At 38.8% G+C, this 57,096-nt stretch carries 61 protein-coding genes (2 of these 61 only partly in view); 30 read left to right on the forward strand and 31 right to left on the reverse strand.

The features are described from left to right. From ACHFIZ_RS07655 to ACHFIZ_RS07670, 4 genes are all read right to left on the reverse strand, one after another. Positions 1–262: the 5' portion of a xanthine dehydrogenase family protein molybdopterin-binding subunit gene (locus tag ACHFIZ_RS07655; RefSeq protein WP_410884483.1), read on the reverse strand. It extends 1,859 nt beyond the left edge of the window; the window shows 262 of its 2,121 coding nt (coding positions 1–262); its start codon is at positions 260–262; the stop codon falls past the left edge of the window. 8 nt (positions 263–270) lie between these two features. After that, positions 271–1,245, reverse strand: coding sequence for an FAD binding domain-containing protein (locus tag ACHFIZ_RS07660; protein ID WP_410884485.1), 975 nt, complete (start codon positions 1,243–1,245; stop codon positions 271–273). After that, on the reverse strand, positions 1,242–1,868 hold the full coding sequence (locus tag ACHFIZ_RS07665) for a (2Fe-2S)-binding protein (RefSeq protein ID WP_410884487.1): 627 nt from the start codon (positions 1,866–1,868) through the stop codon (positions 1,242–1,244). The genes ACHFIZ_RS07660 and ACHFIZ_RS07665 overlap by 4 nt, the downstream gene beginning before the upstream one ends. Positions 1,869–1,967: 99 nt before the next feature. Beyond that, the gene (locus ACHFIZ_RS07670; protein ID WP_410884489.1) at positions 1,968–3,293 is read right to left on the reverse strand and encodes a peptidoglycan DD-metalloendopeptidase family protein; all 1,326 of its coding nucleotides are present in this window, start codon (positions 3,291–3,293) and stop codon (positions 1,968–1,970) included. Between the two features lie 236 nt (positions 3,294–3,529). On the opposite strand from ACHFIZ_RS07670, the gene ACHFIZ_RS07675 reads away from it, so the two are divergent. Further along, entirely contained in the window at positions 3,530–3,859 is a 330-nt protein-coding gene (locus ACHFIZ_RS07675) for a helix-turn-helix domain-containing protein (RefSeq protein ID WP_410884491.1), read from the forward strand. Between the two features lie 8 nt (positions 3,860–3,867). Beyond that, entirely contained in the window at positions 3,868–4,977 is a 1,110-nt protein-coding gene (locus ACHFIZ_RS07680) for an AI-2E family transporter (RefSeq protein WP_410884493.1), read from the forward strand. Here the strand turns inward: ACHFIZ_RS07680 and ACHFIZ_RS07685 are convergent. The 5 genes from ACHFIZ_RS07685 to ACHFIZ_RS07705 all read right to left on the reverse strand — a co-directional run bounded on the left by ACHFIZ_RS07685 (position 4,974) and on the right by ACHFIZ_RS07705 (position 8,361). After that, positions 4,974–5,435: a low affinity iron permease family protein gene (locus ACHFIZ_RS07685; RefSeq protein ID WP_410884495.1), complete on the reverse strand. Its 462-nt coding sequence runs from the start codon at positions 5,433–5,435 to the stop codon at positions 4,974–4,976. The two genes, ACHFIZ_RS07680 and ACHFIZ_RS07685, sit on opposite strands and share 4 nt — an antisense overlap. 456 nt (positions 5,436–5,891) lie before the next feature. Then, entirely contained in the window at positions 5,892–6,146 is a 255-nt protein-coding gene (locus tag ACHFIZ_RS07690; protein ID WP_410884497.1) for a hypothetical protein, read from the reverse strand. A gap of 312 nt (positions 6,147–6,458) precedes the next feature. Continuing rightward, positions 6,459–7,112 (reverse strand): YceH family protein, encoded by a 654-nt coding sequence (locus ACHFIZ_RS07695; RefSeq protein ID WP_410884499.1) that lies wholly within the window; start codon positions 7,110–7,112, stop codon positions 6,459–6,461. A gap of 11 nt (positions 7,113–7,123) precedes the next feature. Further along, on the reverse strand, positions 7,124–8,119 hold the full coding sequence (gene mgrA, locus ACHFIZ_RS07700) for an L-glyceraldehyde 3-phosphate reductase (RefSeq protein ID WP_410884501.1): 996 nt from the start codon (positions 8,117–8,119) through the stop codon (positions 7,124–7,126). Positions 8,120–8,181: 62 nt separating this feature from the next. After that, a complete protein-coding gene (locus ACHFIZ_RS07705; RefSeq protein ID WP_410884503.1) occupies positions 8,182–8,361 on the reverse strand; it encodes a histone H1 in 180 nt (59 codons plus the stop codon). A gap of 113 nt (positions 8,362–8,474) precedes the next feature. Here ACHFIZ_RS07705 and ACHFIZ_RS07710 point away from each other — a divergent pair, with 113 nt between their 5' ends. Next, entirely contained in the window at positions 8,475–8,837 is a 363-nt protein-coding gene (locus ACHFIZ_RS07710; RefSeq protein ID WP_410884505.1) for a response regulator transcription factor, read from the forward strand. 10 nt (positions 8,838–8,847) lie between these two features. On the opposite strand, the gene ACHFIZ_RS07715 is transcribed toward ACHFIZ_RS07710, so the two are convergent. Then, the gene (locus ACHFIZ_RS07715; protein ID WP_410884507.1) at positions 8,848–9,618 is read right to left on the reverse strand and encodes a queuosine precursor transporter; all 771 of its coding nucleotides are present in this window, start codon (positions 9,616–9,618) and stop codon (positions 8,848–8,850) included. Positions 9,619–9,684: 66 nt separating this feature from the next. Between ACHFIZ_RS07715 and ACHFIZ_RS07720 the strand changes: the two genes are divergently transcribed. The 6 genes from ACHFIZ_RS07720 to ACHFIZ_RS07745 are packed head-to-tail and all read left to right on the forward strand — an operon-like array spanning position 9,685 to position 16,178. After that, positions 9,685–10,830, forward strand: coding sequence for a methionine aminotransferase (locus ACHFIZ_RS07720; RefSeq protein WP_410884509.1), 1,146 nt, complete (start codon positions 9,685–9,687; stop codon positions 10,828–10,830). Positions 10,831–10,854: 24 nt separating this feature from the next. Further along, a complete protein-coding gene (locus ACHFIZ_RS07725; protein WP_410884511.1) occupies positions 10,855–11,658 on the forward strand; it encodes a nitrilase family protein in 804 nt (267 codons plus the stop codon). A gap of 15 nt (positions 11,659–11,673) precedes the next feature. Then, positions 11,674–12,711, forward strand: coding sequence for a N(4)-(beta-N-acetylglucosaminyl)-L-asparaginase (locus ACHFIZ_RS07730; RefSeq protein WP_410884513.1), 1,038 nt, complete (start codon positions 11,674–11,676; stop codon positions 12,709–12,711). Positions 12,712–12,720: 9 nt separating this feature from the next. Beyond that, positions 12,721–13,482, forward strand: coding sequence for a copper homeostasis protein CutC (locus tag ACHFIZ_RS07735; protein ID WP_410884515.1), 762 nt, complete (start codon positions 12,721–12,723; stop codon positions 13,480–13,482). Beyond that, the gene (gene lepA / locus ACHFIZ_RS07740) at positions 13,482–15,269 is read left to right on the forward strand and encodes a translation elongation factor 4 (protein ID WP_410884517.1); all 1,788 of its coding nucleotides are present in this window, start codon (positions 13,482–13,484) and stop codon (positions 15,267–15,269) included. Before ACHFIZ_RS07735 ends, lepA begins: the two co-directional genes overlap by 1 nt. A gap of 30 nt (positions 15,270–15,299) precedes the next feature. Then, the gene (locus ACHFIZ_RS07745; protein WP_410884519.1) at positions 15,300–16,178 is read left to right on the forward strand and encodes a bifunctional 5,10-methylenetetrahydrofolate dehydrogenase/5,10-methenyltetrahydrofolate cyclohydrolase; all 879 of its coding nucleotides are present in this window, start codon (positions 15,300–15,302) and stop codon (positions 16,176–16,178) included. Between the two features lie 9 nt (positions 16,179–16,187). Here the strand turns inward: ACHFIZ_RS07745 and ACHFIZ_RS07750 are convergent, their stop codons facing one another. Further along, positions 16,188–16,523, reverse strand: a complete 336-nt coding sequence (locus tag ACHFIZ_RS07750) for a Rieske (2Fe-2S) protein (protein ID WP_410884521.1) — start codon at positions 16,521–16,523, stop codon at positions 16,188–16,190. A gap of 103 nt (positions 16,524–16,626) precedes the next feature. On the opposite strand from ACHFIZ_RS07750, the gene ACHFIZ_RS07755 reads away from it, so the two are divergent. Together ACHFIZ_RS07755 and ACHFIZ_RS07760 are read left to right on the forward strand one after the other, a co-directional pair. Then, positions 16,627–17,250 carry a 7-carboxy-7-deazaguanine synthase QueE gene (locus tag ACHFIZ_RS07755; protein WP_410884523.1) on the forward strand — a complete coding sequence of 208 codons (624 nt, stop codon included), beginning with the start codon at positions 16,627–16,629 and terminating at the stop codon, positions 17,248–17,250. A gap of 49 nt (positions 17,251–17,299) precedes the next feature. Beyond that, a complete protein-coding gene (locus ACHFIZ_RS07760; protein WP_410884525.1) occupies positions 17,300–19,195 on the forward strand; it encodes an OmpA family protein in 1,896 nt (631 codons plus the stop codon). Here ACHFIZ_RS07760 and kdsA read toward each other — a convergent pair. Continuing rightward, positions 19,192–20,007: a 3-deoxy-8-phosphooctulonate synthase gene (gene kdsA, locus ACHFIZ_RS07765; protein WP_410884527.1), complete on the reverse strand. Its 816-nt coding sequence runs from the start codon at positions 20,005–20,007 to the stop codon at positions 19,192–19,194. The genes ACHFIZ_RS07760 and kdsA overlap by 4 nt on opposite strands. A 9-nt stretch (positions 20,008–20,016) precedes the next feature. Further along, positions 20,017–22,206 (reverse strand): DNA helicase RecQ, encoded by a 2,190-nt coding sequence (gene recQ / locus ACHFIZ_RS07770; RefSeq protein WP_410884529.1) that lies wholly within the window; start codon positions 22,204–22,206, stop codon positions 20,017–20,019. A gap of 89 nt (positions 22,207–22,295) precedes the next feature. On the opposite strand from recQ, the gene ACHFIZ_RS07775 reads away from it, so the two are divergent. Genes ACHFIZ_RS07775 through ACHFIZ_RS07785 form a run of 3 tightly spaced genes read left to right on the forward strand, consistent with a single transcriptional unit; the run spans position 22,296 to position 25,655 of the window. After that, positions 22,296–23,261 carry an SIS domain-containing protein gene (locus tag ACHFIZ_RS07775; RefSeq protein ID WP_410884531.1) on the forward strand — a complete coding sequence of 322 codons (966 nt, stop codon included), beginning with the start codon at positions 22,296–22,298 and terminating at the stop codon, positions 23,259–23,261. 11 nt (positions 23,262–23,272) lie between these two features. Then, on the forward strand, positions 23,273–24,364 hold the full coding sequence (locus tag ACHFIZ_RS07780; protein ID WP_410884533.1) for a mannose-1-phosphate guanylyltransferase: 1,092 nt from the start codon (positions 23,273–23,275) through the stop codon (positions 24,362–24,364). A gap of 19 nt (positions 24,365–24,383) precedes the next feature. Then, the gene (locus ACHFIZ_RS07785) at positions 24,384–25,655 is read left to right on the forward strand and encodes an Hsp70 family protein (RefSeq protein WP_410884535.1); all 1,272 of its coding nucleotides are present in this window, start codon (positions 24,384–24,386) and stop codon (positions 25,653–25,655) included. On the opposite strand, the gene rlmB is transcribed toward ACHFIZ_RS07785, so the two are convergent. After that, positions 25,656–26,423, reverse strand: a complete 768-nt coding sequence (gene rlmB, locus ACHFIZ_RS07790) for a 23S rRNA (guanosine(2251)-2'-O)-methyltransferase RlmB (RefSeq protein WP_410884537.1) — start codon at positions 26,421–26,423, stop codon at positions 25,656–25,658. 1,111 nt (positions 26,424–27,534) lie between these two features. Here rlmB and ACHFIZ_RS07795 point away from each other — a divergent pair. From ACHFIZ_RS07795 to dnaB, 6 genes are all read left to right on the forward strand, one after another. Beyond that, complete coding sequence (locus ACHFIZ_RS07795; RefSeq protein ID WP_410884539.1) at positions 27,535–28,773, forward strand: hypothetical protein; 1,239 nt, start codon at positions 27,535–27,537, stop codon at positions 28,771–28,773. Positions 28,774–29,221: 448 nt separating this feature from the next. Beyond that, positions 29,222–29,485, forward strand: a complete 264-nt coding sequence (locus ACHFIZ_RS07800; RefSeq protein WP_410884541.1) for a hypothetical protein — start codon at positions 29,222–29,224, stop codon at positions 29,483–29,485. Between the two features lie 3 nt (positions 29,486–29,488). Continuing rightward, entirely contained in the window at positions 29,489–29,761 is a 273-nt protein-coding gene (locus tag ACHFIZ_RS07805) for a Txe/YoeB family addiction module toxin (RefSeq protein WP_410884543.1), read from the forward strand. A 486-nt stretch (positions 29,762–30,247) separates the two neighbouring features. Further along, entirely contained in the window at positions 30,248–30,340 is a 93-nt protein-coding gene (locus ACHFIZ_RS07810; protein WP_410884672.1) for a hypothetical protein, read from the forward strand. 140 nt (positions 30,341–30,480) lie between these two features. Next, positions 30,481–31,713 carry a type II toxin-antitoxin system HipA family toxin gene (locus ACHFIZ_RS07815; RefSeq protein WP_410884545.1) on the forward strand — a complete coding sequence of 411 codons (1,233 nt, stop codon included), beginning with the start codon at positions 30,481–30,483 and terminating at the stop codon, positions 31,711–31,713. 220 nt (positions 31,714–31,933) lie between these two features. Beyond that, a complete protein-coding gene (gene dnaB, locus ACHFIZ_RS07820) occupies positions 31,934–33,508 on the forward strand; it encodes a replicative DNA helicase (protein ID WP_410884547.1) in 1,575 nt (524 codons plus the stop codon). 7 nt (positions 33,509–33,515) lie between these two features. Here dnaB and chrA read toward each other — a convergent pair whose 3' ends face one another. Both chrA and ACHFIZ_RS07830 read right to left on the reverse strand, forming a co-directional pair. Continuing rightward, a complete protein-coding gene (gene chrA / locus ACHFIZ_RS07825) occupies positions 33,516–34,718 on the reverse strand; it encodes a chromate efflux transporter (protein ID WP_410884549.1) in 1,203 nt (400 codons plus the stop codon). A gap of 5 nt (positions 34,719–34,723) precedes the next feature. Continuing rightward, a complete protein-coding gene (locus tag ACHFIZ_RS07830; RefSeq protein WP_410884551.1) occupies positions 34,724–35,059 on the reverse strand; it encodes a tetratricopeptide repeat protein in 336 nt (111 codons plus the stop codon). 96 nt (positions 35,060–35,155) lie between these two features. Between ACHFIZ_RS07830 and ACHFIZ_RS07835 the strand changes: the two genes are divergently transcribed. The 4 genes from ACHFIZ_RS07835 to ACHFIZ_RS07850 all read left to right on the forward strand — a co-directional run bounded on the left by ACHFIZ_RS07835 (position 35,156) and on the right by ACHFIZ_RS07850 (position 38,891). After that, positions 35,156–35,893, forward strand: a complete 738-nt coding sequence (locus tag ACHFIZ_RS07835) for an electron transfer flavoprotein subunit beta/FixA family protein (protein WP_410884553.1) — start codon at positions 35,156–35,158, stop codon at positions 35,891–35,893. A 32-nt stretch (positions 35,894–35,925) separates the two neighbouring features. Then, entirely contained in the window at positions 35,926–36,897 is a 972-nt protein-coding gene (locus ACHFIZ_RS07840) for an electron transfer flavoprotein subunit alpha/FixB family protein (protein WP_410884555.1), read from the forward strand. A 46-nt stretch (positions 36,898–36,943) separates the two neighbouring features. Beyond that, positions 36,944–37,561, forward strand: coding sequence for a bifunctional nuclease domain-containing protein (locus ACHFIZ_RS07845; RefSeq protein ID WP_410884557.1), 618 nt, complete (start codon positions 36,944–36,946; stop codon positions 37,559–37,561). A gap of 64 nt (positions 37,562–37,625) precedes the next feature. Continuing rightward, positions 37,626–38,891 carry a nucleoside permease gene (locus ACHFIZ_RS07850; RefSeq protein WP_410884559.1) on the forward strand — a complete coding sequence of 422 codons (1,266 nt, stop codon included), beginning with the start codon at positions 37,626–37,628 and terminating at the stop codon, positions 38,889–38,891. Between the two features lie 53 nt (positions 38,892–38,944). Here the strand turns inward: ACHFIZ_RS07850 and ACHFIZ_RS07855 are convergent, their stop codons facing one another. The 13 genes from ACHFIZ_RS07855 to ACHFIZ_RS07915 form a co-directional block, all read right to left on the reverse strand. Next, on the reverse strand, positions 38,945–40,231 hold the full coding sequence (locus ACHFIZ_RS07855; protein ID WP_410884561.1) for a citrate synthase: 1,287 nt from the start codon (positions 40,229–40,231) through the stop codon (positions 38,945–38,947). Positions 40,232–40,260: 29 nt separating this feature from the next. Further along, positions 40,261–40,785 carry a DUF3347 domain-containing protein gene (locus tag ACHFIZ_RS07860; RefSeq protein WP_410884563.1) on the reverse strand — a complete coding sequence of 175 codons (525 nt, stop codon included), beginning with the start codon at positions 40,783–40,785 and terminating at the stop codon, positions 40,261–40,263. A 128-nt stretch (positions 40,786–40,913) separates the two neighbouring features. Then, on the reverse strand, positions 40,914–41,441 hold the full coding sequence (locus tag ACHFIZ_RS07865) for a hypothetical protein (RefSeq protein ID WP_410884565.1): 528 nt from the start codon (positions 41,439–41,441) through the stop codon (positions 40,914–40,916). 177 nt (positions 41,442–41,618) lie between these two features. Beyond that, on the reverse strand, positions 41,619–42,137 hold the full coding sequence (locus ACHFIZ_RS07870) for a hypothetical protein (RefSeq protein WP_410884567.1): 519 nt from the start codon (positions 42,135–42,137) through the stop codon (positions 41,619–41,621). A gap of 111 nt (positions 42,138–42,248) precedes the next feature. Next, positions 42,249–43,175: a tRNA (adenosine(37)-N6)-dimethylallyltransferase MiaA gene (miaA, locus tag ACHFIZ_RS07875; protein ID WP_410884569.1), complete on the reverse strand. Its 927-nt coding sequence runs from the start codon at positions 43,173–43,175 to the stop codon at positions 42,249–42,251. 1 nt (position 43,176) lies between these two features. Then, positions 43,177–43,980 carry a hypothetical protein gene (locus tag ACHFIZ_RS07880; protein ID WP_410884571.1) on the reverse strand — a complete coding sequence of 268 codons (804 nt, stop codon included), beginning with the start codon at positions 43,978–43,980 and terminating at the stop codon, positions 43,177–43,179. Continuing rightward, on the reverse strand, positions 43,968–44,348 hold the full coding sequence (locus ACHFIZ_RS07885) for a hypothetical protein (RefSeq protein WP_410884573.1): 381 nt from the start codon (positions 44,346–44,348) through the stop codon (positions 43,968–43,970). The genes ACHFIZ_RS07880 and ACHFIZ_RS07885 overlap by 13 nt, the downstream gene beginning before the upstream one ends. 50 nt (positions 44,349–44,398) lie before the next feature. Next, positions 44,399–46,222, reverse strand: a complete 1,824-nt coding sequence (gene topB / locus ACHFIZ_RS07890) for a DNA topoisomerase III (RefSeq protein WP_410884575.1) — start codon at positions 46,220–46,222, stop codon at positions 44,399–44,401. 2 nt (positions 46,223–46,224) lie between these two features. After that, positions 46,225–47,124, reverse strand: a complete 900-nt coding sequence (locus ACHFIZ_RS07895; RefSeq protein ID WP_410884577.1) for a histone deacetylase — start codon at positions 47,122–47,124, stop codon at positions 46,225–46,227. Between the two features lie 2 nt (positions 47,125–47,126). Beyond that, a complete protein-coding gene (locus tag ACHFIZ_RS07900) occupies positions 47,127–47,987 on the reverse strand; it encodes a bestrophin family protein (RefSeq protein WP_410884579.1) in 861 nt (286 codons plus the stop codon). 9 nt (positions 47,988–47,996) lie between these two features. After that, the gene (gene kynU, locus ACHFIZ_RS07905) at positions 47,997–49,310 is read right to left on the reverse strand and encodes a kynureninase (protein WP_410884581.1); all 1,314 of its coding nucleotides are present in this window, start codon (positions 49,308–49,310) and stop codon (positions 47,997–47,999) included. 3 nt (positions 49,311–49,313) lie between these two features. Continuing rightward, positions 49,314–49,925: a DNA-3-methyladenine glycosylase gene (locus tag ACHFIZ_RS07910; protein WP_410884583.1), complete on the reverse strand. Its 612-nt coding sequence runs from the start codon at positions 49,923–49,925 to the stop codon at positions 49,314–49,316. Next, complete coding sequence (locus tag ACHFIZ_RS07915; protein ID WP_410884674.1) at positions 49,918–50,394, reverse strand: GAF domain-containing protein; 477 nt, start codon at positions 50,392–50,394, stop codon at positions 49,918–49,920. Before ACHFIZ_RS07915 ends, ACHFIZ_RS07910 begins: the two co-directional genes overlap by 8 nt. Positions 50,395–50,459: 65 nt before the next feature. On the opposite strand from ACHFIZ_RS07915, the gene ACHFIZ_RS07920 reads away from it, so the two are divergent. The 4 genes from ACHFIZ_RS07920 (at position 50,460) to ACHFIZ_RS07935 (ending at position 54,003) form a co-directional block, all read left to right on the forward strand. After that, entirely contained in the window at positions 50,460–52,625 is a 2,166-nt protein-coding gene (locus tag ACHFIZ_RS07920) for a S46 family peptidase (protein WP_410884585.1), read from the forward strand. An 11-nt stretch (positions 52,626–52,636) separates the two neighbouring features. Further along, complete coding sequence (locus ACHFIZ_RS07925) at positions 52,637–52,888, forward strand: hypothetical protein (protein ID WP_410884587.1); 252 nt, start codon at positions 52,637–52,639, stop codon at positions 52,886–52,888. 213 nt (positions 52,889–53,101) lie between these two features. Continuing rightward, positions 53,102–53,653, forward strand: coding sequence for a hypothetical protein (locus ACHFIZ_RS07930; protein ID WP_410884589.1), 552 nt, complete (start codon positions 53,102–53,104; stop codon positions 53,651–53,653). Positions 53,654–53,763: 110 nt separating this feature from the next. After that, on the forward strand, positions 53,764–54,003 hold the full coding sequence (locus ACHFIZ_RS07935) for a hypothetical protein (protein ID WP_410884591.1): 240 nt from the start codon (positions 53,764–53,766) through the stop codon (positions 54,001–54,003). A 48-nt stretch (positions 54,004–54,051) separates the two neighbouring features. Here the strand turns inward: ACHFIZ_RS07935 and ACHFIZ_RS07940 are convergent, their stop codons facing one another. Beyond that, positions 54,052–55,218: a glycosyltransferase family 2 protein gene (locus tag ACHFIZ_RS07940; protein ID WP_410884593.1), complete on the reverse strand. Its 1,167-nt coding sequence runs from the start codon at positions 55,216–55,218 to the stop codon at positions 54,052–54,054. Positions 55,219–55,220: 2 nt separating this feature from the next. Next, on the reverse strand, positions 55,221–56,135 hold the full coding sequence (locus ACHFIZ_RS07945) for a glycosyltransferase family 2 protein (RefSeq protein WP_410884595.1): 915 nt from the start codon (positions 56,133–56,135) through the stop codon (positions 55,221–55,223). A gap of 44 nt (positions 56,136–56,179) precedes the next feature. Between ACHFIZ_RS07945 and ACHFIZ_RS07950 the strand changes: the two genes are divergently transcribed. Next, positions 56,180–56,722 carry a hypothetical protein gene (locus ACHFIZ_RS07950; protein WP_410884597.1) on the forward strand — a complete coding sequence of 181 codons (543 nt, stop codon included), beginning with the start codon at positions 56,180–56,182 and terminating at the stop codon, positions 56,720–56,722. Then, a protein-coding gene (locus ACHFIZ_RS07955) for a response regulator (protein ID WP_410884598.1) crosses the window boundary here: on the forward strand, positions 56,715–57,096 show its 5' portion. It continues 743 nt past the right edge of the window; 382 of the gene's 1,125 nt are visible here — the first part of the coding sequence; it begins with the start codon at positions 56,715–56,717; its stop codon lies off the right edge, out of view. Before ACHFIZ_RS07950 ends, ACHFIZ_RS07955 begins: the two co-directional genes overlap by 8 nt.

The following is a 57,096-nucleotide window of genomic DNA, read 5'->3' on the forward strand; positions in this document are numbered from 1 at the left end:
AAATCTTCATTAATGGGCCTCCTGCTTGCTCATATCCCGGAACGGATGGTTTATTTAAATGCGAGATGACATCAAGAACGCCCGGCGCTTTCATAGCTTGAGTGGTGTTTAGTGATACCATCTTACCTTTGGTAATAGTGCTTGTGACCAATACACCATAGGTTGTTCCAGGAACCTTATATTCTGCGAAGTATTTTGCCCTTCCAGTTACTTTATCGACTCCGTCAACGCGATCGTCATCGTCCATTTTATACTGATCCATATTATTTTTTAAGAAATGCTTTTTAATGATTCGACGATGGTATTGGTAGCAAGTTTAACCTTGAAACCATTGTCTTTATACGTACGTGCACTTTTGACAGCCAGTGCTGCTGCTTGTTCAAAAACTTCCAGACTTGGTGCCTTGCCGACTAGAAATGCTTCGGCTTCGGTTAACCTCCAGGGTTTGTGGGCCACACCACCCATAGCAATACGGGCTTCGGTAATTTTATCAGCCTTAACCATCAAGGTACTTGCAACGGAAATCAAGGCGAACGCATAAGAAGCCCTGTCTCTGACTTTGATGTACGAAGATCGTTGATTGAGATCATCTACAGGTATCTCAAGTCTTATTATCATTTCATTCGCTAATAAATTGTTGTCCTTTTCTGGGGTGTTTCCGGGAAGTTTGTGGAATTCTGTAAACTTCATTTTTCTTTCTCCTTTTGGTCCGGCTAAAACGATTGTAGTGTCTAAAATGGAAAGCCCAACACACATATCGCTTGGGTGGACTGCAATACAACTCTCCGAAGCGCCAAATATAGCATGCATACGGCTGTAACCTTGAATAGCTCCGCAACCGCTTCCTGGCTGACGCTTATTGCAGGGCATTTCGGTGTCGTAGAAGTAACCACAGCGGGTGCGTTGCATGATGTTACCGCCTACTGTTGCTACATTTCTCAATTGTGGAGAGGCACCAGCATTTAAGGCCATACCCAGTGCCGGAAAGTGACTCTTTATCAGTTGATGATCTGCGACATCAGCGTTAGTGGCCATCGAACCAATGTAGATGACATCCTTAATCATCTCGATTTGTTTTAGCGGTACAAGATTAATGTCGATGAGTTTCTCAGGCGATGACACTCCCCTTTTCATCAAGTCAATCAGGTTGGTTCCACCAGCAATAAACTTTGAATTCTTGTCTTTGGCTGCGGCGGCAATTGCAGACTTGGCGTTGTTTGCCCTTACGTATTGGAAGTTGATCATATTCGAACCCCTCTCTTTTTAACATCTTCAATCGCATCAACAATGTTTGGATAGGCTCCGCAGCGACAAATGTTTCCGCTCATATATTCTCTGATGCTGCTTTTTGTTTCTGCATGTCCCTCTTTGATACAAGCTATGCCTGACATGATTTGCCCAGGTGTACAATAGCCACATTGAAAGCCATCATGCTTGATAAAAGCCGCTTGCAAAGGGTGCAAATCGCCACCAATAGCAAGACCTTCTATGGTTGTTACTTTTTTACCTTCGTTCATGACCGCGAGCGTTAAACAGGAGTTGACCCTGATACCGTCAATATGCACAGTACATGCTCCGCACTGACCATGATCGCAGCCCTTTTTTGTTCCAGTAAGTTCCAGTTGTTCCCGTAGCAGATCCAATAGTGTTACTCTTGGCTCCACTTTGAGCACATGGGCTTTTCCATTGACAGTGATGTTTAGTGGCATTTGCTCTAACATAGCGGCAAATGTTTCATCGGCGTTTTGATCTGCTGCCTTCAGCAACTGCGCAGGAGTTAAAGCTAATGCGGTGTACAATGAACCTTGTTTAAGAAAATCCCTTCTGGAATCACACGTAAGGAATTTTTCTTCTTCTCTTTCAATCATAAAGAATACTATTAGATTTTTTATTGTTGCTTTATCAATTTCGCAATTCATTGCGATAAAACGCTGATTTGTTAAAATTTAGAACTATTCTAAAAAGGGTTAGCGTGTTTTAATCCAGCCCAATATGTCTGATGAGCCCTTTATTAACGTATAATCACCGGAATATCCCAGAATTTGTACGGTGGAATTAAGTGGCATTAAAGTTTTTTGCGCTGCAGTGCTGTCAGGCTTATCAAACACCATTTGTTCAGTTGCAACGATTCTAATTCCTTTAATTGGTTTTGTAATTGGGATCAATCTGTTACTTTGTAAATAGCCTGATGTTCCATCGGGAAGTTCGATCCGATACCAATTTTTATTGACGCCCTGTACTTTAACTATGGAGTTTAATATTAATGATTTCATTTCGGTTGCCACTTCTTCGGCGCTAACGTAGATGTCAGTGGTTCTATTAGTCCTCATGGTTGAATTCAGATTTTCAGCAGAAGCCAAGATTTCTGGTAGCTGCTTGATCGACGGATTTACAAATGGAAAAGGATCGACTGGGCCATCCGAACCATAGATTCCGAAATGTAAATGGGGAGCGGTAGTTCTGGCATTGCCCGTATTTCCCACAAGTCCAAGAGTGTCCCCTACAACAACCTGCTGACCTTCTACAGCAATCTGTTTGTCGAGATGCGCGTAATACAAAGTGAAGTTCTTTCCGGTGGGTCTCATCCAGACTACTTTTCCTCCAAGATTATTCTCGTTCACCCGGGTAATTATTCCATTTGCTGAAGCGATAACAGGGGTAAGCCGGGCGGCGAAAATGTCTACACCTTCATGTTTTCGGGTGTTCGCATCACGACCATCTCCAAAGAAACTTTGTATATTATTTCTTGAAGTTGTTTTAATAGGATATTCTAGTGAAGGTCCGTAATTAATCTCCAGGAGATATTCTCCGCTAGTTAACAATTCCGGTTGAAGTCTTACCAGATATTTACCGGTGTTATCGATTTCATATTCAAGGCCGACTTTAAGGGTGTCTAAAAACGCTAGAGATTTTATTTTTTGGTTTTCCAAAAACATGAGGTCTACGTATATCCTAAAGTCTTCAACTGGTTTTTGGGAGATTGCAATGCTAATTTTCTGACCTTTCGTCGCTGTAAATTCATACGCTATTGCTGTTACGTTTTCTGCAGAGAAATAACCTCTTTCTTTGAACGGGAGTTTGATTTGGGAAGGGCGTAGCAAACTGGCTTTTGAGGCATTTATCCAGGCTGACCCAGCGGCGGTTTGATCAAAACCCGTGGTTGTAAGCTTACGTTGGTATTGCTCGTGGGGCGATGCAGCTTTGAATAAATTTAAAGTGCCAGTTTTACAAGAGAGTAAAAATGAGCAGCAAATTAAAGCAATATATAGAGACTTTAACTTAAGAATGTCCATAATACGAGATTTTAAAGGAATAGAACATTTTAACTAGCACATCGTTTGCTTTTACTCGATTTTATAAGCAGATAGAAATATATTTATATTAACTTTAATGAAAGATAAAACGTGCTCCGTTAATAAGTCTACCAGATTTTTGTTTAACATATAAATCCGGTATTGTTTTTATTTCGTAGATCATTTTATTTTCTTTGTAATTTAAATAATTCATTAATAAAAAACTTAAGCAATTTATGGATCACATTGGCAAAAATATCAAACTTTTAAGACAGAAGCACAATTGGAATCAAAGCCAAGTGGCGAAACAGCTTAAGATTTCAACACCTGCGTTTTCGAAGATCGAAACAGGAATTACTGACGTAAACTATTCGAGACTGGATCAGATCGCAAAGATTTTTGAAGTTCCGGTAACTGCTTTATTGGCCCATGAAAAGGACAATTTCCAGTCAAAGCGTCAGGAAGAATTAGAAATTTTAACCAATAAGTTAAACAAAAGGGAGGAAGAGATTATTAAGCTTCAAAGCCTGCTCATAGAACTCTATGAAGAGGTTAGAAAAAAGTAAATTTCATCATGCCTAAACTGCAACAAAGCGTTTATATTTTATTCTTTTTGTTTTTATCTTTCGCCGGCTTATATTTTGGCGACGAGTTCTTAATTCCGGTAGCTCTTGCTGCGGTATTTTCTATGCTTTTCATAAGGTTTTGCAATTGGATGGAAAGTAAAGGACTTAAGAGGGGTTTAGCCTCATTTATTTGCATCGTAGTATTCTTAATATCTGTACTTGCAATCATTCTTCTAATGAGCTGGCAACTGAGCAGTTTGTCCGAGAATATGGATGAGATGAAGAACAGGTTAATCGAGCTTTTAAATAACACTAGAGAGTGGTTAAGCAGAACTATCGGTATTTCCTTTAGGCAGCAGGAAAAAATCATTAATCAACAAAGTCCGTCTGGCGCGAGCACTGCGGGAAGTATCGCAATGGGTTTTGCTTCGGGTACTTTTGGGTTACTTGTAAATTCCTTACTAGTAATGGTTTACATGTACTTATTTCTATTCTACAGATCTCACATTAAGAACTTCATACTTAAACTCGCTAACGGAGGCGACAAAAATCTTGCAGATGAAATCGTTCATAAATCTGGGAAAGTGGCTCAAAAATATTTAAGTGGCCTCGGCGCTATGATCCTTGTATTATGGATAATGTATGGTATCGGATTCTCATTAGTCGGCGTAGAAAACGCTATATTTTTTGCAGTTTTATGTGGTATCCTAGAAATTGTACCTTTCGTTGGGAATCTCATCGGGACATCCTTAACAATCCTTTCGGTTGTAGCCCAGGGTGGAGATGCGAAGATGATTGTTTGGGTATTGGTAACCTATTTCGTAGTGCAATTTATACAAACTTATATACTGGAACCCTTAGTGGTTGGCGAACAAGTAAGCATTAATTCCCTGTTTACAATAATGTCTATCGTGGTCGGGGAAATGGTTTGGGGAGTTGCAGGAATGATTTTAGCCATTCCTTTGCTTGGAATCGTAAAGATCATTTGCGACAATGTTCCTGACCTCCAGCCTTATGGATTTTTAATCGGACCAGCGGTTAAAAAAGAAAAACGGCGAAGTCTGATCTACCGCTTCAAAAGAAAGACGGCTGTTGAAGTTAGCAACAAAGAATATTAGTAACCTTGACCTTGTCCCAACGACTTTTTGTCTTTGTGTCTGACTACAGCTTGATCTATGGAGTGTGATTGATGAATATCGCCATCAGCTTCGGCGATATCAGAAAGCTTTTGGTAGTATTTGTGAAGAACATCCAATTCAGATTCGGTTAAATCCTCTATGTCAACCATTCTGTTACTTGCATGTCGGCTTGCAGCAATCAGTTCATTTAGCTTTAACTGGATTGCCTTTGAATCCTTGTTTTGTGATTTCTGTATAAGAAATACCATTAAAAAAGTGATGACTGTGGTTCCGGTGTTGATTACCAGCTGCCAAGTATCTGAGTAATGAAATATAGGACCAGTAATAATCCAAATAATTATGATCATGAGGGCAGTACCGAAAGCGGCGGCGCTTCCTGTCCACGTTGTTATTTTGTTTGATACCCGCTCAAAGATGTTGTGTTTCTTCTTCTCCATTTACCTAATTATTAGTTGAGTTTTATCTGACAACAAATAACGTCATTATCTAGCTACCAAAAATCATTGATGAGAACAATGTTTCATACAGTTTGTTCTGCTTAAGTACTTTAATAATCCAGAATACAATGAATCAGCCTATATATTGGATATTTATACTTGCTTTACCTGTCGCTGTATCGCCTGGATCGTTACTAAAGAAGAAATATTTAGAGAACCAAGAAATTACTGTGTGGAAAAATCAAAAAACAGCAAAACTATATATTACTTCAGAGCTGCTTATTATGACACGTTATACATTGCTGTATGCAGAGTGGCGACGATATATAATTGTAGGCTTTTAAATCGTCTGGATGGCAAATGTATATATGAGCCTCTACAATATCATATGCATAGACTTAATTAAGGAGAAATCAGTTGCTAAAAAAGAAGAGGGGAAAATTAATTATGGGTACTTCACCTCCTGATAATCCTTTCGCTTTCTTTTTCATCATCATCTGGATGATTCCCCAAGTCAGTCTCAGGCATCTTACTTCTGTTTGAGTCCTCAGGCTTTACTTTTTCATCCTGGTCGTTCATGTTTTCTATAGCAGACAACTTGGCGCCTTCACGTTTTTCACTACTACTATTAAATTTTGGGAGGTTGAGATTCTCAGGATGTTCCACATCGTACTGATTTGATTCCGGTTTTGGTGTTGAATGATCGTTCATAGCTCTGGCAATCTAATTTAATAGAATCTAACAGGCTAATTATCAAATTGTTTTAGCTGATGTGATTCGACATAGATTTGTCAAAAACACAGCCTGCAGGAGCAGCTATAAACTTTGTTTGTATTTTTGACTAAATCAATAAATTAGTCAGAAGTTATGAAGACAATTATACGTTTTTTTACTATCATGGTTTTATGCTCATCCTGTTCTGAGCCTAAAATAAAACTTAGAGCTCCACAAGCGTTAGGTGCGGAAAGACAAGTTATGAATGATACTTTAAGTAATGATAATAAAAGTATCGAAAAAAAGAAGTTATCCGATTAGTTCTTTCATGAGCTTATCAAAATCTGCCTTTAACAAGGCTAATTCTTCTTCTACCTTGGCAAGTCTAATTTCCAATTCGCCAGCAGGCTTAGCATATGATTCAGTTTCCTGTTCTATTTGCAAAATATCCGGAGTTCCGCTTAAGAGGTGAGTATACCTGGTTTCCTTCTGTCCTGCTCTCCTGGGTAATTGCATAACGTATGGCAACTGAGGATCTGAAAGTCGCTCAAGAACAGATTGCACCTCTTCCAATGAATCGAACTCATACAGTCTACCCGAATTTGTATTGAGTTCTCCCGGTGTTTGAGGGCCTCTTAACATTAGTAGGCACAAGATGGAAACTTCGGCAGGTAATACGGGAAATACTATAGCGAAGTTATGTTTATACTTTATTACCCGGCTGGATCCACCAGTTGCTGTAGAAATTAACCCTTTACGCTTCAAAGTATCCAAGACTAATGTTACTGTTTGATCATCATACTGAACAACTGGCTTACGGGAGGTTTTCTGATTGCAGGCCACAGTAATCGCATTTATAGTCATTGGATAGTATTCAGGAATAGTCTTTGACTTTTCCATCAGGACACCAAGTATGCGGATCTCTTTCGCGTGAAGTACTGGTAGGGCTTTATTCTCTTCCATAGCTGCTCTTGTTAGGCATTTGCCAGTATTTCATCAATCTGGCTTAATTCCTCTGTGCTAAAGTTAGTAGATTCAAGACTTTGTAGTGAGTCTGCCAATTGTTCTGGTTTACTTGCCCCCACCAGTACAGACGTAATACGGTTATCCTTTAAAATCCATGAAAGCGCCATTTGCGCAAGTTTTTGTCCCCTACTTTCAGCTATAAAATTTAATTTATTAAGCTGAGAAACTTTTTCTTCTGTAATTTGATTTTCCTGTAGAGCTCCATGAGCCTTAGCTGCCCTTGAATCAATGGGAATGCCGTTAAGGTATTTATCAGTGAGCAGCCCTTGCGCAAGCGGTGAAAACGGAATGCAGCCGACTCCTTCTTTACTCAGTAGATCAAGCAAACCCCCTTCTACCCATCGTTCATACATTGAGTATTTAGGCTGATGAATAAGACAGGGCGTACCTAGTTCTTTAAGAATCTTAATTGCTTTTGCCGCCTCGTCTGCGCTGTAGTTTGATATTCCAACATATAGTGCTTTTCCTTGACGTACCACCAAATCCAACGTGTGCATGGTTTCTTCAAGAGGTGTTTCAGGATCCGGACGATGATGATAGAAGATGTCTACATATTCCATATTCATTCTCTTTAAGCTCTGGTCGAGACTTGATACAAGATATTTCTTGGAACCCCAATCTCCATAAGGTCCATCCCACATGGTATAGCCGGCTTTTGTAGAAATGATCATTTCATCTCTATAGCCTCTGAAATCTCTTTCTAGAAGCTTTCCAAAATTCTCTTCGGCTGAACCCGGTGGTGGGCCATAATTGTTAGCCAGGTCAAAATGATTAATACCATTATCAAAGGCAAGCTTTAAAATGTTGGCACTGTTTTCCAGTTGGTCTACATGGCCAAAATTATGCCAAAGACCCAGCGAAATCTCCGGAAGCATTATACCGCTGTTTCCACAACGTCTGTACTTCATTTTACTATACCTTTCAGGATGAGGAGTGTAACTCATAATTAGACGAGAAAATATCCAGCAGTGACCAAATCACTGCTGGGGCTTAAACTAAATTAACTTTATTTATCGCTGTTTTTTTTATCGGTTACTTCAGCACGAATTTCTTGAGCAAGAACTTTTAAATCTTGCATTGCTTTACGAACTCTTGTTCCCGCTGCACTGTTACCAGCATTATAAAACTTCTCTGCATCAGCCTCAACAGAAGCTAATAATTCCTTTACTTTTGAAAATTTTTCCATGTTCAATTATTTAATTTATGCGCCAAATATATATTATTTGAGCACTATGTCCATGTTTTCAAAACCTTTTTTCCTTTAGCGCGTTATTTTTTCAAACGGACAGGCACTTAATTATGGATAAACTTATACATGTTGTTGAGGATGATGATGACATACGCTTCATCGTAGAATATATTTTAACAGAGTCTGGTTATAAAGTGGAATCATCCTCAAATGCGAGCGCTTTCTATAAGTCGCTGGAACACACCACACCAGATCTAATCCTTCTTGACGTGATGTTACCTGATGGTAATGGGATTGACATTTGCAGAGATTTAAGAGAAAAAGAAAGCACAAGGGATATAAAAATCATCGTCATGTCTGCACATGCAGCAGAAAAGGCAGTTCTTGAAGAGGCCTGCTCTGATGATTTCATTAGTAAACCTTTTGATCTTGACGATCTGTTGCGACATGTAAAACGTTTTGTGCCTCGTTAAATTATTCCGCTTACCTTCTTCCAGCCATTGTGATCATTCTCTGGGACAGATCTTTTCCAAGATATTTATCTATTATGCCATGAACAAGGTAAAGTATCGGGGTCATGAGAATGGCAACAATAAATTTATATATATAATTGACAAGTCCTATCGCGGCCACCATCTGCCAGCTCCAACTGTATTGAGGATTTAAATAAAATGCTATAAAAATTACCACAAAGCTATCAATCAATTGCGACACGAGTGTAGAACCGGTAGAACGTAACCAAAGCGCTTTATCTCCTGTTATCCTTTTAATTTTATGAAAGATTAAGACATCCGCAATCTGACCTACCAGAAAGGCGATAATTGAACCTACTATTATCCACATTCCCTGACCGAAGATCCCTGCAAAAGCATTGTTCATATCTAACTTGCTGCCATTAATAGTTTGTGTTACCCAAAAAACTGAGGGCGTCAAATGCATTGCCGCAGCAACTACAATGAAGGCATAAGAGATGAGAATAGCGGTAAGAATGGAAAGAAATCGCACTTGCTTTACGCCAAAGTATTCATTGATGATGTCTGTCATAATAAAAATTATAGGCCAGGTAAGTACACCTGCAGACATATTAAAAGAAAGATTTGGTACGCCTAGCAGATTTATGTCGAAATTTTTGATCCCTAGTGTACCCTCTACAGAAAATATTTTGACACCAATAAATTCCGATAGAATGGCGTTCGCCACAAAAAAAGCACTGAGTATGAGCAAGAGCTTGCTCTCTTTTGTTTTAAAAGTCATAGAAGGCTTAAATTATTAAATAAATCCGATATGTTAGGATAATTATTATTTCTATTTTCGCTGTGCATGATAGCTATACAAACGAAATTACCTAGAGTTGACACTACGATCTTTACTGTGATGTCTAAACTTGCTACAGAACATGGTGCCATCAATCTTTCTCAGGGATTTCCTGACTTCAGTTGTGACCCAGAGTTGATCGCCTATGTCACTGAAGCAATGAAGAATGGACACAACCAGTATGCACCTATGGCTGGTACGGAAGAATTAAAATCTATGATTGCAAGTAAAAATGAAGCTCTGTACGGTGCAAGTTATGATCCTGAGCACGAAATTACTGTTACTGCAGGTGGTACTCAAGCTATTTTCACAGCACTTGCGGCAACTATAAGTGTTGGGGACGAGGTCATTATTTTTGAACCCGCCTATGATTGCTATTCACCCGCCATCAAATTACTGGGAGGTTTAGTAAAGCCATTTGAACTTTCGCCCCCTGATTATGAGATCGACTGGAACATGGTAAAGAAGTTATTTTCGGCCAACACAAAAATGATCATCTTAAATAGTCCGCAAAATCCCACTGGGAGAATAATGAAAGAAAATGATATTCAGGAACTGATTAAGCTCACAAAAGACACAGATATCTTGATTCTAAGTGACGAGGTTTATGAGCACATAATTTACGATGGGGAAAAACACCTCAGCGTTTCAAAATATGCTGAACTTCGGGAACGGAGTTTTGTAGTGGCATCTTTCGGAAAAATGTTGCATGCAACAGGTTGGAAACTGGGGTACTGTCTCGCTCCTGCATACTTAATGAAAGAATTTAGAAAGGTTCATCAATTCAACGTTTTTAGTGTAAACACACCTATGCAAATTGGGATTGCTAAGTATTTAAGTGTTTCTGCCAGATATACTGAACTAGGTGCATTTTTCCAGCAGAAGCGTGATCTGTTCAGAGCTCTCCTTAGCGAAACTAAATTTAAATTATTACCTTGTAATGGTTCATATTTCCAATGCGTTACTTACGAAGAGGTTGCAGACCTTAGCGATAACGATATGGCTTTGAGACTGGTAGAAGAGTACGGCGTCGCTAGTATTCCTGTTTCAGCCTTTTACAGTAGAAATACGGATCACCATGTACTGAGGTTTTGTTTTGCTAAAAAGCAAGAAACCTTAGAAAAAGCCGTTGAGAGACTAACGAAATTATAAGTTACATTTAATTGAATTAGAACTATGGATGATTCCAACTACCCAAACATTAGTAACCTAAAAATCACTATTTTTCAGGCCTATCTTTTTTGGGAGAATATTGAAAAAAATCTCAAGAATCTCACGCTTCGTCTTTCTATGGGCATTAAAGAGAAGACTGACCTTATTATATTACCTGAAATGTTCAACACAGGCTTCAGTATGAATGCTAAAGCGCTTGCGGAAGAAACGAATGGAGTTACAATGCAATGGATGACTCAAACGGCTATCAAATACGACTGTATTGTAGCTGGAAGTCTTATAATTAAAGAGGAAAATTTTTATTATAACCGGTTAATCTGGATGCATCCGAATGGAGAGTTTAGCTTTTACAACAAACGCCACCTATTTGGATTGGGCGAGGAAGATAAAAACTACCAGGCAGGTGCCGAGAACGTAATTGTTCAACTGAAAGGATGGAAAATTAGTTTGGCTATTTGCTACGACTTACGATTTCCCGTTTGGCTAAGAAACAAAAATGAAGAGTATGACATATTATTGCTCATCGCCAGCTGGCCAGACAAACGTTCGGCACACTGGAATGCATTAATTCCTGCCCGCGCCATCGAGAACCAGAGTTATGTGATTGGTGTAAACCGAGTAGGTCACGATGGAAAGGAAGTCTATCACAGCGGACATTCGCAATGTATCGACCCAATGGGAAAAACTATATATTACAAGCCTGAAGACGAAGACCTATACACATTTAGCATAGGTTACAAGGAGTTGATAAAAACACGCAGGAGCTTCCCTTTTTTAAAGGACGCAGATAATTTTGAAATAATTTAAATACCACAAGCAAACATGTTTGACCGCAGAAAATTCATTAAGGCAACGGCAATTTCCGCGTCGTTACTTGTTGTCGATAAAAAAAGTATAGCCTCCGTAATCCAATCTTCTAAAGTTTCTGCAGGTACCAAGCCCATCGTTATTTCAACATGGGACTTCGGGATACCCGCAAATCAGGCTGCCTGGAAAGTATTATCTTCTGGTGGCAGGGCTTTGGATGCTGTTGAAGCAGGTGTACGTGTGCCTGAAGCAGATCCAAATATTCAAACAGTGGGTTATGGCGGGTTACCCGATCGAGATGGACATGTGACCCTTGATGCCTGCATTATGGATGAGTTTGGAAATTGCGGTTCCGTTGCCGGAATAGAACATATAAGTCATCCAATTTCGGTAGCGAGACTGGTTATGGAAAAAACTCCCCATGTGATGCTTGTTGGTGATGGTGCTTTACAATTTGCTTTAGAGAACGGTTTCAAAAGAGAAAACTTGCTTACTAAAAAAAGTGAGGCTGACTGGCGAGAATGGCTCAAAACGGCTAAGTATGCGCCAGTAATGAATATTGAGAATAAAAGCTATGATAAGGTTGCTCCTACTAAATTGCCAGGCAATCAGTATAACCACGATACGATTGGAATGCTTGCTCTGGATGCTAAAGGCAACCTTTCTGGTGCCTGTACGACAAGCGGAATGGCCTATAAACTTCATGGCCGTGTAGGAGATAGTCCGATTATTGGAGCGGGTTTATACCTCGACAATGAAATTGGTGGTGCTACCTCAACAGGTGTAGGAGAAGAAGTAATAAGAAATGTAGGTAGTTTTTTGGTTGTGGAATTGATGCGACAAGGATATACTCCTGAGGCCGCCTGCAAAGAAGCAGTTATGAGGATCATCAAGAAAAAGCCAGATATTGCAAAGAACATTCAGGTTGGGTTTTTGGCCTTAAATAAAAAGGGCGAATATGGGGCCTATGCCATTCAAACTGGTTTCAGTTATGCTGTTTGTGATGAAAAGAAGAATGACCTTCTTATTGCAGGCAAAAGTTATTACAACTAGGGAGACAATATGATAAACATGGAAGTTTGTGCGAACTCGCTCGCTTCGGCCTTGCAGGCAGAGAAAGGAGGAGCAATTCGCGTGGAACTCTGCGACAATCTCCTGGAAGGCGGAACAACACCAAGTTACGCCCAGATAAAGCTGGCAAAAGAATATTTAAACATTGACGTTTATCCAATTATACGACCAAGGGGTGGCGATTTCCTTTACAGTGATCTTGAATTTACACTCATGCGTGAAGACATTTTAATGTGCAGGAAGCTAGGCTGTGATGGAGTTGTTATTGGAATTTTAACAGCAAATGGAACGATTGACATGGTAAGGTGTTCTGAATTAATCGCTCTGGCCAGACCTATGAAAGTAACCTTTCACCGCGCATTCGACATGAGCGCCGACCTTTGTAAAGCTTTGGAAGATGTTATTTCGCTCGGATGTGATCGAATTTTAACTTCCGGAGGAAGCGCATCGGCTTTTAATGGCTTACAAGTTATAAAACAGCTCGTAGAACAGGCGGGCGATCGTATAACTATAATGGCCGGTGCTGGTGTATCCGAGAGTAACATTGCTGAAATTGTTAATCAGACTGGCATTAAGGAATTTCATGGTTCTGCCAGAAAGTTTTTTAGCAGTAATATGACCTTTAAGAATAATAACATTAGCATGGGTGGAGATACCGATGAATACAGTTATAGTTTAACAGACAGCGCTACAGTAAAGAATCTCATTGACCTAGCCAATAGTTCAGGCAAAATATTATCTTTGCGCAACTGATGAAGCATATACGTAATTTTTGCATAATTGCACATATTGACCACGGAAAAAGCACTCTGGCTGACCGTTTATTAGAATATACCAACACGATTACGCAAAGGGAATCTCAAGCGCAGTTGCTTGATGACATGGATTTGGAACGTGAACGTGGAATTACCATTAAAAGTCATGCCATCCAGATGGACTACGTACAGGATGGGCAACCTTATATTCTTAACTTGATTGATACGCCTGGACACGTAGATTTTTCTTACGAGGTTTCAAGATCAATTGCAGCTTGCGAAGGAGCACTGCTTATTGTAGATGCTTCACAAGGTATTCAGGCTCAAACCATCTCGAACTTATATCTGGCATTGGAACATGATCTTGAAATCATTCCGATCCTAAATAAAATGGATTTACCCGGTGCAATGCCGGAAGAAGTAAAAGATCAGATAATCGAGCTGATTGGATGCAAAAGGGAAGAAATTATACCCGCTTCAGGCAAGACCGGACAAGGAGTTCACGATATTCTTAGAGCAATTGTTGAGCGTGTTCCTCCTCCTGTGGGTAATCCTGAAGGTGAGCTTCAGGCGCTCATTTTCGATTCTGTTTTCAACTCTTTCAGAGGTATTATTGCTTATTTTAAAGTACTTAATGGAGAGATCAGAAAAGGTGATAAGGTTAAGTTTGTTGCAACCGGTAAAGAATACATTGCCGAAGAAGTTGGTACGCTTAAGCTTAAGCAAGCACCTAAGGATGTCATAAAAACTGGAGATGTGGGATACATTATCTCTGGTATAAAAGAGGCAAGAGAAGTAAAGGTCGGTGATACAATTACCCATAAAGACAAACCAAGTTTGGAGCCTATTAAGGGCTTTGAGGAAGTTAAACCAATGGTATTCGCGGGAATCTATCCTGTTGATACAGATGAATTCGAAGAGCTGAGAGAGGCTATGCATAAGTTACAACTTAACGATGCCTCTATCGTATTTGAACCGGAATCATCAGCTGCACTAGGCTTTGGATTCCGATGCGGTTTCCTCGGAATGCTACATATGGAGATTATCCAGGAACGTTTGGAACGTGAGTTCGATATGACTGTAATTACTACAGTGCCTAACGTTTCTTATCAGGCCATGACGACAAAATCTGACCTGATTATTGTAAATAATCCATCTGACCTTCCTGATCCAAGTAAGTTGGAGTACGTTGAAGAACCCTACATTAAAGCGAATATTATTACAAAATCTGAGTTTGTTGGCCCAGTAATGTCGCTTTGTATTCAGAAGCGTGGAATAATTGTCAACCAATCTTACCTTACATCTGATCGTGTAGAGCTTGTTTTCGAGATTCCTATGGGTGAGATAGTATTCGACTTTTACGATAGACTAAAGACGATATCCAAAGGCTATGCATCGTTTGACTACCATCAAATTGGTTATCGTAAGTCCGACTTGGTAAGATTAGATATCCTTCTTAACGGAGAACCCGTCGATGCATTATCTTCACTTATCCACCGAAGCAATTCTTATGATTTCGGCAAACGAATCTGCGAGAAATTGAGAGAATTAATTCCTCGTCAACAATTTGAGATCATTATTCAGGCTTCGATTGGTGCAAAAATTATAGCAAGAGAGACAGTTAAAGCTTTACGTAAAGACGTGACAGCGAAGTGTTATGGTGGTGATATTTCACGTAAGCGTAAATTATTGGAAAAGCAGAAAAAAGGAAAGAAGCGCATGCGCCAGGTCGGTAATGTAGAAATTCCTCAGACAGCCTTTATGGCAGTATTGAAACTTGATTAATTTAAATTTAGAAGGCAACAAGACTTGACCATGAAGTTACTTGACGGAAAATACGTATCAGAGAAAGTCAAACTAGATATTGCTGAAGAAGCCGCCGCATTCTTAGCAGAAAGTGGCAGAAAGCCACATCTTGTTGCCATATTAGTCGGTAACGATGGTGGTAGCGAAACCTATGTTGCCAGCAAAATGAAGAACTGTGAAAAAGTAGGTTTTAAATCCACATTAGTACGTTACGATAATTCTGTAACTGAACAGGAATTATTAAAAAAAGTAAAAGAAATCAACGCCGATGCAGGTGTTGATGGATTAATTGTTCAACTTCCACTACCTAAACATATCGATCCAGAGCGGGTCACCGAAACCATTGATTACAAGAAAGATGTAGACGGTTTTCACCCGGTGAACTTGGGTAGAATGATGCGTAATTTGCCCTGTTTTATCCCTGCGACTCCTTACGGAATTATGATGATGCTAGAAGCGTACAACATTGATACTTTAGGAAAGCATTGCGTAGTTGTAGGAAGAAGTAACATTGTAGGTAGTCCGATGAGTATCCTCATGGCCCGTAACGCTAATCCTGGCAACTGTACGGTCACTTTAACGCATAGTAAAACCACTAATTTAAGGGAGATTACGCTTCAAGCTGATATAATTATTGCCGCTATAGGAAAGAAAAATTTCATAACAGCTGATATGGTAAAATCCGGTGCAATTGTGATAGATGTGGGGATGAATCGAGAAACTTCTGAGGTTACAAAATCAGGTTACAAGTTGTTTGGTGACGTTGATTTTGAAAGCGTTTCAGAGAAAGCTTCCTGGATCACCCCTGTTCCTGGGGGTGTGGGATTAATGACAATTGTAGGTCTACTCAAAAACACACTTGCTTCAGCTAAAGGCCAAATTTATTAATTAGGTTAACTAAAAAAGCCTTTTCCAAAAGCTTTTTTCAAAACCAATGTAAGGTCCATCATTGCGGACTTCAACCGGATAGGTATTGACATAATCTCCCTGGCCTGAAGCCCCTCTCCCATTCTCCAGGCTATATTCCCAGCGGTGAATTGGACAAATGATATTGCCATTCTTGCACCAGCCTCCACTTAAAATCCCTCCCGCATGTGGGCATGAGTTTTCAACGGCGTAAAGCTTGCCATGATCTTTTATCAGGCATAGTTTTTTTCCATCCAACTTAATTTCTTTTACGAAATCATCGTCAGGAATGTTGTCGTTTACTTTAATCCAGTTTAAATGAGACATTTTATTTTAATATGAACATTTTCATAGCGCGGTCATTAAAAGTGTCAATATACGTACTTTGACTTTTGCTTACATTATTTTATTTACCTTTGCGGCCTTAAATATGGCACATCAAATACCAGCAGACGGCACGCTACTTCCATTGATGGAAGAATTTTACACCATCCAGGGAGAAGGTTTTAATACCGGAAAAGCTGCCTACTTTATCCGTTTAGGGGGCTGTGACGTAGGTTGTCATTGGTGTGATGTTAAGGAAAGCTGGGACGCGGAATTGCACCCGCTTACATTGTCTGACGACATCGTCACAAAGGCTAGTAGTTTCCCAGGAAAAGCCGTAGTTATCACTGGTGGAGAACCTTTAATTTACAATCTGGACTACTTGACAAAAAAGCTTCATGAAAAGGGCATCCTTACATTTATAGAGACCTCTGGCGCTTACCCTTTGTCCGGAGATTGGGACTGGATCTGCTTATCTCCTAAAAAATTTAAAGCTCCACGACCAGACATCACCCCTTTTGCAAATGAGCTAAAAGTAATAGTTTTCAACAAAAGTGATTTCAAATGGGCTGAGGAATACGCAGCGACAGTGTCACCGAACTGCAAGCTCTATCTGCAACCTGAGTGGTCTAAATCGAAAGAAATCACACCACTGATTATTGAATACGTGATGGCTAATCCCAAGTGGGAAATATCTCTGCAGACCCACAAATTTCTCAATATTCCTTAATTTATAAGCATTTAGTGTTAGCTTTATTGATTAAGCTAATCCTGCTTCAATGAGAAAGTGGTTAATAATTATCCTGTGTTTTCCTATAGCCCAACTTAGCTGGGCTCAGAACTCAACAGTAAAAAAGGCCCAGAGTAGTTTTGAAAAAGCGCAGTTCCTTCTTAAAAAAGATCAATACGAAGCTGCTATCGGGTTACTGGAAGAATCAGTAAAATATGACCCCGGTTTTCAGTATGCCTACATTCAGTTAGGAGATTTAAACCGACGGCTGAAAGATTTACCAAAGGCAAAATCTGCCTATTTAACAGCCATTTCTATATCAGGAAATCTAGATCCCAGAGTTTACTTTGGCTTGGCAGAAGCGGAGCTTGGTACAGGTGACTATGAAAATGGTCTTAAAAGTATTCAATATTTCACACAGCAGTATAAAGGAACTGATCAGGACTTCACTGTTAAAGCTAAAAAATATACTGTCGATGCCGAGTTTGCGAAAAAAGCGTTACAAAATCCTGTTAAATACGAACCAATAAATATGGGTCCGAAAATCAACTCGGCAGGCAGAGACTATTTCCCTTCCTTAACAGCGGATGGAAATACGTTGATCTTTAGCAGATCAATAAATGAAAATGAAGACTTTTATATCTCTCAGCGTATCGATGGAAACTGGATAGATCCAAAAGGGTTAAGTGAGAAAATCAATACTTCTAACTTCAATGAAGGGGCTCAATCTATCTCGCCTGACGGGTCGTATTTGTTTTTTACCGGTTGTGGCAGGCCGGATGGATTTGGTAGATGCGATATTTACTTATCTCACAAAGAGGGCAACGATTGGGGGATTCCATTCAACCTTGGCAATAAGGTAAACTCAATCTATTGGGATTCACAGCCCGCAATAAGTCCGGATGGTAGTACACTGTATTTTGTAAGTAACCGGCCTGGTGGTTATGGCAGCTATGATATATGGAAAAGCACATTGCAAAATGATGGGTATTGGAGTATTGCAGTTAATTTAGGTCCTAAAATAAACACCCCTTACGATGAGCATACGCCATTTCTACATCCTGATGGAAGAACTTTATACTTTTCTTCTGATGGCTGGCCGGGGATGGGCAACAAGGATATCTTTTTAAGCAGAATGGATGGCAGTGGAAGTTGGACAACACCAGAGAATCTTGGCTACCCAATTAACACTTTCAATGAAGAAACTGGTCTTATTGTTTCTCTAGATGGAACTCAAGGATTATTTTCATCAGATCTAAAAGGCGGTTATGGCGATATGGACATTTATCAGTTTCAAATGCCAAGAGATAAAAAGCCTATGCCAGTTAGTTATGTTAAGGGAACGGTTACTGATAAAGAGACAGGAATTTTTCTCGATGCAGAAATTCAGATGGTAAATGTGGCAAATGAAAAAATTGCTTATAACGATTATACTTCGGCTAAAAATGGTCAATTTCTTGCTGTGACGCCTATTAGCGGAAATTATGCGCTTAACGTAAGTGCTGATGGATACTTATTTTATTCTGAAAATATTGTTCCGGTCAAAGGCTCTTATGACAAGCCATTTCTTATTCAGGTCAAGCTTATGAAAATAAAGGTTGGTAAGGACGTAGTTTTAAAAAACATCTTTTTCAATACAAATGAGTTCATACTGCTTCCTGAATCGCTCACCGAACTGTATAATTTGTCCCAGCTTCTTATGAAGAATCCTAGTTTAAACATTGAGATCCAAGGCCACACTGATAATATAGGCAATGATGCACAAAATGAGAAGCTATCGCTGAACAGGGCGAAATCGGTTTATGATTATCTGATCACACAAAAAATTGGAGCTGAAAGATTGAGCTTCAAAGGATATGGAAAGCAACATCCGATAGCTGATAATGAGACAGAAACAAATAGACAGCAGAATAGAAGAACGTCCTTCGTCGTTACCAAAGTTTAAATAACTGCCTGTCTAATTCTCAGCAATTTTACAAGTAATTCTTCTAGAAGATCAAGATGTAGCATATTGGCGCCATCTGACTTTGCGTTGACAGGATCAGGATGGGTTTCAATAAAAAGTCCGTCCGCGCCAACAGCGATGGCTGCTTTGGCGATTGTCCCGATTAATTCAGGTTTTCCACCCGTTACACCACTAGTCTGGTTTGGCTGTTGTAAAGAGTGAGTGCAATCCATTACCACAGGCACATTAAAGGTTTGCATTTCGGGCAAGCCCCGATAATCTACTATCAAATCCTGATAACCAAATGTATTACCTCTATCCGTTAAAATCACTCTGTTATTGCCGGCTTCGACAATCTTTTCTACTGCGAACTTCATGGAACCTGCAGATAAAAACTGCCCTTTTTTAACATTAATTACTTTCCCAGTTTTAGCTGCAGCGATTAAAAGATCCGTTTGACGACATAAAAATGCGGGGATTTGCAATATATCTACATAGCTCGCAGCCATTGCTGCTTCTTCATGTGCATGAATATCTGTTACGGTAGGTACATCAAACGTTTTGCCTATCTTTTCAAGAATTTTAAGTGCCTTTTCATCACCAATACCGCAGAAGGAACTGCCTTTTGACCGGTTGGCTTTTCGGTAGGAACCTTTGAAGATATAGGGTATCTGAAGCTTATCAGTAAGTACTACAATCTTTTCGGCAATGCGCATCGCTATATCCTCACCTTCAATGGCACAGGGACCAGCCATTAGAAAAAAATTATTGGACTTCTGGTTCTTGAGCTTATCTAATGAAAAATTGATCATGATAGTGTTTTAATTTCCTAGTTCTGACATGAACTTAATACGCATTAATTGAATTTCTTCTCTGGAGTAATCGGATTCACCTAATTCTTTCAACGCTTCGTCGATCGAGTCATTTTCTGCAGACTGAAAATAGTCAAATACTTCACCCTGTCTATCTTCATCTATAATCTCGTCTACAAAATAGGTTAAGTTAAGTTTGGTTCCAGAGTTTACAATCGCCTCCACCTCTTTAAGAATGTCGTCGTAAGTGATCCCTTTTGATTTGGCGATATCTTCAAGACCAATCTTCCTATCAATGTTTTGGATTATTGAGACTTTGAGCTGAGATTTATTGGCTTGTGTTTTAATAATTAAATCAATCGGACGCTCTAGGTCGTTATCCTCAACGTATTTTTTGATCAACTCTAAAAAAGGATTACCGAATTTCATAGCCTTGCCATTCCCAACGCCAGAGATCTGCTTCAACTCTTCTGTGCTGATTGGATAATGAGTGCACATCTCTTCTAAAGAAGGATCTTGAAAGACGACGAAAGGCGGTACGTTCTTTTGTTTCGCAATCTTCTTTCTTAAATCTTTTAACAGTTGGAGCAATTGGGTATCTAAGGTACCTGACCCATGCTTTACATCATCCTCATCGTCATCGGCGGCGCTTTCGATTGGTTCGTTAAGTATGAATTTAAGGCTGTAAGGATTTTCAATATAATTCAATCCTATATTTGTTAAGGCAAGCAAACCGTAGTTATCTATATCTTTAGATAAGAAATTGTTTAATACCGCTTGCCTAATCAAGGATTTCCAATGATTTACCCCTTCAACAACGCCAATCCCGAACTCAGGAAGTTTCCGATGTTCATAGGCAATTGTTTGAGCAGTTTCTGAGCCCATAATCAAGTTAAGAATATGAGCATCATCAAATTTTTCCCCTATTTTTTTAATAAGTTTTAGAAGAATCCCTAAGGAATCCTCAGCTTCAAACTGCTGTTTAGGTTTTTTACAGTTGTCACACATGCAATTACAACCTGTTTCATTGAAATTTTCACCAAAATAGTGCAGTATTTGCTTTCTTCTACACACACCAGACTCTGCGTAATCTATAACTTCCTTAAGGATTTGTGTACCAATCTCCCGTTCTGAAACAGGCTTGTCTTTCATAAACTTAGCAAGCTTATCGACGTCTTTCTGTGCATAGAAAGCAATACAAATACCCTCTCCTCCATCCCGGCCGGCCCTTCCAGTTTCCTGATAATAACCTTCCATACTTTTAGGTATGTCGTGATGAATAACAAAACGAACATCAGGTTTATCAATACCCATTCCGAAAGCTATGGTCGCAACGATCACTTCAACATCCTCCATAAGGAACTTATCCTGGGTATCTGCTCTGACTTTTGGCTCAAGACCTGCATGATAAGGCAATGCCTTTATACCATTCAAGCTTAAGGTCTCAGCTACTTCTTCAACCTTTTTACGGCTCAAACAATATATGATTCCAGATTTGCCTGTATTTTGCTTTATGTACCTAATAATCTCTTTTATTACGTCTCTTTTCGGCCTAATTTCATAAAAGAGGTTCGGACGGTTAAATGAAGATTTAAATAGCGTGGCATCAGACATCTGAAGATTTTTTATAATGTCTTGTTGAACCTTTGGCGTTGCCGTTGCGGTTAGTGCTATAATTGGTATATTATCCCCGAGGCCCTGAATTACCTGCCTGATCTTCCTGTACTCCGGTCGAAAATCATGACCCCACTCTGAAATACAATGCGCTTCATCAACGGCCACAAAAGATATGGTAATAAGCTTTAGAAACTCGATATTTTCTGTTTTTGAAAGCGATTCAGGAGCCACGTACAATAACTTAGTCTGGCCTGATAACAAATCAGTTTTTACTGCCGCAATTTCTGCTTTATTGAGTGAAGAGTTTAGAAAATGCGCTATGCTGTCACTTCCTCCAAATGCTCTTAACTGGTCCACCTGATTTTTCATCAAGGCAATAAGAGGGGAGATTACGATGGCAGTTCCACCTTGCATTAATGCGGGTAATTGATAGCAAATAGACTTCCCTCCTCCTGTTGGCATGATAACGAAAGTGTTCTTTTTTTCAAGAACATTTGTGATGATCGACTCCTGATCACCTTTAAAATTATCAAAACCAAAAAAGGTTTGTAAGTTGTCAAACAACGACTTTTTCACATCCATTTCTTATATAAAATATTCAGTGCTATTTTTACTTCAAAATAACATAATTTTGCATTACTACAAAGCATCAATATACTAAATAATTCTGTTTGAAAAGTAAAAAATCCATAATACAGGAGGCTGTCAGCACTTTAAACTTAGAAGCCCATGCAATATTAGGTCTCATAAAAAATATCGATGAAGACTTTGTTAAAGTTGTAGAGTTAATAGTAAAAAGTGAAGGACGTGTAATTGTAACAGGAATAGGTAAAAGTGCAATTATAGCTCAAAAAATTGTCGCTACCTTTAATTCAACAGGTACCCCTTCAATCTTTATGCACGCAGCAGATGCCGTGCACGGCGACTTAGGGATGATTCAGAGGAACGATGTCGTAATATGTCTTTCTAAAAGCGGAAATACCCCTGAAATTAAGGTCCTCACACCTTTGCTTAAGCAAACTGGAAATATCATAATTGGTATGGTAGGAGAATTGAATTCAGAACTTGCTTTACAAGCGGATTTTGTCCTAAATACCTATGTTGAAAAAGAGGCTTGCCCACACAACTTGGCCCCAACTACCAGTACTACCGCTCAATTAGCCATGGGAGATGCCTTGGCGATCTGTCTTTTGAATGCCCGCAATTTTAACGAAGAAGATTTCGGGAAATTTCATCCCGGAGGGGCGCTTGGTAAACGTTTATATCTTAAAACAGGCGACTTAGCCGTACGCAACGCAAAACCAAGTATCCACCCAGACGCATCTATTAAAGATGTTATTGTTGAAATCAGTCAAAACCGTTTAGGTGCTACTGTTGTTATTGATGGCAATGACATTTTGGGAATAATTACGGATGGTGATATCAGACGAATGCTTGAACAACATTCTAATTTGACAGACATTACTGCTAAAGATATTATGACCCAGAATCCAAAACATCTTGATAAAGAAGTGCTTGCTGTGCAGGCATTGGAATTAATTAAAGGGAATAATATTACGCAACTTTTGATTACCGATTCTAATAAGTACTTCGGTATGATACATTTACATGACCTTCTTCAGGAAGGTATTATTTAGAGAGTTCAAATATGAATAAAAATAATTACGCCCTTATAATGGCTGGCGGTGTTGGTAGTAGGTTTTGGCCCGTTAGCAGAACTGAATACCCTAAACAATTTATTGATTTCTTCGGAGTTGGTAAAACTCTTATACAAAGTACCTATGAACGATTCCTTAAGATTTGTCCAGCCGAAAACATATTTATAGTTACCAACGAGATATATAAAGCTATAATTAAGGAACAGCTACCTGATATTGGTGACAATCAAATACTTGCCGAGCCAATCATGCGCAATACGGCACCATGTATTTTATATGGCTCAATGAAGATTGCGATGTTGAATCCGGATGCAACAATTGTTGTTGCTCCTTCTGATCATACAATTACTAATCCAGATGCATTTGTAGCTGCTATTGATCAATCTTTAAAAGCAGCAGCAGAAAATGATTGCCTGATAACACTTGGCATCAAACCAAGTCGCCCTGATACAGGTTTCGGATATATTCAATATACCGAGCACGCATTACCGACTGATGAGGAGATTTTCAAAGTAAAGATTTTCACTGAGAAACCCAATTTAGACTTAGCAAAGTCATTTATTCAAAGTGGAGATTTTCTATGGAATGCAGGGATTTTTATCTGGTCTGCCAATTCTATTAATAAAGCTTTTCAAAAGCATTTACCAGAAATGCATGAGATATTCTATCAGGGAAATTTCCTTTATAATACCGAGAATGAAGGCGAATTTATTAGCGATGCTTATCAGCAATGTACAAATATCTCTATTGACTTTGGAATAATGGAAAAAGCGGAAAACGTATACGTGCTTCCTGCTGATTTTGGCTGGTCTGACCTTGGAACATGGGCTTCAATTTATGATATTGCAGAACATGACTATGTTGGTAATGCGGTGATTCCTTCAGAGAAGGTAATGATGTTCAATTCCTCTAATTGTATGGTCAATGTTCCAAAGGATAAGTTAGTTATACTTCAGGACCTCCATGATTATATCGTCGTAGAATCAAACAATACCCTATTAATTTGTCCCCGGTCTGAAGAGCAAAGCATTAAGCAAATTGTTGCTGATGTAAAATCGAGATTTGGAACAAAATACATCTAAAGTTAAGGCGTAAAAATACATGGGTAATTTTCTCTATGGAATAGATTTTGGGACAACCAATTCTGCTCTTTCCATATACAATGAAGACTCGAAAGAGATCGTTGCAACCATCATCGTCCCTTCACTTTTATACTTTTTTTCAGATCAGAGTAGTTCAGCACCGTTAAAATATGTTGTGGGCAAAGAGGCTATTGAGGCCTATGTAACTGATGGAATGAGCGGTAGATTCATGAAATCTATCAAGCGTATTCTACCAAGAAGCAGTTTTATAGAAACCAAAATCTACAACCGGAGATTAAATGCTTCGGATCTTGTGACCTTGATTTTGAAGGAATTAAAGCAAAGGGCTGATGTGATTACCGGTGTCGATTGTAGCAAGGCAGTTATTGGCAGGCCTGTTTTTTTTGATGATGATGATGCTTCCAAAGATATCCTGGCGCAAAAAAGGCTAAATCAGGCGGCATCAAATGCAGGTTTTTCAGATGTCAGGTTTCAGTTTGAACCAATTGGTGCTGCCTTTGCCTATGAGCGGACATTAAAGCATAAAGAAAAAGTACTTGTAGCGGATCTAGGCGGAGGAACGACTGACTTTACCTTTCTCTCACTAGATCCAGAACGAGCAGGTGCAAAAGAACGGCATACAGATATTATTGCGACCGGAGGAATCTACATTGGCGGAGACAATTTTGATTCTTCCTTCATGTGGGAAAAAGGCACTCCATATTTTGGAAAACACACCCTTTACGAAGCAGCTCCAGGTAAAATGCTTAATGTTCCTGTTTCACTATTTGCTAATATCTGCTCCTGGGAACAGATGAATTTCTTCAATGGTCAGAAAATAAAAAACGATCTGGACAACTATTACCATTATTCGAAGAAAGATAGAAAGTTTAAAAATCTAATCACACTCACAGAAAACAATCTTGGCTACTCTGTTTTCCAAGCTATCGAACGGAGTAAACTTGAATTGTCAAACAATCCAAATACAGACTTTTTATATTCTAAGATGGGAATCGAAATTGATGAGCAGGTATCGAGAATGGAATATGACCAGATAATTCAAAAGGATTTGAACAAGATCAGTAAGTATCTTGACGAGTTCTTGCTTAAAAATAACATCCTTACAACTGATATTGACAGTTTGTTTCTAACAGGCGGCACATCCATGGTTTCGGCAGTTAATAATTTATTCAACGACAAGTTTCCTGAAAAGCCCATACATTCAGGAGATAACTTTATTAGCGTTGCAAAAGGATTAGCTTACAGTGGATACCTATTTGAGGATAACTAGTTAAGTTGTTCTTTGTCTAATTGCTTCGTATAATATAACCCCTGCTGATACGGAAACATTCAAAGAACTGATTTCTCCCATCATTGGGATTTTAGCGAGATGATTTGCCATCCTCAAGATCTCATTGGAAATACCTTCATCCTCTGCACCCATTACGATGGCAGTTGGCCCAGTATAATCTGGTGCGTAGATCAGGTCAGTTGTTTTTTCTGTACATGCAACAATTTGAAGACCACATTCCTGAAGGTATAGAGCTGTTTTATGCAGGTTTGGATGTCTGCAAACCGGTATGGTAAACAGCGCACCGGCAGACGTTTTAATTGCATCTGCATTGATCTGTGCAGAGTTTTTAGTGGGCACAACAATGGCGTGAACTCCAGCGCAGGCAGCTGTTCTTGCGATTGCTCCCATATTTCTTACATCTGTTATTCCATCAAGGATCAAAATCAGAGGAGTCTCCCCTTTCTCGTAAATTAAAGGAATGATATCTTCGATTTTCTGGAAAGTAATTGCAGAGACAACCGCGATGACACCCTGGTGATTCTTAAGGGTCATCCGGTTTAACTTTTCTACGGGAACGTTATGCACCGGAGCATCAACTTCCTTTAACAGCGCTTTTAGTTCCAGAATGATATCACCTCCCAAACCTCTTTGGATGTAAATACTTTCAATGTCTTTACCAGCTTTTATTGCCTCAATTACAGCTCGGATACCGAAAATAAATTCATTGTTCTCTTTTGGTCTTTGTGGTCTTCTGGAATTTTCCATTTTTTAAAATTGAAGCGCAAAAATAGATCAAATATCGGGGATTCCGTAATCCTTATTCCTAATAGTGGTTTAACCGGTCAATGAACTGGTTGGAAAAACCTTTCGGACGGCCCAGGAATGATAATAATACGTCAAAGAACTTTTCATGCCCGCTTCGCAGTAAGCAACTAACTAACACCCCCATATTTACGCTACTAGTAGCTTAGCCATGTACCCGCTTGTGCTATTTGATACAAACGTATGGTGATTAAACAAGCTAAACTAATCTTCAAGAGAAATGTCCGCGAATGTCCGCCGTTTGTGCAAAATGTCCGGTATTATGTCGGCGAAACTCTTCGTGCTTTTCGATAAATCCGAAAATACTGGACTCCAGATCAGAGGCTGAACGACCGATTTTTTTAAGAGACCTTCGATCGGTCGGAACAAATAGGGAACTACTAGGTAACTCAGTGCACATTCCTTGGGAAACGGGGTGCCTTTTCCCAAGGAATGTGCACTGAGTTAACCGTTAATGCCGAAGTAGTGCAGGGGGAAGTGTACGCTGTATAGTCCTAGAATAGCTTTACATAGTCCTGGAAAAACTTGACATCGTCCTAAATTGAACTTTACATGTCCTTGATAAACATTACACGCTAAATATATTGAAAGTATTTTATTCATGTGAAATGAAGTAGATCTGCTTAATTATCAAGAAAGAATGCTATAATGTTAAAATTACGTCAATACCTTCGTTTTTGTGCAATGCAATTTATCAAAAACTCATCATCAAAAACTAAAAATCTGATTTGAATTATGGAATGAGTTTATGATAATCAATCCTAAAGGAAATAAGTTTTAAGAAGTCATATACAGGATATAATCAAAATATTTTCGAGCCTTCCTGATTACCAAATAATGAGGGTTTATTTAGAAATGTGAAAAGTAGAATCAGTCTCAAAAAAGGAACGCTTTTAGCATAAATACTTAGTTCTTGCGTAAATCTTGCAGAATACTCAGTGGAAACTGTTAGCTACTCATTTATCATTTTATAATAACCAGACAAAGTTTAATTTTCGCCACATGTAATTTCATATATTACACTAGATTATAACCAAATAATAATAATTCCAGCATGAAAATAAAATTACTTATGAGTATAGGAGTGCTGTTATTTCCATTACTCTCGCATGGTCAGGAAAAAAATAAAAGAGCACCAGGGTTTTGGATTATAAAAGCATCAGCGTCCTCAAAAGAAATAGTTACCAAAAACCTAGTTGTCGACAATTCAGCCATTGCGGATATAAGGGTATTGCCTTTGCAGGAAATTGAAAAACGATTTGGAAGTTTGAAAGAGGTATCACTTATAGCTGAGATTACTCTGAAGGCAGGTTTTAAAATCTCCACTCTAAAAGAGTTCTATGAAAAACACAATATAAAAGGGGATAAGCGTAGATTACCTTTCGCAATTGACGGTGAAGATAGAAATGATACTACAAATCTAACATTTGTAGAACCTGGCTTGAATGTGAGAATAGGAACTGATTCTATTCAAATCAAAACTGAGATTCATTTACGCCACCTGGAAGATTTGAAACAGTCAAAATCATTGATAAAACCAAAGCTAAAGGCAAATAGTCAAAAGTATTCGAAGATCGAACAATTTCAGATACCAGTAGAGAACGGCATTCCAAACGCAGCCAAGCGAAGACTTTACTCAAAAAGCAATTTTGACAATAACGGAAATCTTACTGATTATGTATTAATACATTCTGACAGCACATCACACAAACACATTGGGACTTATAAATATGAAAATGGAAGAAGAGTTGAACAAATGGTTGACGGTATTCGTTCTGTGTGCACTTATAATAACAGTGGTGACACGCTCGAAGTCAAAGAATATGGATACAAAGAATACGGAGCAAATAACTCTGTTATCAAGCGTTTAGCGTTCACTTATGGAAGCAATGGCAAAAAGTCTGTTGTAACGATTTATGCTGGCAATACCGACACGGCTATTAACAAAGAAATCTTTACCTACAATAATCTTAATTTGGTTATTCGTAGTGAATATACCAGTCTTCTTCTTCCTAAGATAGGTCTCGTATATAGCGTAAATTACACATATAATTCAAGGGGCAATGTCGCAAAAATGGAAATCAATGTTCCAAGTATGGATATGAATCAGGTAACTAACTATGTATATAACGACCAAGGTTGGATAGTGGAGTCTGACATTAAATATAATGGTAACTCTGATCTTATTAGACGACACATTTACAATTATAATGTAGAAGGGTTGATTATTAAAGAGCATTTCTTTTCGTCCGGTAATGAGGCATTTATCGATTATGTGTATACTGCCAAATAGATTGATTAGAACAACTTCCTCTTCAAGTGATCACTGCAGTACGAGTTAGTTTTAATTGATTGGATATTGCAGACATATTGAGTATAAAGCTATATTGTAATAAGTCTTAAAAAACGAAGTTTAAACTTTAGGAGTTAAGATATAAGATACCTATTATAATACTTCGAACGCTATCTTCTTCTCTTTAGCTATAGATCTAAGGCATTGAGTACGGCAAGGAGAAAAAATTATCTTACTAAACGAAGGTGTGTCTAACCGTAGGCTCACTTTGATCACTGGCTCTATATTATCATTAAACGGTGGTGGTGATAATACAAATTGCACATTACAAATTGCAAAGTGTACTTGGTTGAATAGCAGGAAATGATTATTAATAGAGATAGTTATTAAATTGCTTGCCGAAATGGCCCTAAATGTTAGTATATTTGTGTACCAAACGCTGTACGCAATGAAAGGAATAATAGAAACAACTAGCAGGCAATTTAGAGAACGTCAAAAAGATTTTTTTGATATGGCTGACAGTGGGCAAAAGATTGTGATAAAGAGAGGAAGCAAACAAGCATACGTACTCACTCCGGTATCAGCAGATGATTTGTACTTTACGTCGGAAATGATTGCAAGAATAAAAGAGTCTCAGCAAGAGATTATAGATGGTAAAAGCATTGTTCTTAAAACAAAGGAGGATTTAAATAATTTTTTTGAGAGCCTTTAATCAATGTATACTGTCATATTCTCACAGAAGGCACAGCAAGACCTGAAGTCATTAAAAAAATCCGAACCGCAAGCATACAAAAAGGCCCGTTTACTTATTGAGGAGCTTGCAGAGCATCCTAAAACTGGCCGAGGTAAACCTCAATTAAAAAAATATGACCTTGAAGGATTATATGCTAGAAAAATCACAGATAAACATCGTCTTGTTTATTCAATTAATGATGAAATAATCACAGTAGATATACTTTCTGCAAGAGGCCATTACAATGACAAATAGCAGTTCGTTAATTACAGATCAAAATTTCTTATCAAATACTTATCTAATCCACAATCAAAAAACGGCGGAATAATGATAATGGGTTACATAAATACCTTCGTTTTTGTTTAATGGTCACTTAAACTGAAGATGAATGAATATATCCGCTTATGCTCGGAAGGAAACTTTCGGTGGAATGATTAACATGTATAAATCCGAGGTAGCAACTCCTGGTGACTATAAACCGTTAGAAGTAATTGGAAACTGTATAGTCCTGTTATTCAAGTATTGGTCGTTTTGATTATGCCTCATTGAAATGGTATGAGGAGCCGGTTTGTAATGGTTGAGAAAAAGTTAGCTTTATTATAATTCAAATGACTATTTTAATAATACAATAGTATTAGAATTGGTTACATTAAAAAGATTACTACTACAATGATATCACTTATATCTTTATCGAAAGCTCAGTTAAAAATAGCTGAAAGTATTCGAGCCAGACGACTATCCATGGAGTTAACCCAGGAAGGTTTGGCAGAGCGCTCGGGGGTATCTCTTGCAACACTGCGCAAATTTGAGCAGAAAGGTGTAATTTCCATATGATCCTTTTTGAAGCTCTTGATGGTTACTGGTGGCATAGAAGAAATAATCGAGGTATTGAAACCATCAAAGCCTACTTTTACGTCAATAGATGAGGTATTGAAAACTACAGATACCTTTTCCAGAAAAAGAGTGCGCAAGAAATGACACAACCAATAACAGAATTGAGGGTTGGCCTAGACTTTGGTTCAGAAATTCAGGCTGTAGGGCGACTGGCCATACGCGACCACATTATTTATTTTGAATATGCCAATGCATTCGTTCAAAAGGGCATAGAAATATCTCCAGTCCGCTTGCCATTGCAAAAAGGCGTCATTGAATTACCTCAACGTCCGTTTGAAGGACTCTCGGGTGTGTTCAACGATAGTGTACCCGATGGCTGGGGGCGATTGCTTTTTGATCGACTGCTAAGATCGCAAAGTATCTTGCCTCCCAGCCAATCTCCGTTGGATCGCTTGGCGCATGTCGGCTTATATGGCATGGAGGCATTGGTTTATGAACCCGACAACAGTCCTTCAAATAGCCAGGAATTTCTAGATCTCGATAATCTGGCCTCACAGACAGAAGAAGTATTACAAGGTAGTTCAGAAGAAATCCTTAAAGAGTTATTGGCTTTGAACGGATCATCCGCATGTGCTTGTCCGAAAGCTCTTATTGCTGTAAATCATAACCGTAAGCAGATCACCTTTGGCGCAAAGAAACTTAACGAAGGATTAGAACCCTGGCTGGTCAAATTTCCAAATGCAATGGACGGTTATGATGCCGGCGCAGTTGAGTATGTCTATGCTTTAATGGCTAAGTCAGCAGGCGTGATCATGCCAGAAGCACACTTATTCTCATCACACAAGGGCGCTGGTTATTTTGGCGTAAAACGATTTGACAGAGATGGTAATAAACGGTTACATATGCATACTGCGAGTGGCTTATTGCATAGCGATTTCAGAACTCCATCCATGGATTATGAAGATTTGCTCAATCTAACTGCTGCCCTAACCAAGGATATTCGTGAAGTCGAAAAAATGTATCGCCTCGCTGTTTTCAATGTATTATCACATAATCGAGATGATCACGCTAAAAACTTCAGTTTTCTATTGGATGAAACCGGCGAATGGAAACTAGCACCTGGCTATGATCTTACTTTTTCGAGCGGCCCGAGCGGAGAACAAAGCACAATGGTCATGGGTGAAGGCAGAGATCCTAAAACCAGCCATTTAGTGAAACTTGGACGGGGATCAAAGTTAACCAAGAAGCTGATAGATGAAATTATCGACCAAACGAAAAGTTCTTTAGCACATTGGACTGGTTTGGCGCAAAAACATAATATAACAAAGACCAATATTAAACTTATTACAAACGCTATCAACTTTAGTAACTGATCAGTTACAATCGTTTAAATTGTAAATCATGTTTATACATCAAGTTTATACATCAAGTTTAATATCTATTTCTTTTTGGTAATCAAATGCCTTATCAACATTTCGCTGTTAATAAATTCTGTAAAATGTTTCGCGCCTTGTTAAAACAATCTAAATATCGGCTGGCGAATGTGTATAAACAGTTTTAAGCAGGACTTAATTTTTGTCTATTTTTGTGTCTATGAGTATCGATAGTGGATCACAAGGCCAGGAAAGAACAAACTTTACTGCAAGAAAAAGCAGGTTAGCAAATTCAATGAATACATTGGGTAAAATACCTCCTCAGGCTATTGATCTTGAAGAGGCTGTGCTTGGTGCTTTGATGTTGGAAAAAGATGCACTGTCTACCGTTATAGATATTTTGAAACCTGATGTTTTTTATCATGAGGCGCACAAAAAGATATTTGAAGCCATACAGGGCCTTTTTCAAAAATCTAAACCTGTTGATATCCTAACAGTAACCGCAGAACTCAGAACATTAGGGTTATTGGAAATAGTTGGTGGTGCTTATTATATCACTAACTTGACCAATCGAGTTGCTTCCGCAGCGAATATTGAGTACCATGCAAGGATTATATCTCAAAAATATATTCAGAGAGAGCTTATCAGAATTTCATCTGAGATCATTCAAAGTGCCTACGAAGATACTACCGATATCTTTGACCTATTAGATCACGCCGAAAAAAACCTGTTTGACATCGCGCAAAACAATTTAAGAAGGGATACGCAGAAGATGGATGAGATCATCAAACAGTCTTTGGCGACCCTCGAAGAATTGAGAGGAAAGAGCGACGGACTGACCGGTGTACCTTCAGGGTTTACTGATCTTGACAGAATTACCGGTGGATGGCAACCTTCAGATCTTGTGATTATTGCTGCAAGACCAGCAATGGGTAAAACGGCTTTTGTGCTTACTTGTGCACGGAACGCTGCTGTAGATTTTAAAAGGCCCGTAGTGGTTTTCTCTCTGGAAATGTCTTCTGTACAATTAGTCAATCGTTTGATATCTGGTGAAACAGAAATTGAACAAGAGAAAATTAGAAAAGGAAACCTGGCAGAGTGGGAATGGCAACAGTTGCACAGTAAAATAGGTACGTTAACTGAAGCACCCTTACTAATTGACGATACCCCTGCACTCAATATTTTCGAGTTTAGAGCCAAATGCCGTAGGCTTAAATCACAATACGATTTGCAACTCATCATCGTCGATTATTTACAATTAATGCATGGTAAGGGCGAAGGACAAAGTGGTGGCGGTAACAGGGAACAAGAAATTGGTAGTATATCAAGGGCTTTGAAATCTGTAGCCAAGGAGTTAAATGTTCCTGTATTGGCACTTTCTCAGTTAAGTCGTGCTGTAGAAAGCAGACCTGGTGCCAATGGTAAAAGACCAATGCTATCAGATTTACGTGAATCAGGATCCATTGAACAGGATGCTGATATGGTTCTATTTTTATACAGACCGGAGTATTACGGAATTACTGAGGATGAGCAAGGCAGATCACAAGCAGGTATCGGCGAAGTTATCATTGCGAAACACCGTAACGGTGAAACTGGAATTGTACCGTTACGCTTTATTGGCAAATATGTTAAGTTTACAGACCTCGAAGATAACTTCGCTGCCCCTACCTCTTTTTCTATGGATAATGCAGGTGCTGGGATGAGCCCTTCTCAAAACTTCGACAGGCCATCAGGGAATGTTATCATAAAACCGTCAAGGATGGATGATATGCATGACGAAGATGCTCCGTTTTAAATAAACATTATATAAAGCAGCCTAGCAGAATACCAACTATCACCAAAACGGTGGGGCTGACTTTTGTGAAATTTAAGATTAAGAATGTACTTAGAAGTATTCCGATGGCCATAATATCCAGACCGATAGGAATTAAAAGTAAGATAAATGCAGCTATAATAAAACCAACACTGACAGCATTGATCCCAGATAAAGAATGCTTAATTCGTGCAATTTTCTTTAAATCATCCCAGAAAGGCACGATCAATAAAACTAGAATTAAACCCGGCAAATTAATACCAATAACAGCTACGGCACCACCTAATATTTGTCCACCTAGCCCATATCCAAAGTTTTTCATACTTAAGGCTCCAATGTAGCTGGTGAATGAGAATGTAGGGCCAGGTAGTGCTTGTTGGAGTGCAAATCCAGATAGAAAGCCTGAAGCATGCAAGTATTGTTTCATCTGTACAAACTCAGTAAACATTAAAGGCACCAAAACTTGTCCCCCTCCAAAAACAAAAATACCATTACGGTAAAAGTTTTCGAAAAGCCTAATAGGTAAGCTAAACGGCGATGTCCTGTTGATAACTGCGCCTAATAACGCTAATAGCAGGAGTACGCCAATAAAATAGATTAGCTTTCTCCTATTGATGTTTGAAAACAGCTTAACTCGTATTTCGCTTTCTTCTTTTGGAGTATCCAGAGCAGAGGATACCATTCCGCCAATCAAGATAGCTAATGGAAAAACATAGGCATTTCGTAGAACTAACGTGCAGATGGTAGCAGCTAAGGCAAGAAAGACACTGACCTGTGAAGCTAACACCCTCCTGGCAAGTGTATAACCTCCATATGCTACAATACCAAGTGCAATTGGCTGAATATATTCTAATATTTCTGCAAACTTTTGCTTTTGGTCAAATCTTGCGTAACTAATTGCTGCGAAAGTCATAACGGCAGCGGAGGGAAGTATCCAAATTAAAAAAGTAATTAAGGAAAGTTTCAATCCACCAACCTTATATGCTATACCAACAAGGGTTTGCGTAGAAGCAGGTCCGGGCAACACTTGGGCCAAGGCATTTATCTCTAATAGTTGTTCTTCGGAGATATAACGATTGGTTTTAACAAAATACCTTAATAACAGGGACAAATGAGCTTGTGCACCCCCAAAGGCAGTAAATGTAAAAAAACATACATCCCTCAAAAACAGCAGCTGTTTTTTGTTCAACATACAAATTAATCGTCTTCGTAATCTAATCCTGAGGCAGAGTTAAAAGCAGCCTGCAGTTCTGAAAACGCGTGCATATCATGTTTGGTTCTCGCTGCAATCATACCCTTTTGATATACTTCGATTGCTGCCTCTGGATTATTATTTTTTTCGTAAAGCTTACCCAGATGGTAATAGGTTCCAACATAATCCGGATGGACAGCAACCAGCTTTAAATAATAGGAAAAAGCCTCCTCAACATCATTTAAAGAATTGTATTCGGTAGCAAGTGCATACAATATGAAAGGATCATTTGGATCACTATCTAAAAATTCCAATAACTTGGCCAATCGGGTACTTTGCATTTTTTATCCCTGCTTTTTTAACTAGATTTGCATAAAGGCATCGGAGTCTTGAAGGCACCTAACCTATGAATAACCTTTTATATAAATATTAAACGTATGAAGATATTAGTTTGTATCAGTAATGTTCCCGACACAACGACAAAAATAACTTTTACCAACAATAATACACAATTCAATACTACCGGTGTACAATTTATAGTAAATCCCTATGACGAAATTGCGCTATCTAAAGCAATCGAATTATGTGAAGGCGGCAAAGGGACAGTAACTGTCATTAATGTGGGTGAAAGTCAAACGGACCCTACAATAAGAAAGGCATTGGCTATTGGAGCAGATGATGCAGTGAGAATCAATGCTGCCCCAAGGGATGCCTACTATGTCGCTTACCAAATTGCTGAATATGCGAAAACTCAAGATTTTGACATGATATTATGCGGACGTGAATCCATTGATTACAATGGCTCTCAAGTAGCGGCAATGATTGGTGAGTTTTTGGATATCCCCTCTATTTCTATCATCAAAAAACTTGAATATGATGGGTCAACCGCTACAATTGATAGGGAGATAGAAGGTGGTAAAGAGGTGATTTCTGTTACTGGTAAGTTCGTAGCGAGTTGCGCTGAAGGTACAGCAGATCCAAAAATCCCTAATATGAGAGGGATTATGTCTGCTAGAACTAAACCCTTGCAGATTATTGAGGCGAAAGATATTGCTGAGGTAGCGAAAGTTCAACAGTTTGAAACTCCCCCTCCCCGTGGAGCAGTCAAATTAATTCCATCAGAAGATCCTTCAAAATTGATTGACCTTCTTCATCAGGAAGCAAAAGTTATTTAACATCATCTATTTCAAATCTTTAAAGAGACCGTATGTCAGTTTTAGTATATGTAGAACAAGTCGATGGTAAATTCAAGAAATCTGTATTTGAAGCAGTTTCTTACGCAAAAGCCATTGCAGATCACCAAAACACCAATTTAACTGCTGTTTCCATAGGGAATGTTGAAGACTCAGAATTAAAATCCTTAGGAAACTATGGAGCATCAAAAGTACTGAGTGTTTCCAATGAGCAGTTAAAAGATTTCATAAATCAGGCCTATGCATCCATTATCGCAGAAGCCGCCAAAGCCGAGTCCGCAAATATTGTTGTGTTGTCAAATTCATTTACAGGAAAAGGTCTTGCTCCAAGGGTTGCAGTTAAACTTCAAGCTGGATTAATTGATGGCGCCGTTGAGCTCCCTAATCTAGAAGGAGGCAAATTCCTGGTTAAAAAAACAGCTTTCTCTGGTAAGGCATTTGCAATCACCGAACTATTATCTGAAAATAAAGTCATAGCATTGAATCCTAATGCTTTTGGCGTAAAAGAAAATGCGACTGATGCTAGTATAGAGATTTTTTCTCCGACGGTCAAATCAACAGATTTTAATGCCATTGTTAAAGAGATTGTTAGAGCGACAAACAAAGTGTCTTTACCAGATGCAGAATTAGTAGTATCTGCTGGACGTGGTTTAAAAGGCCCTGAAAACTGGGGAATGATCGAAGAGCTTGCAAATCTTCTTGGCGCAGCCACAGCATGTTCAAAGCCAGTTTCCGATGCAGATTGGAGGCCTCACTCTGAACATGTTGGTCAGACTGGAATCGCTATCAGTCCCAATCTATATATCGCAATAGGTATTTCCGGCGCAATACAACATTTAGCTGGAGTGAGCTCCTCAAAAGTCATTGTTGTAATCAATAAAGACCCGGAGGCTCCATTTTTCAAAGTAGCTGATTATGGTATTGTTGGAGACGCATTCGAAGTTGTCCCTAAGTTAATCGAAGCATTAAAATCCCACAAAGGGTAATATTAGTCGCTGTTCAAAACCTCTTTGAGCAGCGGCTCATCTCAATATGAAAAAAGTAAAACTTGACATTGTAGGCTTATCTTACAGCCAAACTCAATCTGGCGCTTACGCTTTAGTACTTGGCGAAGTGAACGGTAGAAGGCGCTTGCCAATCATCATTGGTGCATTTGAAGCTCAGGCTATCGCGATAGAGATTGAGCAAATGACTCCATCCAGACCATTAACCCATGATCTTTTTAAAACTTTAGCGGAAACTTACGAAATACAAATTCAGGAAGTACTGATTTATAACTTGGTTGAGGGGGTATTTTTCGCAAAATTGATCTGTAGCGATGGAAAAAATATAAAAGAAATTGATGCAAGAACGTCAGATGCCATTGCGTTAGCGGTTCGTTTTAAAGCTGCAATATACACCTACGAATTTATCCTCTCCTCCGCAGGAATTGTAATTGAAGGTAACGACCTATTATTTCTTGAGAACATAGATAACATCCCCAAAGAGCAAGGTTCTGAAGATATTACAACTTCTATCCCATCATCAGGTTATAATGAACTGAGCACTGAAGAACTTCAGCAGAAACTTCTGAATGCAATCACGGAAGAAGCATATGAAAAAGCTGCAAGGATACGTGATGAGATAAATAAAAGAAATAAATCCGAGTAAGATTTTTATTCGAAATAGTACTATATTCAGTCCTTACTTGCTAAAATCAAACTAGACTATTATTATGAGTGTAAAGTTTCGCCTGACCCTAATGAATTTCATGCAATTCTTTATTTGGGGCTCATGGCTAATCACAATTGGAGTTTATTGGTTCCAAAATAAACAATGGTCAGGCGCAGAATTTGGAGTTATTTTCTCAACAATGGGTATTGCTTCGATATTCATGCCTGCAATTACGGGAATCATCTCAGATCGCTTCATAAATGCAGAGAAACTATACGGAACTATGCACATTCTTGGTGCAATTGTTTTATTTTGCTTACCTCTGGTTGACAATCCTACAACTTTCTTTTGGGTTATTCTGTTGAACATGATCTTTTACATGCCTACGCTCTCATTGTCAATAACGGTGGCTTATTCAGCACTTAAAAACGACAATAAGGATGTTGTAAAAGATTATCCTCCAATTAGAATTTGGGGAACTATCGGATTTATTGCTGCATTATGGGTGGTAAGCTTATCTGGAAATGAGGCTTCCTCTAACCAATTCTATATTGCTTCTGCTGTGTCATTAGCCTTGGGAATCTACTCATTTACTTTGCCAAAGTGCCCTCCTTTAGCAAACAAGATCCAAACAAAGACTTTTGTTGATGCCTTGGGCTTAAGGGCTTTTACGCTTTTCAAGCAAAAAAAATTCGCTGTTTTTTTCCTTTTCTCCATGTTCCTCGGTGCAGCATTGCAATTGACTAACGCCTATGGCGATACCTTTTTGCATGACTTTAAAAATATTCCGGCCTACGAAAATCTTCTTGCTGTAAAGTATCCTGCAATTATAATGTCTATCTCTCAGATTTCCGAAACGCTGTTCATTTTAGCAATCCCTTTCTTTCTTCGAAAATTTGGAATTAAGTATGTAATGCTCTTCAGTATGCTAGCTTGGGTATTAAGATTTGGTCTATTTGCTTTCGCGGATCCGGCAGGAGGCTTATGGATGATTATACTATCCTGCATTATTTATGGGATGGCGTTCGACTTCTTTAATATCTCAGGGTCCTTATTCGTAGAAACACAGATCGATCAAACCATGCGTGGAAGCGCTCAGGGATTATTCATGATGATGGTGAATGGATTCGGTGCGCTCTTTGGTAGCTTCGCCAGTGGATTAATTATTGAGAATTTTTTCACTTTCGCAGATCAAAGTAAAGATTGGCATAACATATGGCTAACCTTTTCAGCATATACCTTAATTCTTGCATTAGTTTTCCCATTCATCTTTAAATACAAACATAACCGCGCAGAAGTTGAGGCTATCAAAGCAATGAACTACTAAAAAAGCCCGATCATTTAAAATGATCGGGCTTTTTGGTTGGACTTATTTTAATACTAACGTTTTTCTATAGCTACAAATTCTCTATTTGTATGACCTGTGTAAATTTGTCTTGGGCGACCGATCGGCTCTTTATTTTCGTGCATCTCTTTCCATTGAGCAATCCAACCTGGCAGACGACCTAATGCAAATAGTACGGTGAACATGTCCGTAGGAAATCCTAAAGCTCTGTATATAATACCTGAATAGAAATCCACGTTAGGATATAACTTACGTTCTACAAAATAAGGATCACTCAGAGCGGCTTCTTCGAGTTTTTTAGCGATCCCCAAGATAGGATCATCAATACCCAATTTCTCCAGGATATCGTCGCATGCTTTTTTAATAATCTTTGCCCTAGGATCAAAGTTTTTATATACTCTGTGACCGAAGCCCATCATTCTAAATGGATCATTTTTATCCTTAGCCTTATTTATCCATTTCTCGGTATCCCCACCGTCTTCTTTTATGAGTTCCAACATTTCAATGACGGCCTGATTAGCACCACCGTGTAACGGCCCCCAAAGTGCCGCAATACCTGCTGAAACTGAAGCATAAAGGTTACAGTCTGAAGATCCTACCATCCTCACTGTTGATGCCGAGCAGTTTTGCTCATGATCAGCATGAAGGATCAACAACGTATTCATTGCGGTTACAACTACTGGATCGATTATGATTTCTTCAGTACGTTGTCCGAAGATCATATTGAGAAAATTACTTACATAATCATATTTGTTTTTAGGATAAACAAGTGGATGACCCAGCGACTTCTTGTAAATAAATGAAACGATCGTGGGGAACTTAGCCAATAACTTGATCATCGTTAGATCCATAGTTTCAGGCGAAGAATTTGCAATTAAAGACTCTGGATAAAAGGTAGATAGCGAACATACAAGCGAAGCCAATTGAGCCATTGGATGAGATTTCGATGGGTAACCATCAAGAAATTTCTTCATATCTTCATGAATCAAAGTATGCGTGCGTATTTTCGATTGGAAGTCGCCGAGTTCTTTCTGCGTTGGCAGATTTCCATAGATTAAAAGGTAAGCGACTTCTAAAAATGTGGATTTAGCAGCAAGCTCTTCAATAGGATATCCTCTATATTTAAGTATCCCTTTCTCTCCGTCCAGGAAAGTTATTGCACTTTTTGTTGAGCCCGTATTTTTGTAGCCAAAATCTAATGTAATGTGCCCGGTTAAGTCTCTTAATTTCGAAATATCGATGGCCTTCTCCCCCTCAGTTCCTGTTACTACAGGAAACTCATACACTTTCCCATCAATCTTAATTTCTACAATATCTGACATATATATATTCTAAATTTTTAATAAATCTACTAATTGATTGTTTGTAAAACAGCCCCACATTCCATCATTTCATCTCCATAATATGGATTCTGAATTTTTTTATCAGAGGATAACCAATCTCCACCATTACCTTTATTTGCCATAGGGCAGTGTTGAATGTAAATTGAGCCAGCACTAATGTCAGCATGTTTAAACATTGCAATAACATCTGAACTCAACAAGGTAAATTCCTTGCGTTGATCTGCAATATCCTTTGCTACTGAAATCTTCTCAGCAATTAGCGCAGTATTCTCACAACCTGGATAGTCAGCAAGACTTACCTTAAGCTTTCCGGCTGATTGTTGTGCTTCTTCATATTTAGTAGCAACCAGGGAATTCTTCAAGGAAATGTAATCGTTGAAGATATTTTGAACTTTAGCATCAACTAGTTTAACAGTTCCTGCTTCAGTTTTAGGGGCGGCAATAGTGTCACTAACTATTGTTGCATTTTTTTGCTGAGAGTTCGTGCACGAAAACAGGATCATTACAATAGATACCGCGAATATTTTTTTCATAATAAAGTTATTTATTTGGTTGTAAAGCCCGCCAAGCTGTTTTTTGGTTAAATTACCATTTTAAATTTAAATAACTAAAAAAGCCCCTGAAAAATCAGGGGCTTTAAATAAAATATGATAATTAAGTGTTATAATTTAAATCCGTATGCTATACGCAACGCAAATTGGCCATTTTGAGGTCTGTAAGTGCTAGATGAACTGTCTTGTTTGTATCCTTCATATCTAGCGCTGATATCTACTCCACCATTCCAGGCATAACCGATACCACCACCAAAAATCAGTGACGTTTTAGAACCATTTTTGATACCGAATCCAGCACCTATTTCTCCAATCGTATACATATTTCCGATTGGGAAGATTTTTACACCACCCTTAGCTGGAATGAAATCATAATCATCACCCATGTTGTCTTTTGCCATCAGGCGAGTATAGCCACCCGTAGCTGTAATTGAAAGTTCTTTAGATAAATCGAACTGTAGTCTAGCATCTGCGCCTACGCCATATTCAAATGGAGAGCCTTTCTCAGCGACACCACCATTCAAGCCGAAACCAAGACGTACCCCAGTCGTACGTTCCATAGATTGTGCGCTTGCACTAGTTGTACCAATCGTCAATGCTACTGCAGCGATTGAAAGAATTTTAGTAATAGTTTTCATAAGTTGTGATTTTAAATTGATCTTCTATTTATTTAATCTGACATACGAACCAAACTTGCATTCGGTTCTAAAAAAGAAGAAATAAATATTTTAATATAGATACTCTAAATAATTATAGATAATAAAAAATGCCTTGAACGCATAATATGCATCCAAGGCATTTAAGTTGATTAGCTTTTATAATTTAAACCCGTAAGCGATACGTAGAGCTACCTGTCCCATTTGCGGAGCTCCAACAATATCAACACCTTTTCCAGTATTCTCGTATCTAACACCTAGGTCAAGTCCATTACTCCAGGAATATCCAACGGTCGGTGCATATAGAAAAGTAGTTTTAGCTCTACTGGTAACACCAAAAGCAGCCCCTACTTCACCCATTGCATACAGCCCCGATCCACTAGGATCAAAGAAATATTTCAAACCAGTTTTAACAGGTATATATCCGTAATCCGGAAGAACATTGTCTTTTGCGATGTAGTGATTATATCCTGCTGCTACCGGAATCGACAATCTCTTGGTAACATCAAACTGCATCCTGGCATCTGCTCCAATAGCAAAATTATATAAATTTGTTGTAGGAACGCCAAGGCTTAATCCTATTCCAAATTTACGGGAATCCTGAGCACTTACGTTAGTGGTGAAAAATAAGGCTAGCGCAGCTATTGCAGGAGCCATTAATTTTGTAGATAATTTCATTTTCGTTTGTTTAAAGTCTGTATGAAGCATTTGCCGCATAACCTGTCAAATTACAAATTGTATGCCATAACCAACAAAAGCCGCATTTCGGTTTACCTTAAAGCTAATTTTTTAAACTAAAAACGACCTTTCAGCTAACTGTAACGTATTGTCATATAACTCATTATCATCCAAATCTAGATCAAACCAGTTGATCTTAACCCCATCCTTTTCCATCTTCCGAAAAAAGGTCATCTGGCGTTTTGCAAATTGACAAATCGCAGTACTTAGTCGCTCTTTTAGTTCAGCTATACTATATTCCCCCCTCAAATACGCTCCCACAAATCTGTATTCTAACCCATAATAGTCAAGCATCTCCCTACTTAACCCCTTGGCTACAAGACCCTCTACCTCATCAATTAATCCGTCTTGAATACGGGCTTCTAACCTGGCTATGATATTGAACCTTCGTAACGTAAGCCCTGGGTTCAATCCTATTACAAGAGGCCTAATTATTGGCGTGTCGACTACAGGCAAGTCATTATTGAGCAAGAACTCTGCTACTTCGATGGCTCTGATCAATCGCTTATGCGAGGAAAGATCTGCATGTTTGGTGAATTCTACAGGGTAGGAAGCAAGCTTTGTTCTCAATTTCTCAATATCAAGACTACAAATTTTAATACGCAAATCCTCATCATTAGGAATCGATGTATATACTTGATTTTGTAATAAGCTGTGAATATACATCCCAGTACCACCACAGAGTATCGGCAACGTTCCTTCGCTATTTAACTTATTAAATACTTTAAAAAAATCTTCTTTAAATTCATTGACATTGTATTTTTCTCCAGCTTCTTTGATATCAATCAAATGAAAAGGTATTTTGTGTCCGTCGATTATATATTCGGACAGATCTTTTCCAGTGCCAATATTCATATCCCTGAACACTTGCCGACTATCGGCGCTTATTATCTCAGCACCTAGTTGACAGGCCAATTTTACAGCTAACCTTGTCTTTCCAGAAGCTGTCGGCCCCAGTATTATAATTAACCGGTTCATATTACTCACAAGCCAATATATATTTTAAGTTCCCAGTATTGAAAATTTTGAGGTAAAGATCCTCGGACTGGGAATCATTCATACGATGAGCAAAAGTTCTGCTTAATGTATTTTTATTCACTAAAATGATCGCTGGAGGTGTAATTCCTGCAAGAATAAATCCCGATCGCTCGTAAGCTGAACCCTTAGACCAATCCCTATCTGCATAGCTCATAATATCATTTGGTTGATGACGTTTTATAAAATGAGACAATAATTTTGTAAACCCGCCGATCACAGTAATTCCATGTAGGTTAGCAAATCTAATTAACTCCGCCGATCTGTAACCTGCAGTGCCATTATGCATTTTTCTTAATCCACTAAAGCAAGCGACAGCAACTAATCCATTATCGACTACCAACCCATACCTGTGTCTCGCGCCCACAGAAAACTGTAAATGATTTTTATTCAAGAATACATTAGCTTCCGGTTGAGACAGGGATACTATTTCTGTTTTCCGAGCATGTATTCTGGTATTAAGTCCAGCTATTGCCTTTAACCTGGATAGCACTTGTTCCTTTCTAGTTGACCAAACGTCTTCCCATAGATGAATAAGCTGTTTCTTCTCCAGATTATAAACATTTGGTAGATTTAATACTTCTTCCGGTGTTTTCGAGTTGTTCAAGTTTAACAAATTTAGAACGACCTCACCCTCCTTTAATAATACAAGGCTATAATGCGCCTGTACAAATATCTCATAATGAAGTCCTACTGAATTAAGCTCAGTTAAAAGATCATTGTGCCAGGATTGAATTATGCTACCCAATCCTTATCTTTAAAAATTTTAAATGCTGCAGCTATTGCTTCCTCAATTTTGGAGAGCGAGGCATCATCCAACTCAACAATTTCAATATATCCTTCCTTATTTAATAATTTGCGAAGACCATGTTCAGCAAGATCTTTAAAATAGTCAATCTGATCGTTTGAAAAAAAACGAATGGTTATATGATGTTCCTCTATTGATACACTAGTAAAGAAAACTTCATTTTTATCGGCTCCGGCTATCTCTACATTTTTATTACTCCACAAATCATAAACTGTGTCGCTATTGGTACGGTTATCAAAACCGAGTGTGGCATAAGGCTGCAATGATGCTCTAATGGTCTGGAATATTTCTATAAGATCAGTTTTCATTTTGATAGGTATTGGTATGCAAATATAAACATCATCCTAGGCTATATTGTTTAACTCTGAAACATTCCAACACCAGCCAACAGCAGCTCACTGGTTATCGTTTTGGTGTATTCAGTAATCTCCGCTTTGAAATCTGCAACGGAAGCACCCGATCTGATTTCTTCCAAACGCTTTTCCCACTGACCAGTAAGTTCTGCCTGCGCAATCTTTTTATCCTTAACTACCTCATACACCGCAAGGCCTTTGGTTGTAGGCACAAGGTTTCGCTTCTCCCGGACCACATACGCCCTGTTAATGAGGGTCTCAATAATTGCTGCCCGGGTTGCGGGCGTACCCAAACCACTATCTTTCATCGCATAACGCAACTCTTCATCCTCAATATCCTTTCCGGAAGTTTCCAGTGCCTTAAGCAGTGACGCCTCATTATATAAAGATTTTGGTTTGGTCTGTTTTTCCAATAGTGCCTTCTTGACAATTGGCAATGCCTCTCTCACTTTTACCTTAGGTAAAGATGGATTTTCCTCGTCTTTTTTCTCCTCATCTTTATCATTAAAGACTGAACGCCATCCCGCAATGCGAATCACTGTACCATTTGCGACAAATAAAGATCCAGATTCTACAGTGATCTTGGTTATTTCCTTCACACATTCTTGATGAAAAGCCTCCAACAAACGGCCGGCAATCATATCGTAAATGGCTTTCTTATCCCCGCTCAATTGATAAGGAGATTCCCCGGTGGGCAGAATTGCATGGTGATCCGTAACCTTCTTTGCATTTACACTTCTTTTATTTAAAGATACTGTAGCTAAGAACTCAGCGTGTTTTCCAAATTCATTATGCTCCCTAAGTTTGGATATCAATAGTGGAACGCCAGCATATACATCATCTCCAATATATCTGCTTCCAGTTCTTGGATAAGTAATTAGTTTACTTTCGTATAATCCCTGCAGGATGTTTAAAGTCTGATCGGCCGTTAAGCTTCTTTTCTTATTGGCTTCCTGCTGCAAACTACTTAAATCATGTAACAGCGGTGGCGGCTCTTTTCGTGGTTTAGCTTCCACTGCAGCTATCCGAGCACCATTGCTAAAACCAGACTCTAAATCTTCAATTTTCGCAAAAGTATTTTCAGCATCTTCTTTCTTATCAAAATTATTTACAGACATCGCCCTGAATAATTGACCACCCTTATCTACCTGAATAGCCAATTGGTAAAAGGTCTGTGGCACAAAATTTTTAATCTCTAAAAACCGAGAACAGATCATTGCCAAAGTAGGGGTCTGCACTCTTCCCAAAGAAAGTACAGACCTGGAACCTGCAGAGATACTTAAGGCTTGAGTAGCATTCATACCAACCAGCCAATCAGATTCTGAGCGACAATGCGCAGAATTAAATAGCGTATCATAGTCTATGCCTGGCTTCAAATTTCTGAAGCCTTCCTTTATCGCTTCGTCAGTTTGAGAGGAAATCCATAACCGCTTAAAAGGTTTTTTACATTTCAGGAAATAATATATGTAGCGGAAAATGAGTTCACCTTCACGCCCGGCATCGGTTGCCACAATAATCTCCGTAGCCTCATCAAATAATCTCTTAATAATATCCAGCTGCTTACGAACACCAGGATCTTCTACCAATCCATCTTTGGTTTTGATCTTCCGTATTCCCAGCTTGAATTTAAGCGGTAACATCGGCAGATGCTGCCGTCTCCACCCTATGTAACCATATTCTTGAGGTGGTGCCAGCTGGAGCAAATGGCCGAACGCCCAAGTAAAAGAATATCCCTTACCTTCAATATATCCGTCCTTCTTTGTAGTCGCACCAAACACCTTAGCCAGCTCACGCGCCACAGAAGGCTTTTCAGCTATCACAATTTTCATAATCAGTCAAAAATATCAATTCCTACCTTAAAAGTGTTGCAATGTGCATCAACAATATCTTTGATCGCTGGAGAATACCCTCCACCCATACTTACCTGTACCGGCAAACTGTGGTCTTTACAGAACTGCAACACCAGCCTGTCCCGCTCTTTACAAGCAGCTTTAGATAAAGACAGCTTACCTAGTTTATCACTGCTCAAAACATCAACGCCGGCAAGATAAAAAACAAAATCAGGTTCTTGCTCCAATAAAATAGGCAAGGTCCTGCGAAGCATTCCTAAAAATATACCGTCATTTGTCGCATCCTCCAAGCCAATGTCCAAATCTGAGTTTTCTTTTCTAAAAGGGAAATTTTTCTCCCCATGCATAGAGAAGGTAAATACCCTGGGTTCATTAGCAAAGATCTCTGCCGTACCATTCCCCTGGTATACATCTAAATCTATGGTTAACACCTTACCCACCAACCCCTTCTTAAGTAAGTAGCTAGCAGCGATCGCCTGATCATTCAGCATGCAGAAACCTTCTCCCCAATTACTACCCGCATGATGGGTACCACCGGCTACATTAAAAGCAATTCCAAACTGGAGCGCATATAAAGCTCCATCAATCGTACCTTGAGCTATCCTAAGTTCCCGTTCTACTAGCTTTGCAGATAGCGGAAAACCAATACGTCGCTGTTCCTTAGCTGGAAGCGTCAAGTCCCTCAACTGCTCCCAATACATCGCATCATGAGCCAATAGAATATTGGCTTCGGCTACTGGCTTAGGAGAAAATAGGTTTGTAATACTAATCGCTCCTTCATAAAGCAGTTGCTCCGGAATAAGTTCGTACTTAACCATCGGAAAGCGATGGCCTTCCGGCAGAGGATGGGCATAAATGGGATCCCATGCAATCTTTATCATAATTACCTTAATATCTCCCCTACATGCTTCTCAATATTATCGCAAATTGTGTCTACCGGCAAATCATTGGCATCCATGCCAAAAGGATCCTCAATTTCCTCTGCAATCAACTCCAAGCTGGCCAACACATATAAAATGAAAGGCACTATTGGAATTAAAAAATAACCTAGACTAAACACCCAGCCGATCGGCAGAGTGAGTACATATACGAATATAAACTTTTTAATAAAAGTGCTGTAAGAAAAAGGTATGGGTGTTTTCTTAATCCGCTCACAACCACCACAAATATCTGTGAACTGCTGTATATCTGCTGATATTATTAAAAGCTGTTCCTGACTGATCAATCCTTCAGCCAGCAGATCATAAACTCTTAATGATAGGCTGGCAGCAACCTGATTGGGAATGTGCTTACCCCCATCTACTTCAATCAAGAAACTGTTTTTACCAAAATATTGTTTTTCACGCAGGTGCTCCTTTAGCGCAAAGGCGTACTTAGGTATCGCGTACTCGAAAAACTCTACGTGACTTTCATCAAGGCGCAGCGACTTGACCTTAATCGCCAGATTCCTGCTAACATTTGTCAAGGCACCTAGTAATTTGCGCCCTTCCCACCACCTATCATAGGATGTGTTGGTCCGAAAAACTAATAAAAGCGAGATAACGAGTCCTAAAAGACTATGCATCATGCCTATGTTCTTCACATACATGCTTTCGCCGAGTTTTATGTAATTGAGCTCCACAAAGGTAATAAGGCCGGAAAAAGCAGCAACACTTAACATCAAAGGCCATAATTTCCTGAAGGTGTCAGCCTTATGGATATGAAATATAAAGGTAAACCAATCTTTAGGGTTGTAATTGATCATGAATTTCGATTATTTAAAAAGCTTTTTACTTATTTCTAAAAGTAGGTTTCCAGCAACATATATGTCCTCAAAAGAATTGTATAAAGGGACAGGACTTAGCCTGATAACATTTGGTTCGCGCCAATCGCCAAGCACGTTGTTTGCTACCAAGTGTTCAAAAACAACCTTACCATCTTGCTTCGCAATCATAGAGAGCTGTGCACCCCTGTCACTACTGTTTAAGGGAGTAATAATTTTATAATATTCTTCACCCAGAGCTAGGTTTACCTGATTAATAGTGTAAAAGAGATAAGAAGTCAAGGCAATACTTTTCTTCCGCAATGGCTCCATATAACCTGCTTTTTTAAACAGAGAAAGGGAGGCGTGATACAGTGCCATCGGAATGACTTGAGTGCAGCTTACCTGCCAACCATCCGCGCCGTATTCCGGAACGAACCCTTTTTCCATCTTGAAACGCTCAGACTCCTTATATCCCCACCAGCCAGACAATCTGTTTAGTGACCGTTCTTCAAAATGTTTTTCATGTACAAATATGGCGCTGATTCCCCCCGGACCTGCGTTCTGATATTTATATGAACACCAGCAAGCGAAATCAACCCCCCAGTCATGTAAATGCATAGGAACATTTCCCGCGGCATGAGCCAGGTCGAATCCAACTATTGCACCAGCTGCATGACCAGCGATGGTTATAGCTTCCATATCAAACCACTGACCGGTAAAGTAGTTGATCCCACCAAATAAAACAAGCGCAATCTCCTCACCATGTTCTGATATCTGCGCGATTACATCTTCAGTTCTTAGTGTATATTCACCTTCTCTTGGACTAACTTCAATAATGGCATCAGCAGGGTCCATACCATGAAAACGGACCTGACTTTCTACCGCATATTGATCTGATGGAAATGCGCCGGCCTCCATTATGATCTTGTAACGTTTCCCTGAAGGCTTGTAGAAGCTTACCATCAGGAGATGTAAATTCACTGTTAAAGTATTCATCGGACAAACTTCAGAAGGCTTTGCACCTACAATCGGCGCTATCATTTCCTTGATCGTTTTATGATAAAACATCCAGGGTGCATTCCCCTGGAACCAACCTTCAACAGCCATATTCTCCCAGCTTTTCAATTGAACATTTATTACCTCACACGCGGCTTTAGGTTGCAATCCTAAAGAGTTGCCACATAGATATATAAAAGGCCTTCCGTTTTGTTGAGGAAACAAAAAATCCTTTCTCAGTTCACCTAAAGGATCTGCATGATCCATATGCTTTGCGTATTCAATTGTACGCTCAAAATTTAACTCCAATTCATTATCCAAATTCATTCTTCAAATGTATTTATTTGGCTTGCTTACAAACCTATTTCCCTTTACAAAATAACGCCATGGCAGTAAAGCATGGTCCTCAGCATAAGCTACGCCGACCCGAGGACAAGCAACAATTTGTTCGTTCTTAAATCCCAATCCCCTGTCTTCTACCCAGATCAGATCACCTTGTAAATCAGCTGAATTAAGATTTTTATCGATACCCATTGCCTTTGCCAATGCCCCAGGCCCGGCAGTAATATTAGATTTCAGGATACTCATCCCCCTTCTTGAAAGCATATGTTCCAAGCCTTCAACCGGCTCCAGCCCTCGTATTAATACCGCATGAGGAATTCCTTTTGGACCCGTTACCACATTAAAGAGATGATGGATTCCATAACATAAATAAACGTAAGCCAGTCCTCCCTCTTCATACATGGTCTGTGTTCTATTCGTAAAGCGCCCGGCATAAGCATGAGAAGCCTTATCCTCAACACCCTTATAAGCTTCTGTTTCAACTATTATCCCCCCAGTAACAGCACCATCAATTGAGGTAAAAAGATACTTACCAAGTAAATCAACAGCGACTGCATTCACATCAATGTTTTGATAATAGGAATATGATAACTTAGCCATTTAAGAAATCAAGAATTTGTCCGAGATAAGTGGCGTCTATTTCATCGAAATGTGCAAGATGCTCACTATCAACATCAAGAACTCCAATAAGTTCCCCCTTGTTATACAAAGGAAGAACAATCTCAGATCTTGAAGCGGCAGCACAAGCAATGTGGCCCGGAAACTCTTCTACATCTGGTACGATCAAAACTTCAGATCTTTCCCAGGATGACCCACAAACACCTTTACCTTTTTTAATTCTGGTGCAGGCGACCGGACCTTGAAAAGGACCTAAAACCAACTCCTCTCCCTTCACAAGATAAAAGCCTACCCAAAACCAGTTGAACTGCTCCTTCAAAGCGGCTGAAATATTGGCTAAGTTAGCTATCTGGTCAGTTTCACCTGTTATTAAACCTTTGATTTGAGGTAGTAAACTCTGGTATTTCTCTTCTTTACTTACACTATTTATTATGGTTAGATCTTCCGCCATTGTTCTTATGATATCATTCAAAAATATGTATTTTTGTGACTTTTATAGTCATAATAATCACACAGATGAACAAGAAAACCTTAGTCATAACTTCACTTCTAACCCTCGGAATCATACAGTCGGCATATAAACCCTGGGAAGAAGGTATGTTTCCATTAAGCGAAATTCATAAGGTCGATCTTAAGAAGGCAGGGCTAAAGATTGATCAAAATGAGATTTATAATCCCAATGGGATAAGCCTGATAGATGCACTCGTAAACGTAGGTGGCTGCACCGGATCCTTTATTTCGAATGAAGGCTTGATTATTACCAATCATCACTGCGCGTTTAGTGCTGTTCAACAAGCCAGTACACCAGGGCATGATTACCTCAATAATGGGTTTGTAGCGAACTCAAAAGAAAAAGAGATCGAAGCAAAAGGCCTTACCTGTCGGATTACAGACAGCTATGAGGATGTTTCAGACAAAATCCTTGGAGCCATTGCTCAGATTGAAGACCCAGCTTCCAGGTTAAAAGTGATCAACGATGCCATGAAAAATCTGGCACTTGATGCGGAGAAAAAACAACCAGGCATTAAAGCAGAGGTGTCGGAGATGTTTATTGGAAGAACATACGTGCTATTTAAATATAAGACCATTCAGGACGTAAGGTTAGTTTACGTTCCAAACCGACAAATTGGTGAATTTGGAGGCGAGACAGACAATTGGGTATGGCCACGTCATACTGGTGATTTTTCCTTCATGCGTGCTTATGTAGCGCCAGATGGATCGCCAGCAAAATACTCCAAAGACAATGTGCCTTATAGCCCGAAAAAGTTCCTTAAAGTCAGTGCCAAGGGAACAAATGAGGAAGACTTTGTTTTTATACTTGGTTATCCTGGCAGAACGTTTAGACACAGGCCCGCGGCGTTTATCGAATATCAACAAAAGTACCTCTTACCCTACGTATCCGATCTTTATCAATTTCAAAATACCACAATGGAAGATGTTGGTAAGAAAGGTAAAGCTACAGAGATTAAGCTGGCAACCAGAATCAAACGAAATGCGAATACCTTAAAGAACTATCAGGGAAAACTTCAGGGCTTAAAAGGAATAGACCTTGTGGGACAGAAAAAAACAGAAGATAGTGATCTTGTTGCTTTTATAAACAACAATGTGGATATGAAAGCGAGCTATGGATCCTTGATGACAGACATCGATAACCTTTACAAACTGATCACTGGCGACGCTAAAAGAGACCTTTGGTTTGCTCAGATATACACTTCAACCAATCTGCTTAACATTGCCAGAACAATCAATTCCTTTAAAGCCACTTTGGACGCTCAACCCATAGCAGATAAACAAAGGTACTTCGATGAAAACGTTACAAAACTAAAGACTGAGTTGTCTTCAATGTACAACAATTACGAAATAGATGTAGACCGACGAATTTTTAAGAGAATGTTAACTGACGCAGCAGCATTCGATGTCAACCAAAAAGTGAATGCCGTTAACAAAATAACCAGTATGGGCAGAAGTACAACCGATATAATTGACCAATATATCGATAATACCTTTGGACTCACTAAGCTGAAAGACCAGGATTATGTCCTTGATAAGCTATTAGCATCCCCGAAAGCGTTGAATATGTATAATGATGGCCTATTACTATTTGAAAAAGATCTATCAACGCAAATTGCTGCCATCAAACCCGAGAAAGACCGTCGCGAGGGAACCTTAAACAAATTAATGGGTAACTATGTAAATGTTAAAGAAAAGTTCCTGAAAAAAGATTTTATTCCTGACGCAAATAGTACGCTCCGCCTAACCTACGGTTACGTTCGTGGATACTGGCCAGCTGACGCAACCTATATGAAGCCTTACACCACCATTAAAGGGATTCTAGAAAAAGGCGCGACTGGAAATCCTGATTTTGGATACCCTGCCGCAGTTCAAAGCTTGTGGAATGCTAAGGATTTCGGCCCTTACGTAAAAAAAGATTTGAATGATGTGCCGGTTTCATTTCTTTACAATATGGACACGACTGGTGGAAACTCCGGTTCTCCTATTATGAATGCTTATGGAGAACTGGTAGGGGTTAACTTTGACAGAGCCTATGGCGCAACAATTAACGATTACGCATGGAATGAAAGTTACAGCCGATCAATTGGTGTAGACATTCGATATGTACTTTGGGTGGCGTCAAAAATTGACAAAGCCGATTTTTTAATCCGTGAAATTGGAGTAAACTAATTTATTAAACTATGAGAGTTATTGCAGAATTACCCCACCCTGAATGTAAGATTACCTTATTTAATATGAACCAAAAGTATATTGTAAAATTTGAACAGGGAACACTTGAACAGAGTTATAAACTATCTGAATTGGATCTCAGTGGGGGAGGCGCGAACGAGATTTTTGAGCTTCTTGACGAAGCCTTTATTGGTACAGTAATTGAACGGTTCAAGTCCATGAGGAGCGATTTTTCTGCTGCTTACAACAGGGCGCAATATTAGTGATTATTCACTTTAGTTAAATTGTATAATTAGCTCTATGACTGATACTTTAAATATAATACAAAATTTAATTTTGTCTTTTACCTATAACCTACCTCAAGAAATGTAATATATCTAAACAAAATGTTAATATGATATTAATAATGCTTTTGATTAACAATGCTTTAAATATTTATACAATATAATATTTTGACCTCAAAAACCACCAAATATATGAGAAGTTTCGCCTTTGTCCTACTGATTTTCATAGGTTCATTATTCATCTCCGCTTGTAGTAAAATTGATGACCAGACAGAAATGAATATTACCATTGGTCCATCAGCAACTGCCTACAATATACCAATTATTACCAGTCTCGACACTAGCCAAATCATCGCAATCATACCTGTGAATTTAAATCTGGACTCAATGATTCGGATTCAAAATAAACGGTTCGCGTCAACCAATATTAAGAACATCCGACTTAATAGTCTTGAATTGAATATCACGGATACCGCAGCTAATGTTACGTTTGATAATTTCGAAAATATAAGAATGACTATTGAGGGAAATGGTGAATCGTCTAATCTATTAGCATCTTCAAACCCGAGTGATTCCAAAGTAAAAACATTAAACATTCCAGTTACAGCTACGGTAAATGACCTGAAGACATTGGTTAAAGGTGGCACAATAAACTATGTCTTAAGAGGTAAACTTAGGAGGGCGACTACCAAAATCTATGCTATTACTGCGACTACAACTTTTCGCGTCGCACTCGAACTTTGATAAATAGCTAATATTTACTATCTTTGCATAAACAGGGATAACTTTCATTCACCACTATCCCCTATTTCGCCAGATCATTCCATTGATTGGCTTCACTTAAACAAATATATATGGCTAAATCTCAGGCAACCTTCATGAAGAAGCAACTGGAAAAAAATAGACAAAAGAAAAAAGAAGATAAAGAACAGCGTAAACAAGAACGTCAGCAGAATTCTTCAGGAGGAGATTTGGAAAGCATGATGGCATACGTTAATGAGTTTGGAGAGATCGTTTCCACACCACCAGAGAAACCAGCGGCACGCCCAATTACTCCGCCTGCACGCCCCAGCACTAATAAGGAAAGAGAATAATAAAATATTCTCTTTTTTGATTAGGCAATATCCATGAACTAAACATGGTCATTTCCTCATTGCCTTTTCCCAAATCACAGACTGATTTCCTTTGAAATATCTGATCAAGCCAGCAAATACTGCATAGTTCATCATACAAAAGTAGTAGGGTATAAAAAGAAGCTTTATCCTAACCTTTTTAGCTTCTAAGATTTTACCCAGATACGCTGAAAAGTAAAATAATACCTGGGCAATTAAGATAAAGCTGTAGATAAAATCTGCCGCCTTTAAAACAATAAAGATATTTAATAGAAAAGCGAGAATCATAAGAAATGGCGTAATCGTCCATCGCAATACCCTATGGCTGATATATTGAAAACTTAACACTGGGAATTTAAACGGATTAAGAAGTGACTTCAACCAAATGATAGATTGCATGCCTCCTGCAGCGATGCGTATTTTTCTTTTTAGCTCCTCTCCCACATTGGCAGATGAACTCTCTTGAGCAAATGCTTCAGGTTCATAAACAATCACAAATCCTTTTTCAGCAATTTTCATTGAGATCATGAAATCATCTAATACGCTATTAGATGGCACAGGCTCATATTGGTCTTTACGTACGCTGAACAGCTCCCCTGCCGCACCAACCACAGAATAAAGCTCGGAATCCCAAGCTTTCAATTTAGATTCATACTTCCAATAGAAACCTTCACCCGCAGTTGCATCTGCAGATTCTTCAATCATAACCCTTTTCTCCCCAGCCACAGCTCCCACTGTTGGATCTGCGTAATGCCTGCACATTAGGACCAAAGCATCAGCATTTAAAAAGGTATTGGCATCAGTAAATACGACTAATTCTGTTTCCACCTCGAGCATAGATCTATGGACTGCAGAAATCTTTCCTAAGCGAGCAGGGGAATGCAAAAGCTTGATCTCAGGATATCTCGACACAATCTCCGGAGTACTGTCAGTTGAGCCATCCGTGACGAATATTAGTTTCAATTTTCCCTCAGGATAATTCAGCCCCAGCGTGTTTCTAATCTTTTCCGCTATAAAGTCAGCCTCGTTGTAAGCGGCTACGATTATGGTGCAGGAAGGAAGTTCCTCAAAGATATATAGTCTCTTCTTTGTGGGATTGATTAGCCGCTTAATCTTTACCAAAATATAAAGAAGAATACCATAACCAAAGAATGTGTAGAAAATTAGAAAAAGCGCGACCCAGAAGGTGATGATCATAACTATTTTATAAAGTAGCCCAAATTTTTACTCGTAGTTTTGTTTGTGATGTTCCAGAATATCGCTTTGAAAAGAATGCTTATGTACGAGCTGTTTCCTTCAGAAATATATTTGATGAGGTTTCTTGGTGTTACAAAGCAAATGAAGTAGACCCAGAAAAATGATTTTTGCATAGCTGTACCATTTCTGCGAATAAAAAGAATTCTGTTCCTATTCATAAAAAACTCCTTTAAAGCGCTGTTCTTACCCACCGACATTGATTCTTTATGGTAGATCAATGCATTTGTATTTACCCAAATTTTAAAACCTGCGCGTTTTATTTGCTCACACCAATCCATTTCTTCGTAATATAAAAAAAAGTTTTCGGCCATATTACCTACGGCTTTCAAGGCCGATCGTCTGATCATCATGGCAGCGCCATGCACGAACCCAGTCTCAGCAACTATATTATTAAACTGTCCACGATCTGTTTCGAATTGTCCAATGCACTCATTTCTGCAGGTGTAATAATTCATTGGGGTAAAGCCTGCATATTGTATGATCTCCTTTTTATCAAAGTAGTTTATCTTAGGAGAAATGATTCCAATACTGCGGTTCGCATCCATTGTTTCAGTTAGCGTTTCCAGTAATCCAGAGCTAAATTCTGTATCGTTATTTATTAGGAATAAATATTCACCTTTTGCGGATTTTATGCCCAAATTATTACCACCGGCAAATCCAAGATTTTTCTCAGATCGGATGTAAAGCACATGAAGGTTCGTATTTTTAAATTCTTCTCCAAGATCTTCTTTACTCCCATTGTCCACTACGATAACTTCCAGATTGGCTTTAGGATAGCATTCGTAAATGGATTTAAGTAGGTCTAAAGTGGCTTGAGGCTGATTAAAATTTACTGTTATAATTGATATTAAAGCCATTTTAAAAACCTAACTTGTATTAAGAATGATGAAAGTAATATATTTTGCCTAACAAAACCAAATTAACAGAAGAAATTGCCCAGTTTGAAAGCCTAAAGGACGATAATAAACCCCTACTTGACAAACTGGAAGAATTTATAACTTTATTAGACAAGAGTGATCTGGACTCAGAAAACATCAAGGAAATTAAGGGTAGGCTGAATAAAAGTCTGGATCAAAAGATTGACGGAAGGGCGCTGATTAAAGAAGTAAGAGAGGTCTCTCTGTCTCCACTTGACAAAATGGACCAGCTCGATAAGCTCGAGTTACTACTTAACAATAACCATTTTAATTCTTCAGATGCCAAAAAACTCAATATAAAGTTGGGTATCAGCCGCGTTGTAAAGGGATTTATTGGCCTGTTATTTGTAACTCTAGGTTTTGCAATGATCATCATGCCTGCGCCACCGTATTTTGAGATGTTCACAATTTTCTATTTCAACCCTAACGACGGCGTCACATTAATGGATTTGATCTCTTTGATCATCGTTGCGGTAGGGATATATATTATGATTAATGCGATACTAAATTTAAAAACTGATGAATAGAATCATCTTACTAGTGGATGACGATATTTTTCAATTGCGTCTCTTTGAAAAGTTGCTAACTTCAAATGGTTATAACTGCAAAATTGCACTTTCTGTGGATGAAGCAGAATCAATTCTACAATCTGAAACTCCAGACCTGATCGTTTCAGACTATGAAATGCCCGGGAAAGATGGATTTGAGTTTAGGCGCCGATTATTAAAGGAAGATTCCTTTAAAAATATCCCCTTTTTGTTCCTCACCTCCGTCAATGATAAAGATAATGTGCAGCAGGGATTAGATTTAAAAGCAATTGATTACATCGCTAAAAACACCCCTCCTTCTCATATTCTTTCCAAAATAGATAACCTTCTACAAGCTGTAAGAGAACATTATG

This window comes from Pedobacter sp. JCM 36344, assembly GCF_046546555.1.
GTDB lineage: Bacteria > Bacteroidota > Bacteroidia > Sphingobacteriales > Sphingobacteriaceae > Pedobacter.

Excerpts from the sequence above, each read along its gene's own strand:
- ACHFIZ_RS07900 (WP_410884579.1), bottom strand. The coding sequence starts at position 47,987 with ATGATCAATTACAACCCTAAAGATTGGTTTACCTTTATATTTCATATC.
- ACHFIZ_RS07780 (WP_410884533.1), top strand. The coding sequence starts at position 23,273 with ATGAATAAAAATAATTACGCCCTTATAATGGCTGGCGGTGTTGGTAGT.
- ACHFIZ_RS07680 (WP_410884493.1), top strand. The coding sequence starts at position 3,868 with ATGCCTAAACTGCAACAAAGCGTTTATATTTTATTCTTTTTGTTTTTA.
- ACHFIZ_RS07695 (WP_410884499.1), bottom strand. The coding sequence starts at position 7,112 with ATGGAAGAGAATAAAGCCCTACCAGTACTTCACGCGAAAGAGATCCGC.
- ACHFIZ_RS07935 (WP_410884591.1), top strand. The coding sequence starts at position 53,764 with ATGGCTAAATCTCAGGCAACCTTCATGAAGAAGCAACTGGAAAAAAAT.
- ACHFIZ_RS07845 (WP_410884557.1), top strand. The coding sequence starts at position 36,944 with ATGAAAAAAGTAAAACTTGACATTGTAGGCTTATCTTACAGCCAAACT.
- ACHFIZ_RS07815 (WP_410884545.1), top strand. The coding sequence starts at position 30,481 with ATGACACAACCAATAACAGAATTGAGGGTTGGCCTAGACTTTGGTTCA.
- ACHFIZ_RS07860 (WP_410884563.1), bottom strand. The coding sequence starts at position 40,785 with ATGAAAAAAATATTCGCGGTATCTATTGTAATGATCCTGTTTTCGTGC.
- ACHFIZ_RS07925 (WP_410884587.1), top strand. The coding sequence starts at position 52,637 with ATGAGAGTTATTGCAGAATTACCCCACCCTGAATGTAAGATTACCTTA.
- ACHFIZ_RS07760 (WP_410884525.1), top strand. The coding sequence starts at position 17,300 with ATGAGAAAGTGGTTAATAATTATCCTGTGTTTTCCTATAGCCCAACTT.
- ACHFIZ_RS07670 (WP_410884489.1), bottom strand. The coding sequence starts at position 3,293 with ATGGACATTCTTAAGTTAAAGTCTCTATATATTGCTTTAATTTGCTGC.
- ACHFIZ_RS07745 (WP_410884519.1), top strand. The coding sequence starts at position 15,300 with ATGAAGTTACTTGACGGAAAATACGTATCAGAGAAAGTCAAACTAGAT.
- ACHFIZ_RS07830 (WP_410884551.1), bottom strand. The coding sequence starts at position 35,059 with ATGCAAAGTACCCGATTGGCCAAGTTATTGGAATTTTTAGATAGTGAT.
- ACHFIZ_RS07785 (WP_410884535.1), top strand. The coding sequence starts at position 24,384 with ATGGGTAATTTTCTCTATGGAATAGATTTTGGGACAACCAATTCTGCT.
- ACHFIZ_RS07660 (WP_410884485.1), bottom strand. The coding sequence starts at position 1,245 with ATGATCAACTTCCAATACGTAAGGGCAAACAACGCCAAGTCTGCAATT.
- ACHFIZ_RS07865 (WP_410884565.1), bottom strand. The coding sequence starts at position 41,441 with ATGAAAACTATTACTAAAATTCTTTCAATCGCTGCAGTAGCATTGACG.
- ACHFIZ_RS07690 (WP_410884497.1), bottom strand. The coding sequence starts at position 6,146 with ATGAACGATCATTCAACACCAAAACCGGAATCAAATCAGTACGATGTG.
- lepA (WP_410884517.1), top strand. The coding sequence starts at position 13,482 with ATGAAGCATATACGTAATTTTTGCATAATTGCACATATTGACCACGGA.
- ACHFIZ_RS07665 (WP_410884487.1), bottom strand. The coding sequence starts at position 1,868 with ATGATTGAAAGAGAAGAAGAAAAATTCCTTACGTGTGATTCCAGAAGG.
- miaA (WP_410884569.1), bottom strand. The coding sequence starts at position 43,175 with ATGAACCGGTTAATTATAATACTGGGGCCGACAGCTTCTGGAAAGACA.
- ACHFIZ_RS07895 (WP_410884577.1), bottom strand. The coding sequence starts at position 47,124 with ATGATAAAGATTGCATGGGATCCCATTTATGCCCATCCTCTGCCGGAA.
- ACHFIZ_RS07675 (WP_410884491.1), top strand. The coding sequence starts at position 3,530 with ATGGATCACATTGGCAAAAATATCAAACTTTTAAGACAGAAGCACAAT.
- ACHFIZ_RS07750 (WP_410884521.1), bottom strand. The coding sequence starts at position 16,523 with ATGTCTCATTTAAACTGGATTAAAGTAAACGACAACATTCCTGACGAT.
- ACHFIZ_RS07805 (WP_410884543.1), top strand. The coding sequence starts at position 29,489 with ATGTATACTGTCATATTCTCACAGAAGGCACAGCAAGACCTGAAGTCA.
- ACHFIZ_RS07930 (WP_410884589.1), top strand. The coding sequence starts at position 53,102 with ATGAGAAGTTTCGCCTTTGTCCTACTGATTTTCATAGGTTCATTATTC.
- rlmB (WP_410884537.1), bottom strand. The coding sequence starts at position 26,423 with ATGGAAAATTCCAGAAGACCACAAAGACCAAAAGAGAACAATGAATTT.
- recQ (WP_410884529.1), bottom strand. The coding sequence starts at position 22,206 with ATGGATGTGAAAAAGTCGTTGTTTGACAACTTACAAACCTTTTTTGGT.
- kdsA (WP_410884527.1), bottom strand. The coding sequence starts at position 20,007 with ATGATCAATTTTTCATTAGATAAGCTCAAGAACCAGAAGTCCAATAAT.
- ACHFIZ_RS07810 (WP_410884672.1), top strand. The coding sequence starts at position 30,248 with ATGGAGTTAACCCAGGAAGGTTTGGCAGAGCGCTCGGGGGTATCTCTT.
- ACHFIZ_RS07735 (WP_410884515.1), top strand. The coding sequence starts at position 12,721 with ATGATAAACATGGAAGTTTGTGCGAACTCGCTCGCTTCGGCCTTGCAG.
- ACHFIZ_RS07850 (WP_410884559.1), top strand. The coding sequence starts at position 37,626 with ATGAGTGTAAAGTTTCGCCTGACCCTAATGAATTTCATGCAATTCTTT.
- ACHFIZ_RS07720 (WP_410884509.1), top strand. The coding sequence starts at position 9,685 with ATGATAGCTATACAAACGAAATTACCTAGAGTTGACACTACGATCTTT.
- ACHFIZ_RS07870 (WP_410884567.1), bottom strand. The coding sequence starts at position 42,137 with ATGAAATTATCTACAAAATTAATGGCTCCTGCAATAGCTGCGCTAGCC.
- ACHFIZ_RS07685 (WP_410884495.1), bottom strand. The coding sequence starts at position 5,435 with ATGGAGAAGAAGAAACACAACATCTTTGAGCGGGTATCAAACAAAATA.
- ACHFIZ_RS07800 (WP_410884541.1), top strand. The coding sequence starts at position 29,222 with ATGAAAGGAATAATAGAAACAACTAGCAGGCAATTTAGAGAACGTCAA.
- mgrA (WP_410884501.1), bottom strand. The coding sequence starts at position 8,119 with ATGAGTTACACTCCTCATCCTGAAAGGTATAGTAAAATGAAGTACAGA.
- ACHFIZ_RS07755 (WP_410884523.1), top strand. The coding sequence starts at position 16,627 with ATGGCACATCAAATACCAGCAGACGGCACGCTACTTCCATTGATGGAA.
- ACHFIZ_RS07945 (WP_410884595.1), bottom strand. The coding sequence starts at position 56,135 with ATGGCTTTAATATCAATTATAACAGTAAATTTTAATCAGCCTCAAGCC.
- ACHFIZ_RS07840 (WP_410884555.1), top strand. The coding sequence starts at position 35,926 with ATGTCAGTTTTAGTATATGTAGAACAAGTCGATGGTAAATTCAAGAAA.
- ACHFIZ_RS07705 (WP_410884503.1), bottom strand. The coding sequence starts at position 8,361 with ATGGAAAAATTTTCAAAAGTAAAGGAATTATTAGCTTCTGTTGAGGCT.
- topB (WP_410884575.1), bottom strand. The coding sequence starts at position 46,222 with ATGAAAATTGTGATAGCTGAAAAGCCTTCTGTGGCGCGTGAGCTGGCT.
- ACHFIZ_RS07920 (WP_410884585.1), top strand. The coding sequence starts at position 50,460 with ATGAACAAGAAAACCTTAGTCATAACTTCACTTCTAACCCTCGGAATC.
- ACHFIZ_RS07940 (WP_410884593.1), bottom strand. The coding sequence starts at position 55,218 with ATGATCATCACCTTCTGGGTCGCGCTTTTTCTAATTTTCTACACATTC.
- ACHFIZ_RS07835 (WP_410884553.1), top strand. The coding sequence starts at position 35,156 with ATGAAGATATTAGTTTGTATCAGTAATGTTCCCGACACAACGACAAAA.
- ACHFIZ_RS07855 (WP_410884561.1), bottom strand. The coding sequence starts at position 40,231 with ATGTCAGATATTGTAGAAATTAAGATTGATGGGAAAGTGTATGAGTTT.
- ACHFIZ_RS07885 (WP_410884573.1), bottom strand. The coding sequence starts at position 44,348 with ATGAAAACTGATCTTATAGAAATATTCCAGACCATTAGAGCATCATTG.
- ACHFIZ_RS07710 (WP_410884505.1), top strand. The coding sequence starts at position 8,475 with ATGGATAAACTTATACATGTTGTTGAGGATGATGATGACATACGCTTC.
- ACHFIZ_RS07915 (WP_410884674.1), bottom strand. The coding sequence starts at position 50,394 with ATGGCGGAAGATCTAACCATAATAAATAGTGTAAGTAAAGAAGAGAAA.
- ACHFIZ_RS07795 (WP_410884539.1), top strand. The coding sequence starts at position 27,535 with ATGAAAATAAAATTACTTATGAGTATAGGAGTGCTGTTATTTCCATTA.
- ACHFIZ_RS07725 (WP_410884511.1), top strand. The coding sequence starts at position 10,855 with ATGGATGATTCCAACTACCCAAACATTAGTAACCTAAAAATCACTATT.
- kynU (WP_410884581.1), bottom strand. The coding sequence starts at position 49,310 with ATGAATTTGGATAATGAATTGGAGTTAAATTTTGAGCGTACAATTGAA.
- ACHFIZ_RS07715 (WP_410884507.1), bottom strand. The coding sequence starts at position 9,618 with ATGACTTTTAAAACAAAAGAGAGCAAGCTCTTGCTCATACTCAGTGCT.
- ACHFIZ_RS07730 (WP_410884513.1), top strand. The coding sequence starts at position 11,674 with ATGTTTGACCGCAGAAAATTCATTAAGGCAACGGCAATTTCCGCGTCG.
- ACHFIZ_RS07910 (WP_410884583.1), bottom strand. The coding sequence starts at position 49,925 with ATGGCTAAGTTATCATATTCCTATTATCAAAACATTGATGTGAATGCA.
- chrA (WP_410884549.1), bottom strand. The coding sequence starts at position 34,718 with ATGTTGAACAAAAAACAGCTGCTGTTTTTGAGGGATGTATGTTTTTTT.
- dnaB (WP_410884547.1), top strand. The coding sequence starts at position 31,934 with ATGAGTATCGATAGTGGATCACAAGGCCAGGAAAGAACAAACTTTACT.